The following is a 57671-nucleotide window of genomic DNA, read 5'->3' as shown; positions in this document are numbered from 1 at the left end:
CCTGCCATCGGACGAGGACGCCGCGGAGCCGATCGCGGTGACGGTGGAAGGCCGGTTCGACCTGTCCGACGCCGAGAAGAAGGCCCTGGGTATCCCCTCTTCCATCCAGGTGCGCCGTCGGCACGTGGAAGGCGAAGGCGTCTCACTTGAGTGGCTGGCGCAGGTGCCGCAGAACCCCGCGCTACGGAACATCTCCTCCCTGAAGGCGTCCGAGCTCCGCAGCCTCGCCTCCGATGTAGGCGTCAAGTTGCGTGAGGGCCAGCCGAACGTCAAAGCGAGCTGGACCGAGGTTCTCGAGGAGCATGCGGCCTCAGCCCCGACGGTTGCCGGTTGGGCGCAGGCGCCCGAGCACATCGTCAGCGCCCTGCCTCAGCTCCTCTATTTCCGGGGCGATGCTGCGGAGACTCCCGACACCGTGGTCCGCAGCATCCTGACGGCGAAGTTGCGCGAGTACACCCTGCGCGAGGAGACCCGGCAGAAGATCACCGATCTGGAAACCGATTTTTCCGGCCTGCTCAAGGACGATGCCGCCCGCCTGCAGAAATTGGTCGAGGAACGATGCGGCTTCGACTCCTTCTCGCTGGAGCCGACCGTGCAGTTCCGGCCGACTGTCAGTGGCGTCTCAATGACCGCTGCGGCACCGGGTCAGCGGGCCGTGTCACTGGCCGCGGCCGGGCCGGCCGGTCCCGCCGGATTTCGCTGGCGCTCTGGGAGGCCAGCCAGCAGCTTCTGTCGGAAGCAGCGGAGGACGGCGTCACAGGCGGTGTGATCATCGCTTATGACGAGCCCGACACTCACCTGGACTATGAGCACCAGCGTCGCATCATGGACATGATCAAGGTGTCGGCGTCCGCCGCTCAGTCCACCGTGATCGTTGCCACCCATTCCCTGAACCTGATCGACGGTGTCGACATCCAGGACATCGTGCATCTCAATAGCAGGGACGGACGAGCCTACGTACAGTCGCTCGGCGCAGAGGACACCGACGAGGACACCCGGCGCTTTCTGTCGAACATGGCGGTTTCCCTGGGCTTCCGCAACAGTGTCCTCCTACACGAACGGTGTTTCGTCGGTGTCGAGGGCCCCACCGAGTACGCGGCTCTGCCGGCACTGTTCAAGCTGGCGTTCGGCTACCCGATCCAGTCCGCGGGCATCGCACTGTGGGACTGCGGCGGCAACGACGGCGCCCTCAACTTCGCCAAATTCCTCAAGAAGCACAAGCGCACCGTCGTGTTCCTGGTCGACGGCGACTCTATCCGCGACAAGGAAAAGGAGTTCAGCCTCAATCGTTTGGAGAAGTACGGTTTCGCCGAGAAAGACTGCCTCTTCCTCGGAGACCCGAACGAACTGGAGGACGTCTTCAGCGACGATCAGTGGGCCGACACCATGAACGCCGAATGGCCTCGCAAGGACGAGCAGCAGTGGACACCCAAGGATGTCGCAGACCTGCGCAGCAGCGGCAAGTTCAGCAAGTCGCTTCACAGCCTGCTGTACCAGCACTCCGAGCAGGCTCCGCGTAAGAAGGAGAGCATGGTCGTCGAGTTGACTCGCCGGCTGCGCAAGCCCTCCGACGTCCCGCCCGCGCTAGTGAAGTCGTTCGAGGATGCAATCAAGGTAGCCCGTGAAGCCGGACTGGCCTACTGGCCCGAGGAAAGCTGAGTCAGGCGCAGTGCACGGCGGGCTCGCATCCGGCTCAGACGCTGCTCTCGGGTGGGCTCCTCCCATGAGTGCACACCCACAGACGACGCCCAGCGCCGACCATGCCGGCTCTTCTCCTCACCGCACCACCGGCATCCAGACGGCGCAGGGGGGCCTGAATGGCGAACACGGACAGCCATAGCATGCACCTCAGTACTCTCCGCTCGTTGTGCCGGTGACCTACTCAAAGAGTCCCACGCAGCACTGACAATCGGCAGAGCGGGAGCAGAGCCCCAGCAAGCTGGTACCGCCCGGAAACAACCAGGCCCCCGCGCGACGCCTCCAGACCGTATGCCGCAGACCGAACACCGCTCCCCTGCGAGATCAGTAGTCGATGTCGGTGAACTCGACCTCAAGCTGTTCAGCACGGTTCCCGTGGTCCTTGAAGGACACCTCCTGGATACCCTCAGCAATGACCTCATATGTGATCTGAGCAGCGTTGCCCCCGCTGGGCGTCGAATGGGCGCCGGGCGTACTCGGCCGACAGGCGGACGGTGATGCGGCGCAGACGTCCGTCGTCGGTGGTGCCGACGGACGTGATGCAGCCGAAGCGAGCGCGGGCCTCCCGGTGCTCCCGTTACGGGTCACAGCCTGCTTGCGGCGCCGGTCGCGGACGCGGTGCTGCCAACGGAGCTCGAACCGCCACGTCGACACGGCCAGCGATGGCCCTGGACGGCTGTTTGCGCTCGCCGGTGCGGTAGCGCTCCACAGACCGCTGAGTGATCCCGAGTTTCTGGGCCACGGCCTCGGTCGTCTTCAGCGGCTTCAGCAGGAAGTCCGATCCGCCCTATTGAGGGTCTTGGGCGGCTCGTGGGTGAAGACACGGCCGCCGGCCGATCAACGCAGGGCGGTGAGGTGGCCTCGCCTTGTGTCTGACGGTCAGCTTCCCGGAGGAGCTTCGGTGCCGTTGCCTGCCCTCACCGGGTTCTGCCATTGCCCACAGCGCTGCCGGCGGCCCCGCGCATGTCCTATACGTCGTCGAAGCTGGGCTGACTCCATGGCTGGTCGGGGGGTGGGCCTTGGGCGCCGAGGAGCTGGGTGATCTTCTCGGCTTCGTCGCTTGAGAGATCAGAGAGCAAGCGTGTCGTTGTGCCGAGGAGGGCGTCCAGCGGTACCTGGGTACGTGCGCCGCGAGCGCTGGCGATGCCGGTGCCGAACAGGCACTGGAGAGTCTCGCCGGAAGGGATGCGGGCATCGGCTTCGATGACTCCCTCGGCCTGTCCCAGCGCGTCGCTGATGCCGTCGAGTTGGGCGTCGTGGGAGATGTCGTCTCCGGGGCCGCCGTATCCGACGTGGCGGTCCGTGACGACCATGCGAAGAGAGGTCAACGGGATGCCGAAGCGGTCGGCCCTGTTCCTCACCTCGTCGAGGCGGGGCAGATCGTGCTCCTGTCCCTGCGGGAGCTGGCGCCGGGACTGGGCAACAAGCACATGGAAACGCGGGGTCTGCAGGATCAGCTGGCCGGCCTTCACTGCCCAGCGCCACGGGCTGATGTCCGCGTCAGCCATGCCGGGCACGATCATGCAGACGCGGCTGGTCCAGAGCTGGATCGCCTCACGCATCAGGTGCTGAAGGTTGCCGGTGCCGGCGGCCGGGGTGCGCAGCAGGATAGGGAGGCTGATCATGCGGACGACCCGGTTCCAGAATGCGGAGTCGGTGATGTCCTCGGATTCCAGCAGGTACATCAGGGCCGTCTCGTCGAGATGGCCGACGCCTCGCTGGGGTGCGGGGAAGCTGGCGAGCGTGGATCCGCCGCCCTGCCAGAGCGCGGCGAGGAAGGTTGACATCCGGTCGGCGACGTCGGTGGTCATCCGTGCGGTGAGGGCGTTGACGGCGTCGCGGGTGGGAACGCGTTCTCCCGCACGGGCGGCCTCGGCTCCCTGAACGACCGTGTTCAGGAACTCCTCGGTCGCCGCTTTGTCGAGGGTGCCGCGGCCGCCTTCGAGAACGGAGCGGGACACCAGACGGGGGATGCCGGGAGAGTCGTCGGCCGGTTGGAGTGCGCCGAGTGCGGAAGCGTCGAGGAGCAGCGCGGTGCTGCTGCCGGGCAGCGGGGGAAGATCTCCTTGTTGCCGTTCGGTGGGCAGTTGACCGAGCGCCAGGAGCACCGGCCGGTCGGCACGGGGAAGGCGCTGCAGGTCGTCCTCGAGCTCGCGCTGGTCGGATGTGGTGCGCAGGTAGATGAACCGGCGCGGTGTGCGGGGTCTGCCGGGCCATTCGAGGACCATGTCGGGGACATGGGTGTGGTTGAAGAACTCGGTCTTGGTGATGGTGGCACCGGGGTCCATGCGGCGCAGGTGGCGGGCGACGATGTCTTTGACCCGGGTGAACATCATCCGGTCGTCGGGCTCGTCCATTGCCTGGGAGATCGACTGTTCGACGATGTTCACCACGAGCCCTCTCTGCGGGTGAGTTCGGCGGCGACGATGGCTGCCCAGTCCTTGAGCGGCAGAAGGGTTTCCTGCTTGTCCGAGAGCACGATCAGCCACAGGCGTGCGGCGACCGACCGGACGAGTTCAACGTCCAGGAGTTTTCGGGCTTCCTCGGTGTCGCTGGTGCCGAAAACACGGCTGCTGTGCTGCAGGACCGCGGTCTCCACCTGGTCAGGTGAGTTGAGGGTGGACCAGGAGTTAGCGCGGAAGGGTGCCCAGGTGATCCACATGAAGTGATCGCTGAGGTGGTGCTGGGCCTGGGCAGCTACGTAGCACTTGGCGAGGAACTCGTCGAACTGGGTTCCCTGATCGCTGGGTTGCGCGTAGTTCTTGACCTCCGCGCAGAACATGTCGTTCTGGTAGGGGTCGCCCCGCATGGCGCCACCCAGATCGAAGGAGAACGTCCGGCCTCCGTACGGCCAGGACAGTGTCAGCCGGCGGCCGCAGGACTCCGAGTCCGTGTTCGCGTACGCGCCGAAGATACGCATCGTGCCCTCGAGCCACTGCTTGGCTCTGCGGGCCCCCGAGAAGCCCTTCACCTGAGCATCTTCGCCAACCACCACGTGCGTAGCTTAGTGCGATCAGATCATCACGGTGCGCTTGAACGGGCCAATCCGCCGCCACACCGACGCCTGCAGTCCCTGAAAGGGAGACTCATGGCCCGGGGAAGTAGACCGACAACGGGACCGAGGACCGGCCGACTGCTGCGAAATCCCCCGCCCAGAGCGGCGAACACGAGACCGTGGTGGAGTGACTCATCTTCCCGGCCCATTGCGGACAGCTCCCCTGCAGGGGGAGACGACCTCGTCGCTGATCTGCCGCATCGCCAGCCGATATGGGATGGAAGCGAAGGTGCTGCGGGCCTGCTGGAAGTGGCGCAACTACCCGCCTGGGCACGAGGGCGGAGGCGCACGTGCCGACGCCGAGGTGCTGCTGAACGCAGCCGGACGCCAGCTCCTGGCGGGCATGTGCGGCGTGGAGGAGGACGTGCTGGCAAGGGCGTTGCCGTCCTGGGAGGAAGGGGACACCAAGCTACGCGCCGAGGATGGCGATCCGGTGGGGCTGTGGCGGATCGGTGGCGCGGTGGTCGGTCCGGTGGCGTTCGGCTGCCGACTGTGCACGGCCCGGCGCACGGGGACTGCTCTCCGGGCGGTGCGGTACGCGCCGCGGTGGGAGCGGGTGTGCGTGCGGCACGGACGGTGGCTGCTGGACGCGGACGCCAACCAGCCGCTGGAGCACCTCGACCTGCGCGACCTGCCGGAGGTGGTGGCGGCGCAGCGGCGGTGGCCCTCGGTGGCGCGGCGGGCGGTGCGGGCCGGTGCGGAGCCGGAGAGGGTGTTCGCTCTGGGTTATGCGGTGGTGGCCCGGTGGTGGGAGCAGGCCCTGCACTGGGAGCGCGAGGCGGTCTGGCCGCGGCGGCTGCACCAGGTCGCGGGCGGCAACGCCGGGACGGAGCTGGAGCGGTGGCGGATCGTGGGCCGGGACGCCGTCGTCTTCCCCGAAGTGGTGACCGTCGCCGACGCGCTGCTGGACCCGGTCATGGCCGAGCTGGCGTGGCGGGACAGCGGGGCCGGGCAGCCGCGACCGCTGCCCGCTGACGGGGCGTTCTGCCGTCGGCTGGGTGAGCGGGTCGGGCGGGGGTGGCTGGGGCCGTTGGCCGCCACCGACTACGGCGGCCCGCTGACCTCGTGGATGGGCGCGGTCATCCGCATCCGCCGCGGCGCCGGGGGCCCGCCCGGCTACGGCAACGATCCGTGGTGGCTGAGGCAGGAGCACCAGCCCGCGTCCATGGCCGCCCAGCTGCGTGTCCTGTCCAAGGAACGCAGCGCGCCCGGCTCGGGCACCACGTGGCGCTCTGCGGTGCCGGCCGAGCAGCGGGCACGGATCACCAGTCTGGTCAACGACGCCGAGGAGCAGCTGACCCAGCTGCGCGGTGCCCAGTACGGCAAGACCGCCGACGCCGCTCAGCAGTTGCTGGGCAACCTCGGCCATGCCGCCACGCTGATCGAGCAGGCCGTACGGGAGACCGCTGCGGCAGCCCTCGGGGCCGGGATGGTGCTGGAGGATCTGGTGCACTGGGCCCGCCTGCCGGCCGATGTCCTGGCCGAGGCACTCCCGGACCACCACCGCAACAGGCAGCCGGGAAAGGAGCGGTGAGCGGGTGTCAGGAGGCAGGCAGGGTGTGCACGGACCGTGATCCGCAGGGCATACCTCATCGCCCAGCACTCGTGATCAGAATCTGTGAAGCCGCCCGCCAGCGAGGCGGGACGGGCTTGACTGGGGCGCGTGGGCAGCAAGGACGCAGCGGCCGCATCAGGCGGCCGCTCACAGCACATGCAGAGGGACACCGGATCCGAGTGGGAGGCGGTCTTTGTCGACCCCGTCGGGCAGGTGGTGCAGCAGCGGTGGGCGGACGCGGTTCTCGCGGTGGCCTTCGAGGATCTGGAGCCGGTTTCGGCGTTCCCGGTGGTGCCAGGGCGGCGGTGGGGGCCCGGACAGTGGTGGTCGGCCACGACCGGCCGGCATGTGGCCTGCGGGTCGGCCGCGATGCGGGCGCAGCTGATGGTGCTGGACCGCGACCCTGAGGTGGTCGGCCTGGCAGGACGGCCGGTCCGTCTGCTGTGGCGGGACGCGCGCGGCCAGGTGCGCTCGTGGGTGCCGCAGCTCTTCGCCCGCCACCGCGACGGCACCGCAGTGCTGGCCGACTGCCCCAGCCACCCGGAGGCCGGCGGAGAGCGGGCGCAGCGGGCTGCGAGGGTCCTGGAAGCGGCGTGCGTGCAGGCTGGCTGGAGCTACCGGCGCCTTGAGCCACTGGAGAAGATCCTGGCCGCGAATCTGAAATGGCTGGCCGGCTACCGCCACCCCCGCAACGCCGGGCGTCCCCGTCTCGCGGCCGCCGTTCGTGAGGCGTTCGCACAGCCGCGGCCGCTGATCGAGGGGGCCGAAGCGGTGGGCGACCCGATCGAAGTCCTGCCCGCTGTCTTCCACGCCCTGTGGCACGGACACCTCACCACGCCCCTGGACATACCGCTGCACGAGCGGGTCCTCGTCAGCACCGGCGCCGGTGGTGCGAACGGCCGCGGCGGCCCGGGCAGCTGGGACGGGCGGTGAGCGGGCGGCGTGGGGGGCGGCCGGTGCTGCAGGTCGGAGCGCACGTCCGTTTCCGTGAGAGCACCTGGCAGGTCATCGCTGTGGCGGGGCAGCAGGTCCACCTCGCCGGTGAGACAGGTGAAGACGAGACGGTCGTGGCCGGGCATCTGTTCGCCGACCCGTCCTTCGCCATCGTGGGCGCCGAGATGCCCCAGGCCGTGACGCAGTGGGGGCTGTTCGAAACCGCGCCCGAGGGCGCGCGGCGCAAGGCGCTGGCCTGGCAGCGGCACATCCGCGAGGTGGAGTCCGGCCTGCCCGGCGGGCCGGACAGCGGCGGGGTGCCCCGGCCCGAGTACGACCCCGACCGGTTCACGCTCGCGCAGCGCGAGGAGGCCAAGGCCGCGGAGCTGACCGCGATCGGCTTCGGACCTGTCTCCCGGACCACGGTGCAGCGCATGCGCCTGGCCTACCGCAAACAGGGCTTGTGGGGGCTGGTCGACCACCGCACCACCCGCCGCCCCAGCCCGACCGGGCGCACCGACGAACGCGTCATCACTGCCATCGAGGAAGCGCTGCGCCGCCAGCGAGGCCGCTCCAAAGGCACCGTCAAGGGCCTGATGCCCCTGGTCACCCAGATCCTCTCCGACCGGCATGGGCGCGGCACGGTGACCATGCCCTCCCAGGCCACCTTCTACCGGCTCGTCCACCAACTCGCCGGTCCCGCCGAACACCCCCACCGCCCCGCCCGCACTCTGCCCTCCCCGGCCGGCAGGCGGGCGTTCACTCCGACCGTGGCGCTGCGGCCGGGCGAGCAGGTGCAGGTCGACACCACGCGGCTGGACGTCCTGGCCGTCTTCGACGACGGCACCACCGGCCGGCCCGAACTCACCATCGCCGTCGACGTGGCCACCCGCGCCATCCTCGCCGCCGTCCTGCGCCCCGCCGGCACCAAGGCCGTCGACGCCGCCCTGCTGCTCGCCGAGATGGCCGTCCCCCACCCCGCCCGCCCCACCTGGCCCGACGCACTGCGCCTCGCCCACACCCAACTCCCCCAGCTACAGCGGATGATGGGTCTGGACGAACGCCTTCAGGGCGCAGCCGCCCGGCCGGTCGTGGTGCCCGAGACGATCGTCGTCGACCGGGGCAAGATCTACCTGTCCACGGCTTTCAGCGCCGCCTGCGAGAGTCTCGGCATCAGCGTCCAGCCCACCCCGCCCCACGCCCCCGCCGCCAAAGGCATCGTCGAGCGCACCTTCGGCACCATCAACGCCCTGCTGTGCCAGCACCTGCCCGGCTACACCGGCTCCGACGTCACCCGCCGCGGACCCGACGCCGAAACCGAGGCCTGCTTCAGCGTCGCCCAGCTGCAGGACCTGCTCGACGAATGGCTGATCCACTACCACCACCGCTCCCACGAAGGCCTGCGCCACCCCACCCTGCCCAAGAAGGCCCTCACCCCGAACCAGATGTGGGCCGCCCTCATCGCCGTCGCCGGCCACGCGCCCCTCCCCCTCAGCGGCAGCGACTACCTCGAACTGCTACCGGTGCGTTGGCAAGCCATCACCGAACGCGGCATCCGCATCGACCACCGCACCTACGACGCGGACGTCCTCGCCCCCTACCGCGGCCAGCCCTCCCCCGTCACCGCGCGCGGCGGCAAATGGGAGATCCACACCAACCCCCACGACGCCCGCCAGGTCTGGATCCGCCTGCCCGACGGACACCTGACAGAGATCCCGTGGATCCACCGCGACCACATCCACGCCCCGTTCAACAACGCCACCTGGCAGCACATCAAAACCATCACCACCCGCCACGGCGACCGCGACACCCACGAAACCGACCTCGCCGACGCCCTCGACCAGCTCATGCGCCGCGCCCACACCGGCACCGCCACCACAGGCGAGCAACGCCTGATCACCCGCACCGCACCGCTGAAAACACCCCCGCCCACGGCCGGCACCCGCACGCCCCACGCCCCGGAGCCGCAGGCCGACGGATGGGACGACGACAGTCTCGACGACCTCGACGACCTGCCTGACGACCCAGAGCAGGCTGACGGCGAGGAGGAAACCGTCGACAACGGCGACGCGCCCGTCCCGTACACCGGACTCGGCCTCTACGACCCCGCCCAGGAAGCCCTCAACTGGTGACCAGCCCCGCACGCAACCACCACGCCACCACCGACACCGAGCCCCTGCTGCCCGGCACGCACGCAGCAGAACCGGAGTGGCCGATCACCACCTGGCAGGGCTGGCAGCACTTCGCCACCACCCCACCCCTCACCCCGCCCCAGCCCGGCGATACGCCCCGCGGCACGGAAGAACGCCTCGCCTACCACTCCGCGTTCGTCACCGTCCGCACCCCCGCCATCAACACCCTCGCCACCCAGGTCCGCACCCTCATGCTCCTCGGCCGCCACCAGCAGAACACCGCCCGCCCCTCACTGATCGTCACCGGCCCCGCCGCAGCCGGGAAAACCACCGCGCTCCTCGAAGTCGGGCGCACCTGCCACCTTGCCCACACCCGCAAGAACCCGGCCCCGCCCGGACGTGCCCACGAGCAGGTGCCGGTCGCGTACCTGCTGGTGCCGCCCGGCGCCACCGCCAAGACCCTCGCCATCGAATTCGCCCGCTACCTCGGCATCCCCGTCACCAACCGCATGACCCAGGCCCAGATCACCAGCGCCGTCTGCCACACCTACACCCAAGCCGGCGTCCGCCTGGTCCTCATCGACGAGATCCACCGCCTCAACCCGCGCACCACCACCGGCGCCGAAGCCGCCGACCTGCTGAAAGACCTCACCGAACGCATCAAAGCGACCTTCGTCTACAGCGGCATCGACGTCGCCGCCACCCCTCTGTTCAGCGGCATACGCGGCGCCCAGCTCGCCGGCCGCGCCAGCCTCATCACCTGCGGCCCTCTCCCCGCCCGCCACGGCATCCGCCGGCCCTTCACCGACCTCATCACCGACATGGAAACCGCCCTCGACCTCACCCAGCACACACCCGGCTCACTCCCCCGCCACGCCACCTACCTCCACCAGCGCACCGCTGGCCGCATCGGAAGCCTCGCCCGCCTCATCCGCCAGGCAGCCATCACCGCCATCTGCGACGGCACCGAACGCATCACCAAAAAATCTCTCGAAGCCATCCGGCTCGACCACCTCGCCGAAGAAGCAAGCCGCCCCCGAACCCGCCAACCGGCCAGAACGGCATGATGCGGACGTGAAGAAGAGTGCTGATACGCCCAATGACGAGGACTTCGCAGCCCTCTACGACCGGGCCTGGTACACCCTGATCCCCGCCCGCGCCGACTACCTGGCCGACGTCTCACCCCACTACGACGAGGTCCTCCACGACGTCGCGCAGCGCACCGAGCACACCGGCAGCCTCGGCAAGACGGACATCGCAGCCCTCGTCGTCTGGAAACGGCTCTCCGCACAAACCCGCTGGGTGACAGAACTGATGTCTCTGCCCGACACCCACGTACGAGCCGTCACCGAGCGAGCCGTCACCGCCGTCCGCGACACCAGCCTCACCCGCTGTGAAGCCGCCCGCACCGGGCGCGGCATCATCGCCGAACTGCCCGGCTTCCGCACCGGCGACGCCCTCGCCTCAGCCGTCCTGACCGCGGCAGCACCCCAGCGGATGGCCGTCTACGACCGCCGCGTCCAATACGCCCTCGACACCCTCGGCCTCCCTCTCACCCCCACACCGGGACGCTACGGCCGATACCTCCAGCTCCTCGACGACCTCCTCCACCACGGCAGAGCACACGCCGACGGCTGGACCGCACGCGACATCGACACCGCCCTCTACTGGATGGGCGCCAACCCCCACACGCCAGCAACCCCCGACCCGGACCACACGACAAGCCGCTGACCAGCACAAACCCGCACCAGCCCTTTAGACGCCGGACACCATCACCAACACCACACCACCGTTATCAACGAACCCCCAACAACCGCAGACCAGAAGCCTGGCCAGCACCGCCGAAGCACCCCAGGAAACGCCTGCCCCCTTCTCAGAAAACCTCCAACACCCCAGCTCACACCCCACCCACCACACCAACTACGAACCCCGGAATCACATCCGACTCCGCAGCCTCGGACACATCGTCGCGTTCGTACTGGTAGTCGGTGTAGAGGGCCACAAGGTCGGCGGTGACCGGCACGAAGCGGTGACGGCGGGACTTCGCCAGAGCATGGTTGGGGTTGTCCATGCGGCGGCAGACATGCACGTGCGGGCCCTCGATACCACAGCCCACAGCGCGGGAGGAGGCCAGCAGGTGCATGTCGCCGCGGTGCAGCCCGAGCGCCTCACCGATCCGCAGCCCTGTACACGCCAGCAACGCGATCAGGAAACGGTCCCGGGCACTCGGAGCCGCAGCGATCATCCGGCGGATCTGCTCATCGCTGAGGTCCTCATAGCCCGGCTCGGTGACCTTGAAGCGGAACACGGCTGCCTCGACCTGGCGCCGCCGGCCCGACTCGCCGGTATCGAAGCCGGGCGGGGTGAAACGCAGCAACTTCGGCTGCGACAGCAGCCCAGCCGTGTCGGCCGGCACCCAGCCGTGCGCAGCGCCGAACCGCAGGAACTCCCCCACTACCGTCATGATCGCGTTCGCCGTTCCCCCGGGAGCGGTAGCGGGCCGGACCCGGCCGCGCCTGGCCGGCCCGGTGCTGGACAGGGGTCTCGAGCAGCCACTGCTCCAGCCCGGCCAGATCCAGGAAGCTGGGGATCCGCCAGTCCAGCCGCCGCACCCCGCAGTAACTCAAGTAAAGGGCGACCCGCCCCGCATAGGCGCGCTCGGTGTTCGGCGAGCAGCCCCGCGCCCGCAGCGAGGCGAGGTAGGCCACCGCCTCGGTGTGCAGATCAAACGAGCCGGCGTCCACCACCACCCACCGCACCACACCGGTCACCGGAGAAACAGCACGCTCCGCCACAAAATCGGCATCCACGTGACAAACACAACCACCACGCCCAGCGGCGCGTACCGCACTCCGATCAGTACCATCCCCCAGGCGACAACCAGAACAAACATCCCTCATCGCCCACTTTTCCCCGAGATAATGGATGTGCCTGAGTTGAACAAGCGCCCATAGGTAGGCGGCAAGCGAGGGGTGCTCGATGGGTTCTGAACGGTCCTCTGAGGAAGTCCGGCTGAGCACACTTGTCAGCCGACGCAATGAGATTGCCTTCACGCCGCCGCTTTCAGCCCCCGCCGTGTTGCCCTTCGGACAGCTCTCACCACCCGTGTTCGAGCGTGTGGTCGGCGAGGTCATGTGGCTTGTCGACGGGATGAACGACATCCGCGGTTACGGCCGATCCGGACAGGATCAGGGTGGGCTCGACCTCATCGGCAGGAAAAGAGGGAAGACGCACGTCTACCAGGTACGCAGGATCGTCTCCCTCTCCGCGCCCGCCCTCCGTGCGGCCGTCACCGACTTCGCCGGCCCACCCCGCACGGCCACCCCTGAGGAAGGATGGTCCGAGCGACGGTTCGACGCGGTGCGTTTCGTTCTGGCAGCAGGGTGTGTCGTCGACGATACGAAGGTAGAGGACGAGCTCGTGGCCCTGCAGGAGGAGTACCAGGGCGACATAGAAGTCGATCTGTACGACGCAGGTGCCCTGTCTCGGTTCCTGCGGGAGCGCCCGCATCTTGTCGCGGGCGTGTTCGGTCCGGAGTGGGCCAAGGCATTCTGCGGGGTGGAGACCCCTCCGGTTCCGTCCCTCCCGCACGGGTACGCCCTTCTCAACGATCCGCTTGAGCACATGGGGCTGTCCGATGCTCTGCAGCGCGCCCAGCACCTCGCGGATACGGAACCTGAGCCAGCTGCTGAGCTCTTCGGGGCACTGGCACAGGAGCTGGAAGGAGTGTCGTTTACGGGGCATGCCGGTCAGCTCCGCATCCAGCAGCGTGACCTGCTGGTGTCTGCCGGACAGCATGGTGCGGCATTCGCTGTCGCGGCGGAGTTGCTGCTGGACCGGTACGAGGCCGGGGACCGCGTCTTTCTGGACAACCAGATGGAGCAACTGGCTTCCGACGCGGGGGGGCACGGCACCCGACACCTATGTGGTCTTGAAGGCGCTGGCGGACTGGCTCGAATACGGCTATGACCTCGCACCGGTGACCGCCGCACTTGAGACTGTGGTCCAGGCCGGTGAGCCCTGGGCGTCCCGCTTGGTACTGGCCGTCATCGAGCAAATCGTTGTCGACGAAGATCCCGACGATGACCCGGCGGGGCTGTCCGATCTGACTGCCGGACTCGTCACTGCCCAGACAGGTCTTTTGCGTGTTCGGCTGGAATGCTGCCTGGCAGACCTGGCCATCCGCTCCGGACACAGCCCGGATAAGGCCTATGCCGACCTCGACCGGCGTGCGCTGGGCGGCCGCATACCGGAACGGTTCGCGGTCTTGGTGCACATGCGCCGCGGACGCGCCTTGGCCCTGGCCGACCTCGGAGACGAAGCCATCGAGGCCTACCGGCGCGCCGTACTGGCTGCGACGCGCGAGGGCCTGGGAGGCGATGCCAGGCACGCCCTGCGGGCCATCTCCTACCTGTCCGACCAGTACAACCTCGGTTTCGGGCATTCGTCGCGGGCCATGCAGTCGGCCCGCACGGTCGGCGCCAAGGGCGCACGACTCATCGATCTCTCCTTCGACCCGGCCGTCAGCGCCCTGGAGGCCTTGGCCGACGGCAAGCTGCCGGACGCTTCCCGCGCCTCCCACCAGTGGCTGTGGCAAGACCGGATATCCGGTGCCCTAACCGACGAACTCCTCGCCCATCAGCGCTACGGCGAAGTGTTCAACCGTGCCGGAGAGACAAACCGCGCAGTGCATCACCTCATCCTTGCCGGCCGTAGAAAAGACGCGCGGAGCGCCGCCGAATCCGTACCCGAGTACCTCGATGTGCGCGACTTGCTACAGGTGCAGGCACGGTGGGTATGCGGCGCAGCCGCAGCGGTGACCGGCCAGCAGGCGGACCTGATCCCGGACGACGCCGTCCCGGGCATCGCCGCACGGCTGGCGGACATCGTCACCACAGGCCCGCAGTCGGGGCTGGCGGGCAGCGATCCAGTCAAGGAAGCACTCGGAGCACTTGGAGCACTCGATGGGCGGCTGCCAGCGGAGGCAGCGCAGCAGGTCCTGCCCTTGCTGGTCGAATGGATTCCCAGGCAACCGAACACCTACCGGTTCACCGACGAGCAGATGCTGGCCTTCCTCGGTGCCTGCATCAAGGCCGAACTGCCGGTAGCAGACCTAGGCCGTTTCGTTTGGATCAGTCGGTCGTTGGTCCGGGTGTGCCGTTGACTGACGCGCAGTGGGCGCGGATCGAGCCGTTACTCCCGGACCGGACGCCGAGGCGGGGTGGCCGGTGGCGTGACCACCGTGAGGTGATCGACGCGATCGCCTTCAAGTTCCAGACCGGCACGCAGTGGGTCCACCTGCCGGAGAAGTACGGCAACTGGCGAGGCGTCTACAACCGGCTGCGGATGTGGGCCGTCGATGGCACCTGGGAGCGGGTGTTCACCGCGCTGATGGCGCAGGCTGACTCTGACGAGGACCTCAACTGGGCTGTCTCGGTGGACTCCACCATCGTGCGCGCTCACCAGCACGCGGCCGGGGCTCGCAAAAAGGGGCCCCGGTCGGCGAACCGGACGATCACGCCATCGGCCGGTCCCGCGGCGGACTGACCACGAAGATCCACCTGGTGGCCGACGGCCGCTGCCGACCCCTGGCGTTCGTCCTGACCGCAGGACAGGCCGGTGACGCACCCGCCTTCGAGCAGGTCATGGCCCGCCTGCGAGTGCCCCGGCAGCGTGGTCGGCCTCGCACCACTCCGGACGTCGTCCTGGCCGACAAGGCGTACTCCTCGCGTGCCATCCGCAAGCACCTGCGCAAGCGCGGAATCCGTGCGGTCATCCCCGTCCCGGCCGATCAGCAGGCACACCGCCTTCGACGCGGCAGCCGGGGCGGCAGGCCGCCCGCCTTCGACCGCGAGACCTACAAGCACCGCAACACCGTCGAGCGGTGCATCAACCGCCTCAAGCAGTGGCGCGGCATCGCCACCCGCTACGAGAAGACAGCCACGATCTACCTGGCCGGACTCCACATCGCAGGCATCTTTCTGTGGTCCGCACGGTGATCCAAACGAAAGTCCCTAGCCGTCCAAGCTCTGCTGCAAGCCTGGAAACTCGACATAAACGGCGCTCAAGACCTGCTCGCCGGCCTTGGGGCACAGCTGTCAGCCACCGTGCCGGTGGTACGCGAACGGGCGCAAGCAGGCCACCGCGGCGCTGCGGCCCTCCTGGCCGACTGGCGGGTGGACGACCCCTCTGTCACCGAGGCCGCGCGGGAACTGACCGACACCGTGCTGGCCGAACCGGTGGGCACCGTCCGCTCCTCCTACTCCATGGGCAACACCGCGCAACGGTGCGCAGCCTTCCTTGCGGCGTGCACGGATGCACAAGCCACACCGGAAGATGACAAAAAGTCGATCACGCGATTGCGGGAACGCGTCGCAGCTCACCTGCTGCTGTGGGCCGAAGACCGCAACGACATGGCCGACCGACGCTCGTCCGCCATCCGCGCGCTATCCATCCTCGCTGAAAGTCTGCCGGTGCCCGTGCGCACCGACATGTTCGAACGCCTCATGACCCTGTACCAAGATCCCGGAGAGCACCCGGTCGATACCTTCGAACGACGCAGCCTGCATCCCCTGAGCCGCTTCAAGATCGACACAGGAGGCGATTGGCGCCTGCCCGCAGAGATCCTGCATGCAGCCGCCGTCTTCGCCACCACCACCGAGCAAGCCATCCGCGTCGAACAGCACCTGCTCCCCCAGCTGACCCGCCCCGAGCGAAAGCGAGGCCAAGGCTGGCTCCAGGCGCGAACCGTGCTCGCGCTCGACCATCTGGCCCCCGCACAGACATCCCTGATAGCCACCCACCCCTCACAGTTCCTGCGGCAGACAGCCGTGATCTGCTGGGGCCGCGCAGCGCACCGGGACCCCGATCTGGCACGCGTCTTCGCCGAGGACTCCAATACCGGCGTACGCCACAACCTGGCCCACACCCTCACCGAACTTCCTCCAGATGAACGCCCCAGGTACCAGTCCATCACCGAACGCCTCCGCACCGACAACAGCGCACGCGTCCGCCAAGCCGCCGCACACATCCCCTGAGCAGGACACCTGCCGCCGCAGAGCTGGGCACAGCAAGCAGACCAAACACACCGCCCGGATACTCAACTCCAGATAAAAGGTCTGCGCGCTCACGATGAAGAGGTCGTGGAATTGCTCGCGATTCCGCAGGAAGAATCCCAGTTGCTGCTGCGTTTTGCCGTCCCCAGGGATCCGGTGATGGTCGCGGACTGGGTCAGCTTCAACGTGATCGACACCGAACGCCAGGACTGGGCTCGCGGCTGGGCGAAACTGAAGGCGTACGTCGAGCGGGTCGGGAACGCACGGGTGCCGTACGGGCACCGGGAGGGTGCGACACCCCTTGGGCAGTGGGTCGCGGAGCAGCGACGGGCCTACGCGGCCGGGGAAATGAGCGGGCAGCGCGCGCAGCGGCTGGAGCGGCTCGGCATGGTCTGGTCGCCGGCCGATGAACGCTTCCAGGAGAACCTGGAAGCCGCCAAGGCCTACTACGACCAGCACTGGACCCTCTGTGCTCCGAGGTCCGCAGTGGCCCTGTCCAGACCGGTAGGACAGTGGTTGAGCAATTTGCGCCGCCCCGGTGCGCTGGACGGCCACCCCGAATGGAAGGCCGCGCTGGAGGCCGTGGACGAGGACTGGAACCCGAAGTGGCCGGCCGACTGGCAGCGGCACTACGCAGCCCTGCGCGAGCTGGTGGCCGACGAAGAGGGCCAGGCGGAAGTCCTGCCCGGGTTCACAGTCCACGGCATGGACATCGGCAAGTGGCTGGCCCGGCACCGCAAGCCCGAGGTCTGGGAGGCCATGACGGACGGACAGCGCGAGCGCCTGGAGCAACTCGGCATCACGCCGCTCGCCCCGGAGCCGGAGGAGCCCACAAGGGCTTCCACGACGTTCGAGCGGGGCGTGGCGGCCCTCGCGCAGTACAAGGCCCGCGAGGGCTCTGTGAAGGTCCCCAGGGCCCACGTAGAGCGTCTGGAGGAGGGGACCGAGGTCCGGCTTGGGGTGTGGATCATGAATCAGAAGAGCCGCCGCACCAAACTCACCGCCGACAAACTCACCACACTCGCCGCACTCGGGCTGGAATGGGCCCTGCAAGGTTAAGAGATGGGATAAGTTTGTGGTTAAGTAATCTGGCTGGAGTAAGGGTGCGGGGTCATGGCATCTGAGGAAGAGCTGTTCGCGTCCGTCGACGCTCTGTTGAACGAGGAGCCGCACCTGCCGCCTCCGGCGGAGCGTGCCCGGCTGCGTGAGGCCGCCGGCATCACCCAGGCCCGCCTCGCCACCGCATTGAAGACCACGACCCAGTCGGTGAAGAACTGGGAGAACGGCCGCAGCGAGCCGAAGTCGCCGCGCCTGGACGCCTACCAGCGGCTGCTGAACGGGTGGGCGGCGAAGTACCCCGCCCCCGGCGCAGCTCCGGCAGCATCGATTGCCGCGACGGCGCCCGCGGCGTCTACCGAACCGGGCGCATCCACGGTGGAGACGGCAGGTGCCCCGCAGGCTCCCGCCGTTCCGGCTGCGGCGCCGACGCGCCCCGCCATCCGACCCGCTGCGACATCGCGGCGTCCGGCCACGAAGAAGGCGGCGCAGCCCGCAGCCGACCCTCGCTTCCCGCACGGGCCCCTCGCGGTCCTGGACGGTGACGGCTGCGCGTACGGCGTGGACGGGATCGTGCTGGACTGCCCGGCGACCACGGTGGTGGAACTGGTGGAGTGGACGCTGCGCAAGTCCGGCCTCGGTGCACCGAAGCTCAACCGCTACGGCAAGGACAGCGACCCGCTGATCGTGCTCACCGCGGCGGCCGCCGTGAAGCTCGGGCTGCCCGAGCGCCTGGAAGGCCATGAGCAGCGCCGCTCCCTGCGCCTGCCCGAGGACCATCCAGTGGTCAAGCAGGTGGTGAAAGCGAAGTGGCGGCTCACCCAGCGCGGGTTCGGCCCATGGGCAAGGATCTATCGCAAAGCCCAGGGCCGTGAGCGGCAGTGCGTGCAGCTCGCGATCCTGTCCTGGGACGCCCTGGATGAGCGGTCCTGGCCCGGCGTGGCGGAGATGGAGCCGCCCGACATCGCCCGCGTCCTCGGGGTGTACGCCCGGCGGGTCATCACGCCGCGCGGCTCGACAGCCGTATCGGGCCTTGAACTGATGACGGCGCTGCGGCCACCCACACGCGCCACGCAGGAACCTACCACCGGCAACTGGGTGCCCGGACACAACCCCGGCTCCCTCGGCACGGACCCGATGGACCCGGCGCCGCCGGAGGCCACCCCCGAACACCCCGTCGTCGTCAACTCCGGCTGGACCGGCGGCTTCCTCAACGAGGAGGCGTACCAGTGGGTGCGTCCGGTGGACCTGCTCACCGATGAGGAGTGCACCCTGCCGTACGCGGTCGGCCTGGACCTCAACACCGCCTTCCTCGCCGCCGCCGCCCGCCTGGTCGTCGGCCTTAGCGCCCCCGACCACTTCCACGCCCCGAAGTTCAACCCGAAGATCCCCGGCTCCTGGCTGGTCGACCTCTCCCACGTCGAGATGGACCCGCGCCTGCCCTCGCCCTTCACACCGGACGGCACCCGACCCACGGGCCCGGCCTGGTACCAGACGCACACCGTCGCCTACGCCCAGGAGCTCGGCTACGACGTCCACCCGGTCGAGGCGTACCTGCGGCGGGAAACCGGCGCATACCTGGACCCGTGGCACGACCGACTCAAGACTGCCTACGTCGACACCCTCGCCGACCTCGGCGTCACCCGGGAGCTCTCCGACACCGAGTTCCTCGCGGCGATGGAACGGCACAAGGACGTCGATCCGGCCCTGGCGGCTGTCCTCGCCGCGATCAAGGCCACCGTCAAGGGCGGCATCGGCAAGCTCCGTGAACGCCCCCAGGGCAGGAAGTACAAGGAGGGCGAGCGGTGGCCAGCCCTCCAGCGCCCCACCTGGCGGCCCGACATCCGCGCCGCCGTCATCAGCAAGGCCCGGGTCAACATGCACCGCAAGATGCGCAACATGGCCACCATGACGGACCTGTACCCGCTCGCCGTACTCTCCGACTGCGTCGTCTACCCCTCCCCCGGAGACTCGCCGCTGGACTTCCTCCCCTACGCCGCGTCCGGCAAGCCACAGCCCGGCGCCTTCCGCCTCGGCCCCACCCCGGGCCTGGCCAAGCTTGAGGGCGTCCAGACCATGCTGTGGGCGGTCGATCTGATGGAACAGGGCTACAACCCCGCCCGGCACATCAAGGGCGGCGACGCCGTCCTCGACGAAGGCGAGTAGGCGCTGTGGGAGAGATCGACGACGCCATCGAACGCGCCGACTGGGAGGGCTTCACCCGCCAGCCGCCCAAGACCCTCCAGGCCCGCATCAACTTCCTGATGAAGCAGCTCAAGACGACCAAAGCCGTCGCGGCGGAGATCGGGGTCAGCCGGCGGTCGGTGGAGCGCTACCGTAAGGGCGAACGCAAGCACCCGCCCCAGGCCATCGCCGAACGGATCGACGCGGCCGTACGGGCGCGCTGGCAGCCCCAGGTACGCAGACGCCGCCGCAAGCAGGCCGCCACCACCACGGGCATCACGGTGGAGACGAGGGCCAGGTTCGGCTACACCGCGCCCATCGGCACGACCGACGACGGACGCTTCCGCCGGCTCACCGTCCACCTCCCCGCGCACTACGCGCAACGTCTGTTCGACGCCCGCGACGCCGGAGCCAGCGACCAGCAGATGCGCCAGATCATCGCCGAAGGCTTCAAGGACATCTACTTCCAGGACGGCGGAAACCGCGCCATGGGACTCTCCGACGTCACCCTCAACGACATCGACTACCTCGACCTCGACTACTGACCCGGTCGCCGACCGCAGGCCCGGCACCTGCTCGTGTGACTGAGCGCTTCAGTTGGCCGCTTTGAATGTCACAGTTGACCACGTCGCGTGCCCTCAGCCAGAAGGAGTGGCTTGGTGAACTCGATCGTGGAACCGGACGGAGTCGCAGGCGAGTGGCTGGATCGAGTGGCCGCCGTACGCCGTGAGCTCACCGAGCACGGGCCGCCGCACAGTCCCGATGGTGGTCCGGACTTCGCCACCGTCACGCTGCCGGAGCGCGACTGCGATCAGGTACGTGACCTCCTGGCGGACGAGCGAGTCGGCACGGTCGTCGAGATCGGGCTCGCCTATGCCAGCTCGGCGCTGGCGATCAGCGAGGCGCTGCTGCGCGCCGGTTCACGCAACCCGCGGCATGTGGTGATCGACCCGTTCCAGTTCACGGCGTACGACGGTGTCGGATGGGAGCTGCTGCGCAGCGCCGGTCTGGACGACATCGCCGAGCTGGTGACCGAACCATCGCAGCGGTTCCTTCCCCGGCTGGCCGATGCGGGTTTCGCCGCCGACGCGGCGTTCGTCGATGGCAGCCACCACTTCCACAACGTGTTCGTCGACCTTCACTTCCTGGGCGAGATCGTCCGGCCTGGCGGCATCGTGCTGCTCGACGATGTCTGGTGGCCATCGGTCGGCGCTGCCGTGGCGTACTTCGAGACCCATCTGGGGTGGCGTCCGATACCGGGCGCTCTGGCAGCCGGGACCGCCGCCCCGGGCAGCGGTCGGGCGCGGATCGGCGCCTACCGGCTGCCCGATCCGCGCCCGACGCCGGACTTCAAGGAGTTCCGGCCGTTCTGCTGATTCCGGTGAGGCCGGAGAGGCACACCTGGATCGGGCCGCCGCCCAGCACCACTCGTATCGCTGTCGGAATGCCGCGGGTAGGGACCGCGGCGCCTGCTGATCCGGTTCTGACGGCACCACCCGAGCGCGTCCGACGAATCACTGAACACGCCACGCCTTCCATGGGCCTGGAGCCGCTGTTCGCGGGCGGTCGTGATGACTGGTTTTTGTGGAGGGGCAACGTGCCCAGTACGCCGCACGCGGCCGTGCCGCGGTGCGGGTGTGCGTGTTGGCGCCGGGGCGCCCTCGGCGGCAAGGACGTTCACCTGCGGTCCGGGACTCAGTGCGCTCCCGTACCTCTTGGGCGAGCCGCCCGCGGCGGCTGCGGCATGGGAAGCACTCAGCGATGCCTGGCACCAGACCGACCTCCGGGTTCGGCCGACGTAACAGGTTGCCGTAGGTGTTGACGGCGATGTACATACGACGACCCACATCGCGGCGCCGCAAGGACATTCGGGCCAACCGCGAGGTGCTCATCGGGTAACGATCGGAGTGATGATCGCAGCCAGCGCCGCAACGCCTGCAAGGCCGACGAGGAGTGGATCCTGCGTCGCTGGGTGACGGTACGCCAGGTAGACGAGCGCGCCGACGCTGAGGACGCCGACTAGGACGAGCAGCAGTACGACAAGCAAGGCGATCGTGGGCATGGCGGAGCCTTTCGTGATCGGGCGTGTGCTTCGCTTGCGGACGTGAAGTGCGGCACCCTGGCCCTTGGTTTCGTGGGTGAGGGGCTGCCGGACGGAAACATGAAGGCGCGCGGAGTTAGCTATGCAAGTCGCCTGGGGCGGGCGCCGGATCCGACTGTCTCCAGTCTCCTGGCCCCCGGTTACAGTGTTGAACACATGGTCTGCAGGAAACCCTCAGGCCGGTCTCTTGTTTAAGACTGCATATCGTCGTGTGGACGATGGCGCGCGTGCCCGCAGAGACCGCCGACGATGGGACCGCACTTCACGTCAGGCACTGCTCGCCGCGGTGCGCCATCGCGTCCGCAGACCGCACGATCCAAGACCTCGGCGAGCCCGGTGTACGGCTGCGCTGCCGTCTGGACCGGCTCGCACCCACTCGGCTCGCGATCGCGGCCTCGAAGTCCTCGAGCGAGTCGAACGCCCAGTAGACGGAGGCGAATCACCAATAGGAGCGAGCACGTCTCTACGGCCGTGAAACGACGGAAGCCGTCGAGGCACTGGCGGCATGGCTCTGTCCGCGAGAACGGTTCTGGCTCAGGTTCTGTGACTTGGCCACTCTGAGTGACGTCCGGACATTTTCGAGCCGTGCGCGAGATCGCCGGAAAAGGTCCGCCGGGCGAGGCAGTTGGGCCGACAGTTCGGGGCCGAGGTAGGGGTCGCGCGCTGGCTGAAGGAGTTGTTGTTCCCGTCGATCGCGGACGTCGGGGTTCTGTCGGTGGACGTGCACATCGAGATTGTGCGCGTTGACGCGCAATGCATCGCGAACGGTGCCCTGTGTCAAGTCTGCAGAGTCTGGTCGAACCGGGTTCATGGTTCCTGCCTGCGGTTTCCCGTTGATGTGCCGAGCGGGGGCCGAAGTGTTGTTCTCTAGCTGAGGGCCCGTCGGTTCACCTGCGGGAACTTGGGCTGCGGACGCCCAGCGGACCGACCGAGCGGTTGCGCTCCACCCTGGCCGCGGTCGGCCGGGCCCTCGCGGGCCGGGCATGAGCCCGCATCGTCCGCGTTCTCGGGGGTCCGTCAGCCGCAGCGTGGTGCTTCGGCTGGTCGATGCGCTGCCCGAGTCCGATGTCCCCGCGCCGCGGGTGGTCGGCGTGGACGAGTACGCCACCCGCAAGGGCCGCCGCTACGGCAGCGTCCTCGTCGATATCGAGACCCGCCGCCCCGTCGATCTGCCGCCGGACCGGGAGGCGTCCAGCCTGGCGGCCTGGCTCGCCGAACGGCCGGGCACTGAGGTCGTCTGCCGCGACCGTGCGTCCTTCTTCGCCGAAGGCGCCTTCGCCGACGCCCCGCAGCCCGTCCACGTCGCGGACCGTTGGCGCCTCTGGCACAGCCTGAGCGGGCCCTTGTCCCGGCCACCCCCGAACCCGATCCTGAGCCCCCGAAAGAAGAACCGTTCTGTTTGCCATGGCCGACCGGGCACCGGTTCACCACCGATCTGGACCGCCTCACGCCGGAACAGCGCCACCGTTTCCGCCAGACCGTGGCGGCCTTCGTCGAGGACCTGCGGACCGGCCGCTTCCGCGTCGGCCTCCGCGTCAAGCGCGTCCAGCGCGCACCCGGCATCTACGAGTTCACCTGGTCTATGGGCACCGGCCCCGCAGGACGCGCCACGTGGGAGTACGGACCCGAGCGTCGTCCCGGCACCCCGCATGTCATCTGGCGCCGCATCGGCACCCACGATGTCCTCAACCGTCCCTGACCGAGGCACCCTTGTGAGTTGGACTGGTTTGCCACGGCGCACCAGCAGCCGGCATAAGCGAATAGCCGGAGTCCGCCTTCAGATCTCACAGGGTGGCTCCGCTGCTGCGCCGTTGAGGTGAACAGGGCGTGCGTTGCGGCTAAGCCCCACAAGCTCAGCTGTCCACTGGTATAGCGATACGGGCGTCGATCAGCGAACGTCTGCGGCTGCTCACCAGGGGAGCCGGGGCCCCGCCGATGCCGAGCACGCGGCCGGTGGTGGGCCGGACCGCACTCTGGCCGACGCGCGTAGACCTGGGGCATCATGTCCCTGCACTTCCTGCACCACCTGCACAGTCACCTCACAGGACGCATGACTCTTCGCAGGGAGGTTCCCCGTGAAAGCCCGCATCGGTGTCAGGATCAGATCGGTCCTGACCGCCCTCGCCCTCGTCGTCGCCCCCGGTGCCGTCGTGCTCGGGACCGCCGGCGACGCCTTCGCCGTCACCAAGATCAGTCACGCCACCGCCACCTCGATGTTCCGCGAGGTGGGCATCACCTGGTCGTCCTCCGGCAATTGCTCCGACCGCTACAACTCCACCTGTACGTCCTTCGAGCAGCTCAACCTCGCCACCGCGCAGGGCGCCCAGACCCTGAAGCGGGCCAGCGGGTGCGCCTTGAACATCACCGGCGGCACCGAGACCGGGCACGCGTCCGGCACGTACTCGCACTGGAACGGCTACAAGCTGGACTACAGCAAGTACACCTGCATCGGGAACTACATCAAGACCAACTTCACCTACATCGGCCTGCGCGGCGACGGCGCCCCGCAGTGGAAGTCAGGCTCCGGCAACATCTACGCCGACGAGGGCAACCACTGGGACGTCCTGTACTACAACTGCGGCGGCTGCTGACATGGGTGACCCCCGGCGCACCGCCCGCCGGGGGTCACACCGCCGCGACCGCTCCGGCGAGACCTCCTCCAGCGCCGGCCGTACCGGCATCAGGGGCAGGCCCACCGCACCGGCGGGGCCCGCCCCGCAGTCAGTGCCTCGAGCGCCCCGTCGCCAGCAGCCACCGCCACCGGGGGCGTTCCGTGACCAGTGTCGCCGCGGCCAGGACGGACCCGACGACGCCCGCCCAGGCCAGCCACGCCGCGACCACCGCTGCGGTGAGCTGCAACAGCACCAGCAGGACGGTGACCGCGCCCGGCACGGGGACGATCACCTGCTTCTTGTCGCCCGGGGTGGACAGGACCATGGGTCGATGAGCCAGTCCGCCGACGGGTCAGCGCGGGTCTGTCTGCCAGCGCCTGGTGGTCGCGCACCTGACGCCGCGGGGGCGGGGGGAACCACCCTGCGCCCGTCCTTACGGGACCTGGCTGGTGCCGCCGGCCCGGGGCGTGTTGCACACGCCGGACTGCGAAGAGGCTCCGCAGAGCGCGCCGCTGCTCGATGTGGAGCACGCGTTTGAACGTCGCGGAGAACCCGGGAACGCGGCTGTGCACGCTGCGCGGGTGCGCTCAGGAGCTGACGCCGATGCTGAGCGGGTTCGACCAGATCACCGACTCCGGACCTGCCGTGGCCGGGTCTGTGGTCGGGGCGGCCGGTACGGTGGTCGGGCCTGCAGTCAAGGTGTGTCGCCGGAGTACCGGAGTAGTAGAAGCGGCAGCCCACACCCGGGCCGGGTGTGCGCGGTTCGCCGGGGCGCGGGTCGTACAGGGCGCGGCCGCCGGGCCACCGTCCAAGTTCGGTGGACAGGGCGACGCCGTCGTCGACTTCCTCGGTCCGCCACCCGTGGATGTCCAGCAGCAGGCCGTCCAGCGGACCGCCGACCAGTTCGGCGTAGGTCCGGTGTGGGACCGGGCCGGGGTTGGGGTCGTCGTGCTCCGCGCCGTAGACACGGCCGTTCAGCAGCTGCTCATCTCCGTTCGACCAAGCGTTGCAGCCGCCACCGACAACGCGGGCTTGCCTGAGCAAGGGCAGGCCATCGCGCAAGTCTCCCTGGTGAACGGGCGGTTCAACCGGAGGAGTACGCGATGGCCTTGTCCCAGTCTGAGCTGATGCGGCTGCTGGAGTCACGACGTCGGGCCGATGGAGTTGAAGCAATCAGGGTGGTGTGTGAGCGCATCCTGCAAGAGCTCATCGAGGCCGAAGCCACCGAAGTGGTCGGCGCCGCCCCACACGAGCACTCTGACAGGCGCATGACCTGGCGCAACGGACACCGCGAACGCCTGCTGACCACGCAGGCCGGCGACCTCGATCTGAAGATCCCGAAAGTGCGGACCGGGTCGTTCTTCCCCTCCCTGCTGGAGCGCCGACGGCGCATCGACCGGGCGTTATTCGCCGTGGTGATGGAGGCATACGTGCACGGCGTGTCCACCCGCAGCGTGGATCACACCGGCAAGAATGACTCTGGACCTTGGCCCGATGGGCTCCTGTGGTTTCCATGCCTTGAATGATGAGGCCCCGGCCGCGATGGCCGGGGCTTTCTCTGTTCGTCAGCGGTTGTGCAGCCAGAGCATTACCAGGCCGAAAGCTGTGGATCCGGCTGCGAAGGAGGCCCCACGAAGAACGCTAGTAAGGATCAACTGGCTGAGGTGCCGGAAGATGGCGGGTTTGGCCTTCGTGCACGGGACTTGCCCGGTTTCGATCTGATCAGCAGCGGACGAAGTCGATTGTTGAAGAGACATGTTGTTGCTCCAGGTCGCACGGGTCCAGACGGCTTGAAAACAGCAGGAGCTCCTCCCGGTTGCCGCCGGGAATGGGCTCTCCAGTCCCTAAAATGCCGCGCTGGACCATGAAAGCCATGAGCACCCGCACCTATCTACGAAATGAGTATTCGCGCGGATGGGGTCCGATCTGCGAAGTTGCATGCTTGAGAGGCCGACCCAGACACTAACTGTGGTGATCGGCACCGAAGGACGCATCGTGGTCCAGACGGCGTTGCCCTTCGATGGGGGGCCTGTTGCCGCAGGCCCCCCAATCTCCGCGGGCACCGTCGTCGCTCCGTCCCCTGGACAGACCTGCCTCCGCGGGAGGGAAGACACCCACCTCCGCGCCTTCGGTCAGCCCGAGCGCGGCCAGACCCCGCCCCCACCACCTCCCCGGGGGAAGCCCGGCCCTCTCCTGCGCGTCCTTCAACGACTGGTCGACCGGACGGCGACCGTCCCCGAATGCCACTCCGCGCCCGTAGTACTGCCACGCGTTACTACTCTGCACCTTCGCCAAACTCAGCATCCCCACAGGGGACACCTACTCTGACCTGCAGAAAAGCGTGATTCCGTGGGGCGGGACAGGGCGAGTTCCGGGGTCGGGCGGTTGGTCGGACCGTGACCGGTTGGGGTGCACAGCAGAGCAGGCACGGGCTTCGTGATCATGGGGGTGTCGAAGCTCAACGATCATGAGGTGGCCCGTGCCTGCCGCTGCATCTTCTCTCATCCCGCCGGTGTCCAGGTACTTATGTGAGTGCACCACCGAGTACGAAGTTATGTGCACCACTGGTTAGGCCACGTCGGTCTCCCGCTCGATGGCCTGGAGGCGGTTCTTGAGCCGGTAGCTGTTGCCGTTGATCGAGACGACTTCGCAGTGGTGCAGGAGCCGGTCGAGGATCGCGGTGGCCAGGACCTCGTCGCCGAAGACCTGGCCCCATTCGCCGAAGGTCTTGTTCGAGGTCAGGATGATCGAGCCCTTCTCGTAACGCTTGGAGATGACCTGGAAGACCAGGTTCGCCTCGGCCCGTTCCAGCGGCTGGTAGCCCACCTCGTCCACCACGAGAACGGCGGGCCGGAGGTAGCTGGTGAGCTTGCTGATCAGACGGCCCTGGTCCTCGGCGGCCTTGAGGTGGCGGACCATGTCGTCAAGGCTGGTGAAGTAGATCGAGTAGCCGGCCCGGCAGGCCGCGACCGCCAAGGCGACGGCGATGTGCGTCTTGCCGACCCCGGGCGGTCCGAGCAGAGCGACGTTGGCCTTGTCCTCGACGAAGGAGAGGGTGGCCAGGTCCTTGACCTTGCGCGGGTCGAGGTCGGGCTGGAAGGAGAAGTCGTAGTCCTCCAGCGTCTTGTGGTGCGGCAGCTTCGACAGCCGCAGACCGTTGCGGAAGCGCCGGTCGTCGCGGACGGCGAGTTCCTCGGCCAGCACGAGGTCGAGGAAGTCGAGGTAGCCCATCTTGGCCTCGTCCGCCCGCTGGACGTACTGGTTCAGGGCCTCGGCCAGGTGCGGCAGGCCGAGCTTGGCGGCGGTGGTGCGGATGCGGGTGCTGGTCAGCTCGCTCAACGGGCTTCCTTGGTCGGGGTGGTGAAGGGACGGGTGCCGGTCAGCTCGTCATAGACCGACAGCGGGCGGCGGCCGACCTCGACGTTCGCGGCGGCGGCCCGGTTCAGCAGAGCCTGCAGCGGTCCGGCCTCCGCCTTCGGCGGCTGGCCGCGTCGGGGTGAGGGCAGAGCGTCGTCACCGGTGGTGACGCGGCGGCCTGCGCCGGTGGGAAGGCCGTCCCAGTGCGTCTCATCCACGATGCGGGCGCCCCGGCCAACGGCCCGCGGATGGATGGCCAGCAGGGTCTGGCCGCTTGCATCGGGAACGGTGGAATGGAGGCTGACTTGCGATTTCGTGGCCCGGATCTCGACTAGCTGGCGGGGGCGGACCTTGCGGGCGGGCACCGAGTAGAGGTTCGCGTCGAAGGCGACCAGGCAGTCCTTGCCGACATGCCGCAGGTGCCTTTGGGCGACCACGTAGGGGGCCGCCGGCAGCGGACGCAGGGCCATGTGGTCGCGCACGGCCCGGTGTCCGATGACCTCACCGTGGGTGCCGTGGACCTTCGCCCGCCGCAGCGGGACCCAGGCGGCGAAGGCGGCGTTGAGTTCCTCGATGGAGGAGAAGGCCCGCCCGGCCAGGACGTGGTCGCGGACGATGTTCACCTGCCGCTCGACCCGGCCCTTGCCCTGAGGCCGGTAGGCGGCCAGCACGTCGATGTCGAAGTCGTAGTGGCCGGCGAAGGCGACCGCCTCCGGGTGCAGCGGAACCGCCTCACCCGGGGCGACGTGCCGGCGCACGACCGTCTTGGTGCGGTCATAGACGATACTTATCGGCACCCCGCCGAAGTGCGCGAACGCGGCCCGATGGCAGTCGAAGAACGTGGCCAGGTCCTGGCTGGTGGTGAAACAGCAGAACGGGTCGCGCGAGTACGACAGCGTCATGTGGAAGGAATAGACCTTCGGGATGCCGACATGCGCGAGGATCTTGCCCTCGTCTCCCCAGTCGACCTGGGCCTGAGCACCGGGGACGACCTCGAAGCGCCGGTGCAGGCCCGCCAGCTCACCCGGGCTGATGCCCAGTTCCTCCGCGATCCGGGGCCGGGCTTCCTGCAGATAGAGCTTCACCCGCTGGTAGTTGATCGCGACCCCGTACTCCTGGGCCAGGCGGTCGTGGATCACCCTGCCCTTGAGCAGGATCTCCGACCTGAGCATCGCGTCGATCAGCGGCGCGACCTCATCCACCACCCGCCGAGGCCGCTGATCTGCTGTTTCTCTCTTCGGCGGCGCGACCGCCGCGGAGTCCTTCAGGTACTTGCTGACCGTCCGGCGGTTCAGCCCGGTCTCCTTCGCGATCTCCCGCAAGCTCATCGCACCGGACTCGTACAGCGGCCGGAACCGCCTCAACTCCAGCCAGCGATGTGGATCCAAAACCACCGTCAGCGGCCTCCCTGCCACCCCGAAACGACAGCAGCAGGCTCACGGCTGGCACCCCATCACCGCATCAAGAATGGTGCACTTTCATCCGTACGAGGTGGTGCACGTTCGCTTGTACGCCGACACGTCTACGGTCTGACCGCGGAACCACCCATCTCCGAGTGGGAAGGGCACGACCCGCAGTCGTTGTCGGCCGATGAGTTCGAGATCGTTTGGTCGACCGCCCGCGGCGAGCTTCAGGATCGTCAGCGGCGCCCCTTTTCCTGAGCACGTCCATTACTGCGGCTTCCGATCAGGAAACTGCCATCTTCAATGCGAAACCGGCCATCAAGCGTCTCGCCAACCTGACAAGGTCCTGCTCAGGCGGCATCACCCTCGCCATGATCCATGAGACGCGCCAACCGCACCGCCCACGCGGCTTCACGACGCCTCGTCGCTGTCCCCAGTAAGTCGCGGTTGCACCTGTCACCCCGCAGGTCAACGGCCTCGCCCCTGCAAGATCTAATGAGACGGGACAAAACGCCTTGCACAGGATCCGGAAACCGTCTCAGCCGACGTGCAGCACCGCAGGTCAACGGAGAGTGCAACTACCGCAACACTGGTGAGAGAACACACCGGCGTTCAACGCGGGCTGCGGCGGCTCCGGTAGGCCGCGACGCTCGCCCGGTGTGCACAGGTTCGGGTGCAGTACTGCTTCGAGCCGTTGCGTGAGAGGTCCACGAAAGTGGCACGGCAGGTCGGCCCGGCACATACGCCGAGACGAGCGGGACCGAGCGTGGCGATCACGGAGGCCAGTGCGCTGAGCGTGGTCGCGGCAAGGTGCGCCGAGCAGCGGTCGGTGTCGGAGGTCACCTCGGTCCACCAGCGGTCGTCCTCGTGACGCAGTACCGGGGTGGCTCGGCTGCGACGCAGACCGTCGTTGATCAGAGCCTCAGCGGCGACCGGGTCCGCGTTCGCCCGTTCGAGCACCTCACGCACCGTCTCACGCAACGCGCGGACTTCCGCCAGGTCGGCGCGGGTGAGCTGCCGCGGACCGGTCCGTCGGTCCGCGGCCGACCTCGGAGGCTCGGCCGCGGGGTGGCCGTCAAGGAAGTCCCGGAGCTGCTCCACGGTCTCGAGCCCGTCCTCTCCCTTGATCGGCCTCAAGGTGTTGGCCAGGTCGACGGCCGTCTGGACCACCAAGGGTCTGTAATACGCATTCTGCATTTGACGTATCTCCTCACTGCTCCGTAACGTTACACTCAAAGGAGCTTTAGCATGTCACAACATACTCGGCGGGGGACGACGCCGCAGACATTCCCGTCCGCAGGGGCCCCGGCACCAGAGCGAGCCGACACCCCGGACGGGCGTCGGCTGGGGCCGACTTTGGGGATGTTGGTGTTGCCGATGTACGTGGCACTGGGAGCGCCGTCGGTGGCCCTGCCGGCCATCGGCCGGGCCCTCGCGGTGCCGTTCGGGGCCACCGCATGGATTCTCGCCGCGTGGTCGCTGACCTCCGCGCTCGCGATGCCGGTCGCGGGTCGGCTGCTGGTTCGCTGGAGCCCCTTCCAGGTCCTGGTCGCCGGGGTCGTGACGCTCGCCGCGGGCTCCGCGCTCGCCGGAGCCGGGCCGACACTGTCCGTCGTGATCGTCGGCCGACTGATCGGCGGCGCCGGGGCGGGGGCAACCGTGATCGCCGTCTTCGTCGCGGCCACCGCCCTTCCCGGGCGGCAACGGATCCGCGCCCTGGGCATCATCGCGGCGGCCAGCGCGACGGCGTCAGGGTGCGGGACACTGTTGGGCGGGGCGGTGACCGCATGGCTCGGGTGGCGTGCCGTGCTCGCGATCCCGGCCCTCGCGCTGCCCCTCCTGCTGGCCGCATGGCCGAGCAGGCGCGCGCTGACGCGGAGCGGTAGCAACGAGCGAAACGGCTCGACCGAGCGACTCGATATCGTCGGCGCGGCCGTGCTGTCGGTCCTCGCCAGCTCTTTGATCACGTTGCTGCAGGCACACTCGGTCGGCCTGCCCGCCGCGGTCACGCTCGTCGTGGCTGCCGCCGGGGGGCTCGCCGCCGTGGGACTGTGGTGGCGCGTGCGCAGCACGCCCGACGGGTTCGTGCCCCGACGGGTGATCGCCTCCCGGGGCTTCCTGGCGGTTGGGCTCATCGGCGGGACCGTCTTCGCCGGCTATTACGGGGTGCTGTTCCGCGCCCCGTCCCTGATCGAGCAGGCCACGGGCGGTGGTCCCCTGGAAGCCGGCGTGCTCCTGGTCCCGGCCGCCGCCTGCTCGGTGGTGGCCGGGCGGCTGGTCGGTCCCTTGACCGACCGGTTCAGCGGCTGGCAGGTGTCGGCCGGGCTGGCGGCACTCACCGTCGTCGGCGTGCTCGTGGTCGCGATCCTCACCGGGCCGGTCCCGATTGTCCTCGGCACGGCGCTGACCGTGTGCGGGTTCGCCGGCGCCCAGGCCGTACTGGTGAGCCTCGCGCCGGACCTGGTCGCCCCGGACGACCGCGACACCGCACAGGGCCTGCTCAACTTCATGAACGCCCTGGGCGGCGGGATCGGTCCGGCCGCAGTCGCGGGTCTGTCCGGCATCGTGCCGGGGCCGGTGGCCCTCGCCGTGCTCGCGGCACTCCCCCTGGCCGGACTCGTCCTCAGCCTCACCAGGCGCCCTGCCCCCGACCGCCGCCCCGAACCCGACGCCACGCGCGGGAGCCCACGCTGACAGTCCACCTGCGACTGATCCGATAGCGCCGTGACCCGTAAGGAGCCTTGCCATGTCCGCCGAGCCATTCGAGGTCAGCATCACCGAAGCCGAGATCGAGGATCTGCGTGAACGACTGCGACGGACACGGTGGCCCGAGCGCGAGCCGGTGGACGACTGGTCACAGGGTTTGCCGCTGGCGTACGCACAGGAGCTGTGCCGCAGTTGGGCCGAGGACTACGACTTCGGGTTCGCCAAGCGGCTGAACGTCTTCCCGCAGTACCGCGACACCATCGACGGGCTGGGCATCCACTTCCTGCACGTCCGCTCGCCGGAGCCGGACGCGTTCCCGCTCGTGCTCACGCACGGGTGGCCGGGTTCGGTGCTCGAGTTCCTGGAGGTCCTCGGCCCGCTGACCGACCCGCGCGCGCACGGCGGTGACCCGGCGGACGCGTTCCACGTGGTCGCGCCCTCGTTGCCCGGGTACGGCTGGAGCGACAAGCCGTCGACGACCGGATGGGGCATCACCCGCACCGCGCGCGCCTGGGACACGTTGATGGTCTCGCTGGGCTACGAACGGTACGGCGCGCAGGGCGGTGACTGGGGTTCGGCGGTGTCCGCGGCACTGGGCGAGGTGGCGCCTGAGCGGGTCGTCGGCGTGCACCTGAACCTGGGATCTGTGGCGGCGGGCACGTTCGAGGACCCGACGTCCGCGGAGCTGGCGAATCTCGAGGCCGAGAAGGAGATGCAGCGCACCGGCCGGGGGTACTCGGCGATCCAGGCGACCCGGCCGCAGACGCTCGGCTACGGCCTCACCGACTCCCCGGCCGGGCAGGCCGCCTGGATCGCCGAGAAGTTCTGGGCGTGGACGGACAACGACGGCCATCCCGAGGACGCGTTGTCGCGGCAGACGATCCTCGACGAGATCTCGGTCTACTGGTTCACCGCGTCGGCCACGTCGTCGGCGCGCCTGTACTGGGAGAGCTTCGCCAACTTCCGGGACAAGGTGACCGCGCCGTCCGGGCTGTCGGTCTACCCGCGCGACATAACCCGGCCGTCGAGGCGGGAGGCCGAGCTGCGGTTCACCGACCTGCGCTGGTTCGAGGAGCTGCCGCACGGTGGCCACTTCGCCGCGCTGGAGCAGCCGGAGTCGCTGGTCAAGCAGGTGCGCGGGTTCTTCCGCCTGTTCCGCTGACTGTCCGTACCATCCCCTGGGAGGCCCGCACCCAGGGGATGGTCCTGTCCGTCCCCCGGGTTACCGGCAAAGCGACGGCCGCGGCGTCCCAGGGCAGCAGCTGACTCCAGTCGGCGTATGGGGCCCAGCCGACACAACCAGCCCCGCGGCCAGCCCGGCGCAGGACATCTGGAGCAGGAGCACAGCCCAGACCAGGCCCAAGGTGACCGCCATGATGACGTGGTACTGGGCGACATGGGCCAGGCAGGCACCGCCACCCCGCCTCGGGCTCACGCCGTGGGCGACCTCCGTCGCCGACGGCGCCGTCTTGTTCCCGGCCTGGTGGTCGGTCTGCCCGATCACGTGGTCCGCGAGGTTGTGTCCGACCGCGAGCACGGCCCACACCGAGCCGAACGTCGCCATGGTGGCGACCTGATCGATGGAGGTCATCGGCGGCCTTCCTTCCAGCAGTCCGGGCAGATGTCGCGGTCGGGGCGGGGACGGTGCCACCCATGCTGGTCACGGATCAGGCGGCGCAGTTCGGTGTGGTTCTCGACTCGCACGGGCCAACTGGCCTCGGACCCGCAGCGGCCGTCGGTCTCGGCGGGCTTGTCCGCGTCGCAGCGGATCACCAGATATGCGTCAGCCGTCACCGCTGATCACCCGCAAGAGGGAACTGCGACGCGAAGTGACAGCTCCCGGCGAGCGCGACACCGGCACCCAACGAGCGGGGATCGCCGAATGAACCGCTCCGGATCTGGTCTGATGGAGGCTCTGGACTGTCCCGAGTTGGGTGGAGCCATGGCACGTCCGTCCCCTTACCCCGCTGAACTTCGCGAGCGTGCGGTGCGGACGCCGGCCAGCGGCCCGGCGCAACGTCCGAGGAGGCTGCGGAGATCAAGCGGCTGCGAGCCGAGAACGCCGAGCTGCGACGGGCGAACGAAATCCCCGAAGCGGTCTCGGCCTTCTTCGCGGCCGAGCTCGACCGGCCGTCGAAACGCTCGTAGCGTTCATCGACGCTCACCGCGAGGCGTTCGGAGTCGAGCCGATCTGCCGAGTCCTGACCAGTCACTGACTCGCAGTGAATCGGCGCTCTTGGCCACCACATGAGCGCAGGTCACCACCAGATCCGGCGCCACGACGAGCCCCCTGCCCTTGAGGCGTCCGCGGATTGCGGCGCCCGCTGTGCTGCCGGGCGCGGCCGCGTTCAGCGGAAGTCCCCACCCTGCTCGACGCAGCTCGCGGCTGGCGTTTGCGTCTCGTGCAAGCGGCCTCGACGCGGCCGTGCCGGCGCCCGTAGCGTGGAGGGGCCCTGTCTGTGCGGTGTGGGAGGGACGCGTGCCCGTTGACCCGCTCTGGAACAGCACGACAGCACTGCAGTTGGCCGCGCAGCGGCACCCCGGCGCGCTCATCCGGCTCGGACGCCAGCACCACTGCTGGACGCTGGCCGCCCTCGCGGACCGGGTCGGCTGCTCGCCCGCGACCGTCTCCCGTCTGGAGCGCCGCACCCGGATCGCCGACCTGGCCCTGGTGCACCGTGCCGCTCGGGAAGTCGGCGTGCCCGGACATGTCCTCATGACATCCCTCGCGCCACCGCCCGCTACGGCAACGACGGCCACTAGAGTGACGGCCAGTCAGCGTGACGTTGAGGAGGACCCCATGCGCCGCCGTACGCTGCTCACCGCCACGGCGGCCGCAGGCCCCGCCGCCCTGCTCACCGGACTGGACAACGCTCTAGCCGACACCCCGGCACCGTCCGGTGCCGGGCCACTGGACAGCCGCCTGGCCGGGGCCCGCGCGCTGTACGACCAGGGCGCCCACGCCCGGCTCGTGGCCGCGCTGCCCGGCCTCATCGCCGACGCGCACCACGGCGCCGCCTCCCGCCACAGCCTCGACCAGGCTCGGCTGTCCGCGGTGTACAGTTTCGCCTCCGCCGTGCTCATCAAGCTCGGCTTCTACGACCGCGCCCGGCTCACCGCGGACCGTGCCCGTACCTGGGCCGAGATCTCCGGCTCCCCGCTCGCAGCCGCGGCCGCCGCACGGGAACTGGCCATCGTGCTGCGCCACCAGGACCAGCACGGCGCCGCTCAGCGCCTGATGTCCTCGGCAACCGACGGCCTGGAGGCGAGCGGCCTGCGCACCGACGCCGCGGCCGCCGCCTACGCGCAGATGCTGTGCACCCTGGCCTACACCGCCGCCCGCGGCGGACACCGCAACCAAGCCCTGGCCATGGCCGAGGAAGCCCGCCGCGCCGCCCGCCACCTGCCCCAGGCCATCCCGCCCGGCCGCCTGTTCGCCATCAGCCCGGCCGCCGTCGACCTGTACGCGGTCGGCGTGCACTGGGCCCTCGGCGACGCCGGAGCCGCACTCGATGCCGGGAAGAACCTGCGTCCCGAGCAGTTCCCAACCGCGGAGCGCAAGGCCCGCCTGGGCACCGACATGGCGCGCGCCTGGTGGGCCTGGCAGCGGCCCGAACAGACCGCCCACGCCCTGCTGGACGCCTACCGGGCCAGCCCCGGCGAGGTCCGCGACCGGCCCGCGATCCGCCACATCGTCACCGAGCTCGCCGAGCGGCACCCCCGCACCAGCGGCGTACGCGAACTGCACACCGCCGTGACACGGACCATCTGACGCCCGTACGGCGGCACAGGCGCCCTCGTCGACCTCCACCTGGACAATGTCGCCGCTGGCGACCCCGCGTACGGGCCAGGGCGTGTTGTCCAGACGCACGGTCCCGTCGCCGAGATTGATCGCCCACAGGCTTTCCACGCTCGCCGACGGCCAGCCGTCCTCGTCTGCCCCCATCCGGAAGTGAACCTTCACATGGTCATCAGTCACGCTCGTCACGGCGTCACCATCCACATTGTCAGTGCCTCGAACTAGCCTCCGCTCGTGACCCCTGAACTGCTTGCCTCTCTCACTGTCCCGCTCCCCGAGGGCCGGATGATCACATCCGACGAAGGGAGCGGTGCCGTGCAACCGCTGTGGCTGAGCGACTCCCCGGCCACTACCGAACTATGGGTGCGGCTGCTGGCCGAGCAGAGCACCTCAGGCCTGTGGCCGCTCCTGCTCGATGCCCATGACCCATGCAACGCTGAATTCCGGCCATGGGCATCCGGCGAACTGTTTCCCGAGCGCATGACCTCACCCCACGCGCACGCCCCCGCCGAACTCCTGGCGCAGTGGTGGAGCGCGCACGCGAAGATCGACGAGGACGATGACCCGCTGGCACCGGACGAACGGCTCGCCGTCACCGTGCCGTTCGGGCAGACGTGGCCGGGGCCGGCCGTCAGCCCAGAGCTCGTGACGAGTGCTGACGAAATGGCCTCGGAGTACGCACAGCTCTTCATCGATCAGCACCCCCATGCGCGGCTGGGGCTCGTCGCCGCTTCCTGCGGCGCGGACGCGCTGACGACCGTCGGCTGGAACGGCCCGGCCAACTACGACAACGACACGGCCAAGTTCTCCGCCGTCGTGCGTGACTGGGAACGCCGCTTCGGCGTGCGCGTCGTAGCTGCCGGCCTCGATACCCTCCACCTCAGCGTCGCAGCACCCCCGAAGAACACGCAGAACGCCCTTCGGGTCGCCGCCGAACACTTCGCCTTCTGCCCGGACAACATCTGGCAGGGCTCCCACCCCTACACCCTCGCCGCCTACGCGGAACGCCTCGTCGGCATGAACAACTGGGACTTCTGGTGGGACTGACACCGGCGGCGGAATGACGGGGAATGATCACCTGTAACTCAGAATTGGCACTCCGCCCTGAGCCAGCCAGTGTGCGGCGGTCACGGCCCAGGTCACTTCCGTGGAAGTGAGAACGATCTTGGGTGGGCGAGGGTGCGGCTTTCCATCCCATCGGGTGTTTGTGCAGGTCAGAGTGGTAACACCACGGTGGATTCGCTGATAGCGTCACGCGGCGTTGACCGCGTTGTCCAAGTTGTCCAAGGAAAACCGAGTGGCGGGAGTGGCGAGATCGGCACCGACGAGAACTACGACGTCATCGTGATCGGAGGCGGGCCCGCGGGCGCCGTGACCGCCGGGCTCCTGGCCAAGGAGGGCCGGAGAGTTCTCGTCCTTGAGCGGGAGAAGTTTCCCCGTTACCACATCGGGGAGTCACTCAACCCCGGTCTGGTGCCCGCGCTGGAACGGATGGGCGTACGCGGGCGGCTCGACGAGATGGGATACCTGCGTAAGTACGGGGCCACGTTCGTGTGGGGGGCGGGCATCGAGCCCTGGGACTTCCGTTTCAGCGAGGGGTCCCCGTACGAGAACGTGCATCAGGTCCGCCGGGCCGACTTCGACGCGCTGCTGCTCGCGCGGGCGCGCGAACTGGGTGCGGTCGTCATGGAGGAGGCGACGGTCAAGGACATCCTCCAGGACGGTGATCGCGTCACCGGCGTGACGTACCAGACGAAGGCGGCGGCGACACCGAAGTCCGCGCGCTGCCGGATGCTCGTCGACGCATCGGGGCAACAGCATCTGCTCGCGCGCCGGTTCGACCTCGTCGAGTGGCACGACGACCTGCGGAACATCGCCGTGTGGTCGTACTGGCAGGGCTGCGAGAAGTACGCGGGCGACCGGGCGGGCGACACCCTCATCGAGAACCTTCCTGACGGCTGGTTCTGGTACATCCCGCTGGCCGACGGCACTGTCAGCATCGGCTATGTGACCTCCACCGACCAGTACATGAAGGAGGCCCCGCGGAACGCGGAGGCGTTCCTGCACGAGAAGCTCGCCCAGACCGTCGAGGTCAGCCGGCTGACTCGTGACGCGGTCCAGGTCAGCGGGGTGCGCACCGTCAAGGACTGGTCGTACCAGGCGACGCGGTTCCACGGCCCCGGTTGGGCGCTGGTCGGGGACGCCGCCGCGTTCGTCGACCCGCTGCTGTCCTCGGGCGTGACGCTCGCGCTCCGCGCGGCCGAGCGGCTGGCCGACGGCATCGGACACGCACTGGACGACCCCGCGTTCGAGGAAGAGGTCCTTGCCCGCTACGAGAAGAACTACCAGGAATTCCTCGGCGTGATCCTGGACTTCGTGCGCGTCTTCTACGACCGCACGCGGCTCAAGGAGGAGTACTGGGACGAGGCGCAGCGCGCCATCGACCCCGCCGCGCTGGTCAACAGCAAGGCCGACTTCGTCACCCTCATCTCGGGCCTCTACGGGAACGCCGAGATCTTCGAACCGGTCGGGAACAGCTAGCGCTCCCCGCGCGCCACGTGTGCCGCGGGCGCTCGGCAGCACGTCACGGTGGGGGGCGTTCTCCGCGACGGCAGCGCTCCGTCGGACCGTGGCGCCCCGCATCGGCATCGCTGATCGCGTACGCCTGCGAGGTGCCCGGCCACGCTCCCGAGGGCACTGTGCACCCTGCGGATCGCGCGCACCCTCGACCGGCACCCGCGAGCCCTTCCGCGAGGTCATCACCGACACCGAAAGCGCCCTCGACCTCCACCGGCACAAACCCGGCACCCTCCCCCGCCACGCCCCCTACCTCCACCAACGCACCGCCGGCCGCATCTGATCCCTCACCAGACTCATCCGCCAAGCCGCCATCACCGACGGCACCGAACGCATCACCAAAACAACCCTCGACGCGGCACAGCTCGACCACCTCGCCGAACAACACAGAGGCCCCACCCATAGCCGCTAACCCCAACCACCGAACAGGCAAAACAGCGCTGACCAGCAAAAACACCAACCGAGCCCTTACACGCTAGAGCTACCCCACAACAAACCCAGCCCCGCTCAGCACACAAGACTCAACCCCAGATCACACACCCCGCCCACCCCGACCCAACCACCCACCCCACTGGACTGTCCCGGGTTTCGTGGAGTCCGGTGATCTTGTTTCAGGCGGACTGTTGGGTGGCCTTGTGTTGTCGCCACCAGTCGCGTTCGTACTCGGCGGGCGGTACGTAGTCGAGGGCGGAGTGGAGCCGTTCCTCGTTGTACCAGGTGACCCACTGGAAGATCGCCCGTTCGACCTGGTCGAAGCCGGTCCAGGGGCCTTGCATCTCGTTCAGTTCGGCCTTGAAGGTGCCGTTCAGCGCCTCGGCCATCGCGTTGTCATACGAGTCCGCGACCGAGCCGACGGACGCGGCGACCCCGATCTCGGCGAGCCGGTCGGTGTAGCGAATCGCCACGTACTGCGACCCTCTGTCGCTGTGATGGATCAGCCCGGAGTCCTTCTTGATCCGTCTCCTCCACAGCGCCCTCTCCAGCGCCTCCAACGGGAGGTGGGTTCGCATGTGGTTGGTGACCTGCCAGCCGACGATCATCCGGGAGAACACGTCCAGAACGAACGCCACATACACACAGCCCGTCCAAGTGCGGACATACGTCATGTCCGCCACCCACAGCTGGTCCGGCCGGGATGCGGTGAAGTCGCGGTCGACCAGGTCCGGCGGGCGGGGTGCCGACGGCTCAGGCACGGTGGTCCGCCGCCGCTGACCGCGGATGACGACCTCTAGGCCCAGCTCGTCCATCCACCGCTCGACGGTGCAGCGGGCCACCTGCACACCCTTGCGCTTGAGCGCGCGGGTGATCCGGCGGACGCCGTAGGTGCCGCCGGACTCGGCACGGACCTGTTCGATCAGCGGCATGAGCTGCTCGTCCCGCAGTCGGCGGGCCGACTGCGGCCGCTTCTTGCGCGCGTAATACGCCGACTCAGACAGCCCCAGCACCCGGCAGGCGAACCCGACCCCGAGGCCCTTGTCCCTGAGGTGCTCGATCACCTGGTCGGCCTCGTCCGGGGACGGTCGAGTTCCGCCGCAAGAAACGCGCTCGCGGCCTTCAGGATCTCGTTCGACCGCCTCAACTCCGCGTTTTCGCGGTGGAGTTGCCTCAGTTCTTCCTGCTCTGCGGTGGTCAGCCGGTCATCGCGTTCACCGGCGTCCGCCTCAGCCTGGCGCACCCACCCGCGCAGGGCCTCCTTGTGGATGCCCAGGTCCTTCGCGACGTGCGCGATCGGACGGCCGGTGGTGCGGACTTCGCGGACAGCCCGCTCACGAAGCTCGTCCGGGTACTTACGTGGTGCTGGCACTACTCGTCGTTCTCCTTCGGGCCAGGATCACAAACCTGGCTTCAGGGACTCCACCAAACCTGGGTCAGCTCACAGGGAGGCTTGCGAGCCTTCACCTGCCCCGTCGACCACCGTCACGCGTTCCTGGCAGACCTGCACCGGCCTGCGGCTCATTCCGTGGAGCACGACGGGGAAGTCCCCCGTAGCTGGTTCAGCAGGCCGCGTTCGGTGGCGGTGAGCTGCGGTTCGTCGAGGGGTGGGCGCAGGGGGCCTGCGAGGGCGGTCAGGAGGACGCGGGGGGTGATGAGGGAGGTGGGGGTTGCCTGGAGGGCGAGGACGTCGGTGAGGTAGGTCGCGGCGTGGAAGGAGCCGGTGGCCGTGCGGGACAGGCGGCTGACGTAGCGGTGCAGTAGGCGGTCGGCGGCTGTTGGCCGCTTGCCGGTGGTGGTGGGGAAGTGGATGTCCTGTCCCACCGCGAGCGCCCACGCGGTGTCGACGCGCCGGGCGATGGCGCGCTGGGCGCGTCGGGCGAGGCCGGGTGCCGGGCCGGTGGCCAGTTCCTCGCGCAGGGCGGCGGCGCCTTGTGCTGCCACCGACATGCCGTGGCCGTACAGGGGGTTGAAGGCGGCTGCGGCGTCTCCGAGCACGACCAAGCCCTCGGGCCATGGCCTGAGGCGTTCGTAGTAGTGGCGCCGGTTGGCGGTGCTGTGGGTGACGCGGACGTCGGTGAGGGGTTCGGCGTGGCGGAGCAGGTCCGCTATGAGGGGGTGGCGCAGGGTGCGGGCGAAGGGTTCGAAGGCGTCCGGGTCGCTGGTGGGCTGGCCGCCGGGGGCGCCCATCAGACTGACGTGCCAGCGGTCTCCCTCGACGGGCAGGATGCCGCCCGCGTTGCCGGGCCGGGGCAGGCGCGGGTCGGCCTGCACACCGATCACGGGCCAGCCGCGGGTGGGGACGGGGGCGCGGTAGAAGCGGCTGGCGTAGACGAGCCCGGAGTCGATGTGGTCGGAGGCCAGGCGGGTGAGGCCGAGGCCCGCCAGCCACTGGGGGGTGCGGGAGGCCCGGCCGGAGGCGTCGATGACGAGGTCGGCGTGCAGGTCGGTGTCCGCACCGTCGGCACCACGGACGCGTACGCCGGTGATCCGGTGGCGGGTGCCGAGGAGTTCGACGGCTCTGGTGCGCGTGCGGACGGTGACGCGGGGGTCCTTGAGAACCTGCTGGCGGATGATGTGGTCGGTCAGGTCCCGGCTGGCGGTAATGAGGTAGTGGGTGGCGCGTCTCCAGCGGCGGTACCAGCCCTCGGGTGCGTAGATGACCATGTCGGTGGTCTCGGGTATGCGGTGCGCGCCAGCGGCCAGCAGCAGGTCGGTGCTGCCGGGCAGGAGGGCCTCGATGGCCTCGGCGCCGCCGGTCTGCAGGAAGTGGATGTGCACGGCCTGGGGCACACCGGCCCGCGGCTCGGGTCCTTCGGGCAGTTCGTGCGCCTCGACGATCTCCACGGAGTCGACGTGCTGCTTGAGGGCAGCCGCAGCGAGCATCCCGGCGATGCTGCCTCCGATGACGACGGCGTGTGCGAGGCGGCGGCCGTGTGGGGCCTCACTCATGGTGGACTGCTTTCTGCGAGGAGACGATGTACTCACGGAAGTTCCGGGCGAAGGGCGAGGCGAGGGCCTGGGACAGGGAAGGCAGGTCGTGCGCCCGCCACGGCAGGGGGTGCGGGGCGTGCGGCAGGTGCCCGGGGCTGGAGCGCTGCCGGTCGCGAGCGGCGAGGATCATGGCGGCGTCCGCTGTGATCGCGGCGCGGGAGTCCTCTTCGCCGCCGCGGAGGGCCGCGTGGTAGGCGGCGTCCCGGACGACGGGGTCGTAGGAGGGGGCCAGAGCAAGCAACGCGTCGTAGAGGGTCGTCCTCCGGCCTGTCAGCAACACGGCCGGGGGTGTTCGCCACCACGGCAGCCGGACGCGGACGGCACTGGGAGTGGGTACGTCACGCAGGGTGCGCCATAAGGGCTGCAGCTGCCATAACTGCCGGAGAACACGTGCGGTTTCGGCGACTCGCGGGCCGATGAGCGGAAGGGCGAAGCCCAGTGCCCCCAGCAGGCAGGCGGGCGCGGCGAACAGAGGGGAGACCTCATCGACCAGGTAGTCCAGGTCATGGCCCGTCCATCGGGCGGCTACCGCGGTCAGCCTGAGGGCGTCGTAGCACACGATGATCAGGTAGGTGGGTGCAAGGATGCGCAGGCCTGCCCGCAGCGATCCGCCCACCGTGCCGGACCATCGCCAGCACAGTGCACTGGCGATGGCCATGGTCACGCCATGGCTGACCAGGTAGAGGACGATCATTTCCCGTAGATAGGGCGTGGTGGCGTAGTAGGCGTCGAACAAGGTGGGCTGCTCGACGGGGGCGTTGCCCGCCCAGAACAGGGCGATGACGGCGAGGGCGATAAGGCCGTAGGCCGCGACGCAGAGGCGGGTGAAACGCCGGGTCTGCTCCGGTGGCGCGGGCCGCCAGTTGATGATCAGGACGAGGCTCGCTCCGGAGAACACGACCGTCGTCGTGTAGACGGCGGGGGCAGCGATGTTCGGTATCCCAGTGAGCCGATTGAGTGCCGTGATGGAATCCGGTGCGGCAAGGATCATGAGACAGCCAGCTGAGAAGAGCAGCAGGCACGCGGCGCGTAACAGGGTGTCATGGCGTCTGCGGACCAACGCGGGAACTTTAAGGGCACAGACCAGAAGAAGGATGCCCCCACTGAGGTAAAAACCAAGGTTGCTCGGTCCGGATGTCACCTTGCCGCTGCTCTCGTGGGTGGGGACGGGTGGGATGATCTGCTGGACGGGTCAGTCCTGCTTGAAGCGGTGTGCCATGGATGCCTGGATGCGCCCGGCGAGATGGTGCGGGTCGCCGGGTTCGCGGGCCTTATCCTGTGCGGACCGCACGTCGGTGGCGAAGCGGAAACCGAAGCGCTCAGCTTCGAGTTCCTCTTGGAGCTCGCGGTCATCGGTCCGTGCGGCGAAGTGCAGATCGATGTCCATGCGCTCGGCGGCTGGCTCGCCAGTGTCCGCGACGAGGGCGGAGAGCATCGCTCGCAGTTCGACCCACACCGCGGCTTTCCTGCCGTCGGCACGCGACGCGGCGGGCGGTCCGTGGCCGACGCCGGTACCGCAGTGCCCCTGGAACATGTGCCATGCCTCGTGACCGATGATCACGAGCTGGTGCTCGGGGTCGGTGTTCTTCTCGTAGGCAATCAGGTCGTGGTCGGTGCGGTCTATCCATACGCCGCTGGCCGTGGCGGGTGGGAAAGCGGCTGCCCGTAATCGAACAGTCCGCCCCCGCACCCGGGTGAGGGCCTGCCCTATCGCCGGGATCACGTCCTGGCCGTCAGATGGAAGGCGCAGAGCGCGGATGAGTTGAACGCTCAACCGCCGCATCTGCTTCGGCCCCGAACTCACTGGTCCTCTTCGCTGTCGTCCAGTTCCAGCAACGCCTCCAAGGTGGCGTTGAGTACCTTCCATCGTTCTGGTGGGAGTCTGCCAGCCTTGCGCAGGGCTACGCCGCGCACGTCGCTGTACCCGGCCAGCACGGCGGTGGCCAGCGGGTCAGCTGGGCTGTCCGGCTGGTCAGATGCCGACTGCAGCGACGCAACCATCGGCGCCAGGACACGGTTGAGAGCCTCCGGGGCGGGCGCGGTGAAGAACGCTTCTCCCCCTCGAGGCGGAAGAAGCCGACCAGGCCGTGCAGGAACGCAATGCTGGGAACCTTCTGGCCAGAGCAGACTTGCCGGGCCCAGTAAGGGGAGACGCCCAGTTGACGTGAAATGCTGCCGACGAGGTCGGACATGCGCTGCCCGGTACGCTCCAGATGAGCGTTCGCAACGGCTTGAATCCGCTCCCGAACCCGCTCATTGACCGTATCCACCGGTGGATCACCTCCTCGCAGAAGCGCCCGGATCGTTCGCTGCGGAAGGGCCGTCCTGGCGGCCAGCTCCTTGACGTCGAACAGTTCGGACCGATCGATGCCTCGCTCAACCAGCAGCGCCTCAAGCCGCGCAAGCGTCGCTTGCAGCGTAGGGGCAGAGTCCACCGGTGCGCTCCCAGGGTGAGCAGCGAAGAAGTGTTCGTGTGCGCAGTGCACCCTAGCGGGTACCTCGGCTGGCTTTCAATGATCGTTTACCGCCACTTCGACCGTTGCTGCAGTGCCATATACAGGTGGCATCGCCAGTTGGAGTGTTCCCGTACGAGCATTGCGTAGCACTATCACCGCTTGGCAAGAAGAAACCTCCCGACTACGGATCGCGATCACTGCGGCTTGGGAGCTTCAGTGCAGCCAGTTGATCGGAGAGCCACGCCGTGCAACCTTGATTGCAGTTCGCCGATGTCAGCCGGGCAGGACGAAGATTGCAGGCTGGCAGGGAAGCACATACGCGGCCTTCCGTTCTATTCCACTTCCCGACACTGCCCGATTCCGAACGACCCTGAGACGCACAGCACCTGCGGGCTCCGCAGCCCCCGTTGGTATTCGGGTGCTCGTCGCGGCGCACGGATCGATGAGTGCCGGTTCCCTGGGCAGCCGCCCGCCCTTGGCCCTGGTACGCCACTTTGCAAGAGAGCCTTCACTACCCCCCACCTATCTGAAAATCACTCAAACGCACTGGCCAGCAAGGCTGGCGAGTGTCCAGCCCACGAGGAGACTCATGACTGCGCAGCAGGGACTAAGCTCGGCCGACTTCACCCGTAACGACGCTGAAGCCTTCCGCCAGTTGATGAACGAGCTCGTCGGGAACTGCCGTGCCGTCGCGCAGCAGTACCCGACTGAATGGCGATCAGCAGCACCGGACTTGCAGCACCAGTTCGGTGAATCGATGGTGCTGATCGCGGACCTGTCCCGAGCACTCAACCGCGCTCGCCGCGGTATCCGCACTATCAACGATCGTGCTCGGTATCGCGCTTGCTTTCCGGCCGCACCCCTGCCAGGACAGCAGCCGTAGCCCAGCAGCTCTGGGCTCGTTACGGCATCCCTGGGCGGACAGACCCAAAGTAGGGGGCGGACCGGTGCTGCTTACGCATTCGATGCGGCACCAACCTTCGCATTTTGTACACATGATCCGACAGTCGTGCCGATGGGTGGGAGAGGACAGGAAAGTTGCTGAACGAAGCACAACCTCCGTTATGCACAGTGCCGGTCGAAAGCCTGCTTCCGGCGGACTCCCCTCGCCTAAGACCTGTCCCGTAACTGGTCAGAGTGACCAACTGAGCCGAAGCACGGTGGTTGTCACATAGGCAGTCTTGTTGTCACCTGCGAGATGCGGCGCCGGAAGGTCTCAACTCTTGACAAACTCTGCGATCTGCCCGGCGGCCTGGGCGGGGGTGAGGTGCGTGGTGTCGACGACCTCAGCCTCGGCGTGCAGCCACGTGCGGGCTGCCTCGGCGTAGGGCTCGAGGTATTGAAGGCGGAACGAAGAGTTGGGGCCGAGAACGGTGTCGCCCGCGATGCGCGCGCGGAGGGTGCCCTGGTCGGCATGGAGGACGAAGTGCCGGACCGGAATGTCGTGCTGGGCAAGGCCCGAGCTGATCTCGCGCCAGTATTGCTCGACCAGGACGGTCATGGGCACCACCAGGGTTCCGCCGGTGTAGTCGAGGATGCGTCGGGCGGTTTCGACCACGAGGGGTCGCCATGGCGGCCAGTGCTGGAAGTTGTCCGTCGCGGGCAGTCCTGGCTTGATGTCCATGAGTGTCTCGCCGACTTTCTCGGCGTCGAACACTCGTGAGTCTGGGATCAGCTGCTGGACGAGCGCACTAGGGGCTGTCTTCAAAGATCATCTGGGTGGTAGATCATGGTGTTGTGGTACGTCGTCATGAACTCACCGACCGGGAGTGGGAGTTGCTCGCTCCGCTGATACCCCGGGCCGCGACGGGGCGGCCTCGAGTGGAGGACCGGCAGGTCATCAACGGGATGGTCTACAAGATCCGCACCGGGATCTCCTGGCGTGACCTGCCGGAACGCTACGGGCCGTGGAAGACCGTCTACACCCGCTTCCGCCGCTACGCCCTGGACGGGGTGTTCACCCGGGCTCTGCAGCAGATCCAGGCCCAGGCGGACGCGGCCGGCGACATCGACTGGCTGGTCCAGATCGACTCCACCATCGTCCGCGCTCACCAGCACGCCGCCGCCACGGGCCGAAAAGGGGGCGGCACCAGCAGGACGAACCGGACGATCACGCCCTCGGCCGATCCCGCGGCGGACTGACCACCAAAGTCCACCTCGCCTGCGACGGCAAGGGCCGCCCGCTCGCGATCCTGGTGACGCCCGGCCAACGCCACGACAGTGTCTGTGCACGCCCTCTGCTGGAACGGATCCGTGTTCCCCGCACCGGCCTGGGCCGGCCTCGGTGCAGGCCCGACCAGGTCATCGCAGACAAGGCTTACAGCTCCCGCAGCTTCCGCGCCTACCTGCGAAAACGCGGCATTGCGCACACCATTCCGGAGAAAACCGACCAGCGACGGCACCGGCTGAGGCGCGGTTGCCAAGGCGGCCGACCGCCAGGGTTCGACCGGGAGACCTACCGGCGGCGCAACGTGATCGAGCGCTGCTTCAACCGGCTCAAGGGCTTCCGCGGCATCGCCACCCGATACGACAAGACCGCCACCTCCTACGAAGCGGCGGTCACCCTCGCATCGCTCCTACTCTGGGCAAGATCCGTTTGAAGACGGACCCTAGTTGTTGTCTTGCCTGCGCCGTGGGTGCCGTTGAGCCATACGATCATGGACTTGACGCTAGCGCTGTGTGTGCCACGTGGACAGGCAGAGCAGAAGATCCGGTGCGGTCGATCAGGTGTGTGCGGACCGGGATTTCTCCTGGGTCAGCCTCTGCCGGCTCAATGAAGTGTCAATGTCAGTGGGCTCTGCCAGGGTGTGCGTCGTGGATGAACTGGTGGAGCGTGTCGACGATCAAGATCGTGTGCTGGGGATGTTGGTCAGCCGCCGACAGGCCATCCAGGAGGGTTGGCTGCACCGAGTCGCTGTGACGGTGTGTCGTGATGAGCGTGGACGGATCCTCGTCCACCGACGGTCGGAGCAGGTATCGCGCTTCCCCGGGCTCTATGAGTTCGGGGTCGGTGGCGCCGCAAATGTCGGCGAGTCCTATGAACAGGCCGCCGCGCGGGAGCTGACCGAAGAGCTGGGCATTCGTGCGCTGCCACGCCTGCTGTTCACGTTCATCAACCGCAGCGGCTTGAGCCCTCACTGGCTCGGCGTGCACGAAGCCGTGGTGCCGGACGCCGTGGTCCTCGATCCCGATGAGGTCGCCTGGCATGGCTGGCTGACCGAGCCGGAGCTGCGGTCGGCCCTGCTGGAGTGGCGCTTCACCCCCGACAGCAACGAAGCCTTCAGCCGGTATCTGGCGTTCCGGACGACGCGGTCCTGACCTTGCCATCACGCTCAGGCTCAGCGTCTGTCGATCGCCTTGGCCAGTTGCTCGGCGTGGTCTTCGAGCAGTGGTTTGAGGGCCCCGTAGTAGGGCTGGTGGTCAGTGGTGCGGAGCCAACGGAAGACGTTGTGTCGCTCCCGGGCCCAGGCGGCGCGTAGTGCGGGGTGAGGTGCGATGTGCGGCGGGCAGGGTGCGAAGTTGGGCTCGCCTTCGGTGACGCGGGTCCAGATGTAGGCGCTGACGGCCAGGCGTCTGCGGTCGTCGCTGATGGGTTTTCGGTGGTTTGTGAGGATCGGACGCTGGGCGAGGAGGTGCTGCCAGTCTCGTGTTCCAGGGTCCAGGTGGCGAGGGCCTCGCGCCGGTGCTGGTAGTCGATGACAGGGCCGGCGAGGATTTCGGCGGTGATGGTGTCGAGGGACTGTTCGAAGTAGCGGGCCGTGCCGCTGGTGCGGAGATGGCGGTTCGTTAGCTGTGTGTAGCCGTTCCACGAGATCGTGCACCGAGCAGGACACATCGTCCCCACCGGCCCGCCACGAGACCGTCCACCGTCTCGTCCAGCCTTCGCCCAGATCCAGGCCGGTCCTGCCCGCGTCGACGTCTGTCGGCACGAAAAGATCCTCCCATCTGCACTGATGCGACCAGATGGACCCGGTGCCAGCGGAGTCGATTACCCTTCCCAACCCAGCACGTGTAGCGGCCATGGGCTCATCGAAGCGCCGTGGAAAACCTCATGTCCCCGATCTTCGTTTCTGGTAACAGAAAGGCTGCTGAATGAACGTCTGTGACAAGTCGGATGCCTCGTTGGTGACAACCAGGCTGCTTCGACTGCCCCTGTTCACCAGCTCAGCCGGTCCCGCTGGTGACAACTCCTGAGCTTCGGCTCACCAACAGCCCCATAGCAACGGGGCCGGCTCAGGTTTCGCGGCGTCCCAGTCACATGGCTGATCGCCGAACGGTTTCCCGCCACTCGGCCATTACTTCTTGGGACTCATCCATGGCGGGATCGCGGCTTCCGTCGGGTGCGTAGGCCGGGGACCGGTCTGCGCGGAGCGGCACATGGGCGCAGTACCAGGCCCGCTTGGCGCCTGCTTGCTCCGCCTCCGTGCCGGTCCGTAGATAGTCGAGCAGTGCGGTCATGACTCTGCGGCGCCCGAAGGAGTAGACCGCTGGTTCGACGAACCAGCGGCAGAAGCTGGGGTCCGGGTCGTAGACGGCTGCGGCCAGCAACGGGGCGAAGAACTCTTCGGGCAGGTGGGTGCGTTCGAGCAGTGGTTTGCGCACCGCATGGGCCAGGTGCCGTGCGCGGCGTGCTTCCGGCACGTCGGCCGCGTTTCCCAGATCCATCAGCCGCGCCACCTCGGTGGCGCATGACAGGAAGGAGCGTGCAGCTGGCTTGTTGTGTTCTTCGTCGGCCATGGCGGCATTCTGGACCGGCTCAGGCCGAGAAGGCACGGGGCGTTGGTTGCTTCCCCCCGAGTGAAACGATCACGTTGTGGCTGGTGTGATCACGGCGTCGGTGCCGTCCTGGATAGAGCCCTTCACCGGGCTGAGCTCGCGCTGCTTCGGCAAGTTGGTTGCCTCGGTGCGACGCGAGCAAGCCTCGGATCAGCAGCGCGGCCGGCCCTGGAGCCTGCCACTGGAGGACCGTGTCCTGCTGGTGACGGTGTACTGGCGCACGAACTTGACGATGCGACAGCTTGCCCTGTTGTTCGGGATCTCCAAGTCGGCCGCTGACCGGATCATCGACCACATCGGTCCATTGCTGGCGCTCCGGCAGCGGAAGCAGTTCCGCAAGGCCACCGTGCTCATCGTCGACGGCACCCTGGTGCCCACCCGCGACCACTCGGTGGCCGAGCAGTCGAAGGACTACCGCTATTCCACTGCCCACCAAGTCGTCATCGACGCTGACACCCGGCTGGTCGTCGTGGTCGGTCGACCCTTGCCTGGAAACCGGCACGACTCCCGCGGCTGGGAGGAGTCCGGGGCCAAGGCTGCCGTCGGCACCACAACGACTATCGCCGACGGCGGCTACCAGGGCACCGGCCTGGTCGTCCCGCACCGCCGCCGAAAGGGCCAGGAACTGTCGGCCTGGAAGGAGAAGCACAACCGCTCCCACAAACAGGTCCGCGCCCGCGTCGAGCACACCTTCGCCCGGATGAAGGGCTGGAAGATCCTCCGCGACTGGCGCCTCAAAGGCGATGGCGTGCACCACGCCATGCTCGGCATCGCCCGGCTGCACAACCTCACCTTCGGCGGGTAGCCGAGCAGCCCGCACGCCGACCACCCACGCCCGGGCTGGGCCAAAGATCGTTTACGGGACAGCCCTTAGACGGACTTAACGAAGACCACGTACGAGTCCTGGTCGAGAGCGAAACTGAGTTCGAGCCGATCCTCGTGCACCAGGACACGAGACGCGTGGTTGACGGTATGCACCGTCTCCAAGCCGCGACCCTGCGCAGACAACGCGACATCAAGGTCCGCTACGTCGACGGAACGGAAGCCGACCTGTTCATCCTGTCCGTCCGAGCCAACATTCACCATGGCCTGCCACTGACCCTCCGAGACCGAAAAGCGGCGGTGATACGCATCCTCACCACCCATCCGCACTGGTCGGACAGGGCCATCGCAACCGTGACAGGAGTGTCGCCGAAGACCGTGGGGGCGGCGCGCGGCAGACTTTCGACGGAGGAATCTCCTCACTTGAATCTGTCGGTCGCCCGTGTGGGGAGAGACGGCCGGCTATGCCCGGTCGACATGCGAGAGCGGCGCACAAAAGCCCTGGCTCTCCTGAAGGAACGGCCCCGCGCGACCCTGCGCGAGGTGGCCCAGGAGGCTGGCGTCTCCATCGACACCGCACACCGCCTGCGTCAGGTCACGCCACCGGCCCCAGCACCCGGTCCTCCAGGCACACGCGCACGGTGAGCAGGGCCGCGTTGGCCACGGTGAACACCAGGGCGGTCAGCCAGGCGCTGTAGACCAGGGGCAACGCGACCCCCTCGACGATCACGATGAGGTAGTTGGGGTGACGCATCCAGCGGTACGGCCCGTCGCTCACCAGCGGCAGGCCCGGTATGACGATCACGCGCGTGTTCCACCGCGGACCGAGGGCGTGCACGCACCAGGCCCGTACGACGTTCGCCAGGACGACCGCGGCCAGCGCGGTCCAGCCGAGCGCCGGAACGAACGCCCGTGGTACCAGGGCGACTTCGGCCAGCACACCGACGACGAGGCCCACATGGAGTACGACCATCACCGGGTAGTGCCCCTGCCCGTACTCGACGCCTCCGCGGGCGGCGGCCCAGCGCGCGTTACGGCGGGCCACCACGAGTTCGAGCAGCCGCTCGGCGACGAGAGCCGCGAGGAGGACCAGCAGTCCGGCGGGCAGGTGGGCGAAGCCCGGATCGTTCACGGCGAGGGGTCCTCTGCGAGGTGCTTCGAGGTGCTCATTCCGGCGATGCCAGGCTGCTGCGGGGTGCGGACAAGGAGACAGGCGGCGACGGCGGTGATCGCCGCGACCGAGGCGAGCGCCACCGACATGCCGTTCACGAGCGCCTCCTTGACGTCCTTGGCGAGTGTCGCGCCCTGCGGGCCGAGGCGGTCGGCGACCTTGAGGCCGCCCACCGCGGAGTGGCGCACGACCTTTGCGGCGGGCTCGGGCAGGCCCGAGAGGTCGGGCAGCGAGGACCGGTAGTGGCTGCCGAACAGCGAGCCCATCAGCGCGATCCCGATCGCCGCGCCCGCTTCGCGGGTGACGTCGTTCATCGCGGAGGCGGTGCCCTGCTGTTCGCGAGGGAGCGAACCGGTGATCGCCGAGGTGCCGACGACTCCGGTGAGACCGATCCCGAGCCCGGCGAGCACGAGGCTGCCCAGGAAGGGCGGGTAGCCGGAATCGACGTCGATCAGGGACAGCGTGAACAGTCCCGCGCCGAGCAGCAGCAGTCCGCCGATCATGATCGTGCGCACGCCGAGTCGGGTGGCGAGACGAGGTGTCACCTCCGAGACGACGGCGACGACCACCGCCACGGGCACCAGAGCGAGTGCGGACTTCATCGGGCTGTAGTCGAGCACCAGTTGCAGGTACTGCAGTCCGACGAAGAAGAACCCGAACACGGCCATGAACTGCACGGCGATCGTCACGGCCCCGGCCCTGAAGCCCCGGTTGCCGAAGAGCCGCGGGTCCAGGAGCGGGTGTGCGGTGCGCAGCCCCAGGACGACGTACGCGATGCCGACCACCACGGTGACGGCCAACGCCGCGAGGACCGTGGGCCGACCCCAGCCCGCGTCGTTGCCCTCGATCAGCGCGTACACCAGAGCGGCGGGCGCGAGCGCCGTGCACAGCGCGCCCGCGACATCGAACCGGTGCCGCTCACCGCCCTTGGTCTCGGGGGCCAGGAACACCGCGGCGAGGGCGACGCCCAGCGCGGCCACGGCGCCCGAGACGAAGATCGACCGCCAGGTAAACCAGTGCAGCAGTACGCCGGTGGTGAGCATCCCCAGGATCACGCCGACCGCCGCACACGCGGACCAGACGGCGACGCCCTTCTGCCGCTGTGCGTCCGGGAGTACGGCGGTGATCGTGGACAGTGTGCCGGGCATGATCATGGCGGCGCCGAGACCCATCACGGCACGCCAGGTGATCAGCGCGGTCGTCCCCGACGCCTCGGAGGCGGCGAGCGCCGCGGCCCCGAGCACGACCACGCCCGCGAGGAGCACCGCACGTCGGCCGAGCCGGTCGCCGAGCGCGCCGAGCGGAAGGACCAGCCCGGCGAGGGCCAGCACGTAACCGTCGACGATCCAGGTCAGCGAGGTAGTGGACGCGTCCAGGTCGACGGCCAGGTCGGGCAGCGCGAGATACAGGCTGGACATGGACGCGGTGACCAGGACCAGTGCCAGGCACATCGCGAACAGCACGCCACCGGTCTTCACCCCGCCGTCGTCCTCGGTGCCGGGCCTCGTAGGACCGGCGCCGGAGTCGGAACCCCGACCGGAACCGGGATCTGAGTCGGAATCGATGGTGTCGGTCATAGGGCCCACGTCCCTCGTGAAGGCGTGCGCGTCGACCGTGGGAACGAACAGGAGGGGACTGAGGCGATCACCCGACAAGAACTACCGGTCCGGGCGTGCTCGATCGGTCACCGTCCCGCGAAAGCCGCACGTCGCAGGCGGTTTGTTGACCGACGGTGATCGATCGGGTGAAAGATCGTTTCCACTGAACGTGAAATGCGGTTCACAGGAAGTCATACAGATACGTCCTGCACACATGATGAGGGGAACGGGTCGATGGCTGAGTCCCCAGCCGTGTCGGAGCACGTCCTGCACGAACTGGAACCCTCGGTGGAACGGCTCCTGGCACAGCATCTCGACGCTGCCCGGGACTGGCTTCCCCACCAGTACGTGCCATGGACCGCGTCCCTGGACTTCGACGGCCCCCTGGACGGCACGCCCTGGTCACCTGACCAGTCGTCCCTGCCGCAGGCCGTCCGGGACGCGCTGGTCGTCAACCTCCTCACCGAGGACAACCTGCCCAGCTACCACTTCGAGATCGCCAGCCGGTTCGGCCGGGACGGCGCCTGGGGCGCATGGGTGCACCGGTGGACCGCGGAGGAGGACCGGCACGCCTCGGTCCTGCGCGCCTACGTCCACGCCCGGCGCGCCGTGGACCCCGTCGCGCTGGAAGAGCTGCGGATGCGGCACGTCGGGACCGGATTCCGCACCGGGCTGCCGACGCTGCTGCACTCGCTGGCCTACGTCACCGTCCAGGAACTGGCGACCCGCCAGGCGCACCGCAACACCGGGGCCGTCTGCCAGGACCAGGCCGGCGAACTGCTGATGGCACGGATCGCGGCGGACGAGAACCTGCACATGCTCTTCTACCGGGGGCTGTTCGCCGACGCCCTCGCCCTGTTCCCCGACGAGGCGATGACCGCCCTCGCGGACGTGCTGCGGGACTTCGCGATGCCCGGTGCGGCGATCCCCGGATTCCGCTCACGCGCCGCGCGCATCGCCGCGTCCGGGATCTACAACCTGGACGTCCACCGCGAGTACGTGGTGGCACCGCTGGTGCGTGCGCTGAAGGTGATGTCCCTGCCCGGCCTCGGCCCGGTCGGCGAGCAGGCACGCGAACGTCTGGGCACCTACCTGGAGCAGCTCGCCGAACGCGCGGCCCGTACAAGGGAGTTGTCCGCGCGCATGGCCTCCCTCAAGCAAGCCGCGATCACCGCGTAACCCACCAAGGAGACACCGGCATGACGCAGGAAGCACAGGACACCTTTCCCGAACCGCTCGTCGCCCTGCTCACGGAGTACCTCAAGGTCGAGGCGGAACCCGAGGCCCTCACCGCGTCCACCACGTTCGCGAGTCTCGGCATGGACTCGCTGGCGCTCATGGAGATGGTCGTCGCGGCGGAGGAGCGGTTCGGGATCGTGCCGTCCGAGGAGGCCCTGGATCTGTCCCCGTCGGCCACTCTCGGTGACGCCGCCCGTGTCTTCGCCGATGCCCGCTGACGTCGCCGTCACCGGGCTCGGGCTGGTGACGCCGGCCGGACACACGCCGGAGGAGAACTGGGCGGCCCTGTGCCGGGGGCGTTCGCTCGCCGCGCCGGATCCCGAACTCAGCGGCCTGCCGGTCGACTTCTCCTGTCAGGTCACCGGTTTCGACGCGGCAGGGGAACTCGGCCAGCCGCTGGCACGGCGCGTGGACCCGTTCACCCAGTTCGCGCTCGTCGCGGCGCGCCGGGCCGTCGACCACGCGGGCCTGTCCAGGAAGGGCGGACTCGGCCCGCGGGTCGGTGTCGTCCTCGGCGTCGGTTCCAACTGCCTGAGCACGTACGTCACCGAGTTCGGCCACCTGGGCGCGGACCGGCCGCAGCGCGTGTCCCCGCTGGCACTGCCGCGCAGCGTGCCCAGCATGGCGGCGGGCGAGGTCGCCATCGACCTGGGCGCGCAAGGCCCCAACTTCACCACCGCCAGCGCCTGCGCCTCGGGTGCCACCGCGCTCGGGGTGGCGCGCGATCTGCTGCGGGCCGGTACCTGCGACATCGTCCTGGCGGGCGGCAGTGAGTCCGCTCGGTCCCGGATGACGGCCACCTGCTTCAGCCAGATGCGCGCGCTGTCACGGCGCCGTGACGAACCCGCACTGGCCAGCAGGCCGTTCGACGCGGGCAGGGACGGAATGGTCCTCGGTGAGGGCGCCGCCGTCCTCGTCCTGGAAAGGGCTGCCGACGCGCGGGCCCGGAAGGCACCGGTTCTGGCGCTGCTGCGCGGTTACGGCGCTGGCTCCGACGCCCACCATCCCGTGGCCCCGCACCCACGGGGCGAAGGTGCCGCCCGCGCCATCGTGGCCGCGCTGGAGGACGCGGGATGCGGCCCGCGGGACATCGGGCACGTGAACGCGCACGGCACCTCCACGCCGCTGGGCGACGCGGCCGAGGCCGCCGCCCTGACACGCGTCTTCGGCGACGCGCCGCCCCCGGTCACGGCGTCGAAGGGCGTGATCGGCCACTCCCTGGGAGCGTCGGCGGCGATCCAGGCGGCATACGCGGTCCTCGCGCTGCGCCACGGGGTCGTCCCCCCTGTCGCGAACTTCCAGGGACAGGACGGGGAACACAAGCTCGACATCGTGGCCGGGCAGCCACGCCCGCTCCCCACGCGTACGGCCATTAGCTGCGGCTTCGGTTTCGGCGGGCAGAACGCCGTGCTGCTCCTCAGCGACGCGTGAGCGACCGCATGACCACCATCCAACGGTCCCCATGACCACTATCCATCGGGCCCCATGACCACCATCCGCCGGTCCCGCCGAATCCCGCATCCGCCGGTCCCACCGAATCCCGAAAGGCCGAAGGGCGAGTTGACCACAGAGCAGACGACGGCAGAGCATCCGGAAGCAGGTCGCGTGTGCCGTGCACCGGGTGCGTCGGCACCGAGGGTGGCGTCGATCGCGACCGCCGTGCCGCCGCACCGGTTCGAGCAGGAAGAGATCATGAACTTCCTGGCGGGCACGACACTGGGCCGGTCGGTGACCGGCGCGGCCATGCTCCGGCAGATCCAGTCCCACGCCGGGGTCGACGTGCGCCACTTCGCCCGGCCGCTTGAGGAACTCCGTGAGCTGACCGACTTCTCCGACGCCAACCGTGTGTGGCTGGAGAGCGCCCTGGAGATCGGCGAGAAGGTGGTCACCGAAGCGCTGGCACAGGCGGGCGTACCCGCCGACGACGTCGACGCGGTGATCAGCACCACGGTCACCGGCATGGCCGTCCCCTCTCTTGAGGCCCGGCTCGCCCACCGCATCGGTATGCGTCCCACCGTGCGCCGCATCCCTCTGTTCGGCAATGGATGCGCGGGCGGCGCGGCGGGCCTCGCCCGCCTGCGCGAGTACCTGCTCGGCCACCCCGACCACACCGCGGTCCTGCTCTCGGTCGAACTGTGCTCGCTGGCCTACCAGACGCAGGACACCTCGATGGCCAACATCGTCGCTGGCAGCCTCTTCGGCGACGGCGCCGCCGCCGTGGTCGGCAGGGGAGCGCAGCGCGCCCAGGGCTTGCCCGGCCCCGAACTCGTCGACAGTCTGAGTTACCTGGTGCCGGGCACCGAGGAGGTCCTCGGCTGGGACATCGGCTCCCACGGCCTGCGCATCCTGCTCGCCCCCGAAGTGCCCGACCTCACCGCCGAATACCTGCCCAAGGCCGTCCACGAACTGCTCGGCCGCCATGGCCTCACCCCCGACGAGATCGCCACCTGGACCGTCCACGCCGGCGGCCCCAAGGTCATGGCCGCCTTCGAGGAGTCCATGGGCCTGCCCCCGCAGGCACTGGACGCGGCACGCGGTTCCCTGGCCGCCAAGGGCAACCTCTCCTCCTGTGCCGTGCTGCACCTCCTCCACGAGGCGATGCGAACCCCACCACCCACCGGCGCGCCCGGCCTGGTCTCCGCCATGGGCCCCGGCTTCGCCATCGAGCTGGTACTGACCCGCTGGTGACCGGTTCCCGGTCCCGCCGACCTCGCCGTCGGCCAGGGCCGCGGCGTCCGCCACCGCGGGGTCCGGCATCTGTGACGCCTTCATGACCAGGCCGGAGACCCCGGCGACCGTCCCGCCTGTCGTTGCCATCGAGTGGCCGCGTCGAGCCTGCCCGGGTCCGCCGCGGAAGAACGAGTCCTCACCAAGCGGTCACCGGTGACGGTCCCCCCACAGGTCCCGCGTTGATCGCTGACAGGGCCGGGAGGTCAGCGGGGCGCCCTGGCGCTTCTTCGGCAACCGCTGGATGGTGACGCTGTCCGTCGCCGTGTCTCAAAGGCCCCGACTCCCCGTGCCGCCGCACCCGCGCGACCGGCGCCTCCTGTAGGCGCGCTCACCGGCACACCGGCACACGCGGTGCCGGTGCTTCCCGGCGTGGAACCGGCAGTGGACGGGCTCACCCGGCTGGAGCGGGAACACGGCGCCCGGCTCGGTGTGTTCGCGTGGAACACCGGCAACGGACGCACCATGCCGCACCGGGCGACCGACCGCTTCCCCATGTGCTCGCTCTTCAAGACGCTCGCCGTGGCGGCGGTCCTCAGGGACCTCGACCGCGGCGGCGATCACCCACAGCGACAACGCGGCGACCAACCTGCTGCTGGCTGAACTCGGCGGCCCGCGCGCCGTGACCCTTTTCTGCCGGTCCCTGGGGCCCCGTGACCCGGCTGGACCGCTGGGAGCCCGACCTCAACTCCGCCGAACCCGACCGGGTCACCGCCGTCCTGCGACTCCTCGTGGGTGATCAGCGACCGGTTCGGGCCCGTGGGCGGTAGCGGTACACCACGCGCAGGAGGCGGGTCTCCTGGCGTGACGGCTTTGGCCCAAGCTGCCGTTCCCACACCGCGCCACGGGGCCGGGCCGGTGAGGAAGTCGCCGGTCATTCCCGCTCCCTGGCCGGGTGCGGCACACCCATGGGGGCAGGAGCACACGGAGCGAGACCGCTTGGCGGGTCCGCGGGTGGTGGGGGACCCGCGCGTCGGCCACCGGTTCGCTGTGAGGTCCGCTTGGCGGATCCCGCGTGGACGCTCCGTCAGCCGTCGAGCGTGGCGGAGGGTTCGTCCCCGTTCTGGGCTTGGCGGGCCCGCTCGGCGAGCACCGTGGCCAGCTCCCCCATCCTGTCCTCGTCGATGCCTCCCCGGCCCGCGGAGGTCGCCTGAGTCCACAGCAGCGTTGTGCCGACCCGGGTCTGGGTCACGCCGCCCGGATGGCCCTCGAAGTCGTAGGAACCGAATCGAG

50 protein-coding genes and 9 pseudogenes (2 of these 59 only partly in view) are annotated in these 57671 nt (G+C 68.8%); 35 read left to right on the top strand and 24 right to left on the bottom strand.

Going from position 1 to position 57671, the window contains the following annotated elements:
- Both ACFQZ6_RS35310 and ACFQZ6_RS35305 read left to right on the top strand, forming a co-directional pair.
- Positions 1 to 769, top strand: partial view of an AAA family ATPase gene (locus tag ACFQZ6_RS35310; RefSeq protein WP_381617945.1) — the 3' portion only. 206 nt of this gene lie to the left of the window's left edge; only the last 769 of its 975 coding nucleotides appear in the window; the start codon falls outside the window, past its left edge; the stop codon is at positions 767 to 769.
- Positions 770 to 825: 56 nt separating this feature from the next.
- Positions 826 to 1659 (top strand): ATP-dependent nuclease, encoded by an 834-nt coding sequence (locus ACFQZ6_RS35305; protein WP_381617942.1) that lies wholly within the window; start codon positions 826 to 828, stop codon positions 1657 to 1659.
- Between the two features lie 1007 nt (positions 1660 to 2666).
- Here ACFQZ6_RS35305 and ACFQZ6_RS35300 read toward each other — a convergent pair.
- Together ACFQZ6_RS35300 and ACFQZ6_RS35295 are read right to left on the bottom strand one after the other, a co-directional pair.
- A complete protein-coding gene (locus ACFQZ6_RS35300; protein ID WP_381617939.1) occupies positions 2667 to 4091 on the bottom strand; it encodes a hypothetical protein in 1425 nt (474 codons plus the stop codon).
- On the bottom strand, positions 4085 to 4693 hold the full coding sequence (locus tag ACFQZ6_RS35295; protein ID WP_381617936.1) for a hypothetical protein: 609 nt from the start codon (positions 4691 to 4693) through the stop codon (positions 4085 to 4087). The genes ACFQZ6_RS35300 and ACFQZ6_RS35295 overlap by 7 nt, the downstream gene beginning before the upstream one ends.
- 277 nt (positions 4694 to 4970) lie before the next feature.
- Between ACFQZ6_RS35295 and ACFQZ6_RS35290 the strand changes: the two genes are divergently transcribed.
- From ACFQZ6_RS35290 to ACFQZ6_RS35270, 5 genes are all read left to right on the top strand, one after another.
- A complete protein-coding gene (locus ACFQZ6_RS35290) occupies positions 4971 to 6287 on the top strand; it encodes a DNA-binding protein (protein WP_381617933.1) in 1317 nt (438 codons plus the stop codon).
- A gap of 129 nt (positions 6288 to 6416) precedes the next feature.
- Complete coding sequence (locus ACFQZ6_RS35285) at positions 6417 to 7241, top strand: TnsA-like heteromeric transposase endonuclease subunit (protein WP_381617930.1); 825 nt, start codon at positions 6417 to 6419, stop codon at positions 7239 to 7241.
- Between the two features lie 23 nt (positions 7242 to 7264).
- The gene (locus ACFQZ6_RS35280; protein WP_381617926.1) at positions 7265 to 9373 is read left to right on the top strand and encodes a Mu transposase C-terminal domain-containing protein; all 2109 of its coding nucleotides are present in this window, start codon (positions 7265 to 7267) and stop codon (positions 9371 to 9373) included.
- Positions 9374 to 9456: 83 nt separating this feature from the next.
- Positions 9457 to 10440, top strand: a complete 984-nt coding sequence (locus ACFQZ6_RS35275) for a TniB family NTP-binding protein (protein WP_381618903.1) — start codon at positions 9457 to 9459, stop codon at positions 10438 to 10440.
- Between the two features lie 7 nt (positions 10441 to 10447).
- Positions 10448 to 11104, top strand: a complete 657-nt coding sequence (locus ACFQZ6_RS35270; protein WP_381617923.1) for a hypothetical protein — start codon at positions 10448 to 10450, stop codon at positions 11102 to 11104.
- Between the two features lie 166 nt (positions 11105 to 11270).
- On the opposite strand, the gene ACFQZ6_RS35265 is transcribed toward ACFQZ6_RS35270, so the two are convergent.
- Entirely contained in the window at positions 11271 to 11828 is a 558-nt protein-coding gene (locus ACFQZ6_RS35265; protein WP_381617920.1) for a tyrosine-type recombinase/integrase, read from the bottom strand.
- 524 nt (positions 11829 to 12352) lie between these two features.
- Here ACFQZ6_RS35265 and ACFQZ6_RS35260 point away from each other — a divergent pair.
- The 8 genes from ACFQZ6_RS35260 (at position 12353) to ACFQZ6_RS35225 (ending at position 21044) form a co-directional block, all read left to right on the top strand.
- Positions 12353 to 13342 carry a hypothetical protein gene (locus tag ACFQZ6_RS35260; RefSeq protein ID WP_381617917.1) on the top strand — a complete coding sequence of 330 codons (990 nt, stop codon included), beginning with the start codon at positions 12353 to 12355 and terminating at the stop codon, positions 13340 to 13342.
- Positions 13305 to 14537, top strand: a complete 1233-nt coding sequence (locus ACFQZ6_RS35255) for a hypothetical protein (RefSeq protein WP_381617914.1) — start codon at positions 13305 to 13307, stop codon at positions 14535 to 14537. Before ACFQZ6_RS35260 ends, ACFQZ6_RS35255 begins: the two co-directional genes overlap by 38 nt.
- Positions 14501 to 15372, top strand: a protein-coding gene (locus tag ACFQZ6_RS35250; protein WP_381608912.1) for an IS5 family transposase whose coding sequence is annotated in 2 segments (ribosomal slippage) — positions 14501 to 14884 and positions 14887 to 15372 — 870 coding nt in all. Because the reading frame shifts where the segments join, the coding sequence is not laid out codon by codon here. Before ACFQZ6_RS35255 ends, ACFQZ6_RS35250 begins: the two co-directional genes overlap by 37 nt.
- Positions 15373 to 15486: 114 nt before the next feature.
- Positions 15487 to 16410 carry a hypothetical protein gene (locus ACFQZ6_RS35245; RefSeq protein WP_381617911.1) on the top strand — a complete coding sequence of 308 codons (924 nt, stop codon included), beginning with the start codon at positions 15487 to 15489 and terminating at the stop codon, positions 16408 to 16410.
- 105 nt (positions 16411 to 16515) lie between these two features.
- The gene (locus ACFQZ6_RS35240) at positions 16516 to 17487 is read left to right on the top strand and encodes a helicase associated domain-containing protein (RefSeq protein ID WP_381617908.1); all 972 of its coding nucleotides are present in this window, start codon (positions 16516 to 16518) and stop codon (positions 17485 to 17487) included.
- Positions 17488 to 17541: 54 nt separating this feature from the next.
- On the top strand, positions 17542 to 19650 hold the full coding sequence (tap, locus tag ACFQZ6_RS35235) for a telomere-associated protein Tap (protein ID WP_381617905.1): 2109 nt from the start codon (positions 17542 to 17544) through the stop codon (positions 19648 to 19650).
- Positions 19651 to 19655: 5 nt separating this feature from the next.
- Complete coding sequence (gene tpg, locus ACFQZ6_RS35230; RefSeq protein WP_381617902.1) at positions 19656 to 20213, top strand: telomere-protecting terminal protein Tpg; 558 nt, start codon at positions 19656 to 19658, stop codon at positions 20211 to 20213.
- 114 nt (positions 20214 to 20327) lie between these two features.
- Positions 20328 to 21044 carry a class I SAM-dependent methyltransferase gene (locus tag ACFQZ6_RS35225; protein WP_381617899.1) on the top strand — a complete coding sequence of 239 codons (717 nt, stop codon included), beginning with the start codon at positions 20328 to 20330 and terminating at the stop codon, positions 21042 to 21044.
- A 512-nt stretch (positions 21045 to 21556) separates the two neighbouring features.
- Here ACFQZ6_RS35225 and ACFQZ6_RS35220 read toward each other — a convergent pair.
- The gene (locus ACFQZ6_RS35220) at positions 21557 to 21730 is read right to left on the bottom strand and encodes a hypothetical protein (RefSeq protein ID WP_381617896.1); all 174 of its coding nucleotides are present in this window, start codon (positions 21728 to 21730) and stop codon (positions 21557 to 21559) included.
- 257 nt (positions 21731 to 21987) lie between these two features.
- Here ACFQZ6_RS35220 and ACFQZ6_RS35215 point away from each other — a divergent pair.
- Positions 21988 to 22074: pseudogene (locus ACFQZ6_RS35215) on the top strand (hypothetical protein); the annotation flags it as partial.
- A gap of 53 nt (positions 22075 to 22127) precedes the next feature.
- On the opposite strand, the pseudogene ACFQZ6_RS35210 reads toward ACFQZ6_RS35215, so the two are convergent.
- Positions 22128 to 22208: pseudogene (locus ACFQZ6_RS35210) on the bottom strand (transcriptional regulator NrdR); the annotation flags it as partial.
- Between the two features lie 544 nt (positions 22209 to 22752).
- On the opposite strand from ACFQZ6_RS35210, the pseudogene ACFQZ6_RS35205 reads away from it, so the two are divergent.
- The 3 genes and pseudogenes from ACFQZ6_RS35205 to ACFQZ6_RS35195 form a co-directional block, all read left to right on the top strand.
- Positions 22753 to 23025: pseudogene (locus tag ACFQZ6_RS35205) on the top strand (transposase); the annotation flags it as partial.
- A 143-nt stretch (positions 23026 to 23168) separates the two neighbouring features.
- Entirely contained in the window at positions 23169 to 23468 is a 300-nt protein-coding gene (locus ACFQZ6_RS35200) for a hypothetical protein (RefSeq protein WP_381617893.1), read from the top strand.
- Between the two features lie 376 nt (positions 23469 to 23844).
- Positions 23845 to 24360, top strand: coding sequence for a hypothetical protein (locus ACFQZ6_RS35195; protein WP_381617890.1), 516 nt, complete (start codon positions 23845 to 23847; stop codon positions 24358 to 24360).
- A gap of 130 nt (positions 24361 to 24490) precedes the next feature.
- Here ACFQZ6_RS35195 and ACFQZ6_RS35190 read toward each other — a convergent pair whose 3' ends face one another.
- Positions 24491 to 24706: a hypothetical protein gene (locus ACFQZ6_RS35190; RefSeq protein ID WP_381617887.1), complete on the bottom strand. Its 216-nt coding sequence runs from the start codon at positions 24704 to 24706 to the stop codon at positions 24491 to 24493.
- Positions 24707 to 25095: 389 nt separating this feature from the next.
- Positions 25096 to 25425 (bottom strand): annotated as a pseudogene (locus ACFQZ6_RS35185) (hypothetical protein); the annotation flags it as partial.
- Between the two features lie 59 nt (positions 25426 to 25484).
- Here ACFQZ6_RS35185 and ACFQZ6_RS35180 point away from each other — a divergent pair.
- A pseudogene (locus ACFQZ6_RS35180) lies at positions 25485 to 25841 on the top strand (transposase); the annotation flags it as partial.
- Positions 25842 to 26103: 262 nt separating this feature from the next.
- Here ACFQZ6_RS35180 and ACFQZ6_RS35175 read toward each other — a convergent pair.
- The 4 genes from ACFQZ6_RS35175 to ACFQZ6_RS35160 all read right to left on the bottom strand — a co-directional run bounded on the left by ACFQZ6_RS35175 (position 26104) and on the right by ACFQZ6_RS35160 (position 30311).
- On the bottom strand, positions 26104 to 26256 hold the full coding sequence (locus ACFQZ6_RS35175; protein ID WP_381617884.1) for a hypothetical protein: 153 nt from the start codon (positions 26254 to 26256) through the stop codon (positions 26104 to 26106).
- Positions 26257 to 26949: 693 nt separating this feature from the next.
- Positions 26950 to 27720, bottom strand: a complete 771-nt coding sequence (gene istB / locus ACFQZ6_RS35170; protein WP_381604214.1) for an IS21-like element helper ATPase IstB — start codon at positions 27718 to 27720, stop codon at positions 26950 to 26952.
- Complete coding sequence (gene istA / locus ACFQZ6_RS35165) at positions 27717 to 29066, bottom strand: IS21 family transposase (protein ID WP_449334067.1); 1350 nt, start codon at positions 29064 to 29066, stop codon at positions 27717 to 27719. The genes istB and istA overlap by 4 nt, the downstream gene beginning before the upstream one ends.
- 687 nt (positions 29067 to 29753) lie before the next feature.
- Positions 29754 to 30311, bottom strand: a complete 558-nt coding sequence (locus tag ACFQZ6_RS35160; protein WP_381617881.1) for a CGNR zinc finger domain-containing protein — start codon at positions 30309 to 30311, stop codon at positions 29754 to 29756.
- A 207-nt stretch (positions 30312 to 30518) separates the two neighbouring features.
- Between ACFQZ6_RS35160 and ACFQZ6_RS35155 the strand changes: the two genes are divergently transcribed.
- Positions 30519 to 31835 (top strand): MFS transporter, encoded by a 1317-nt coding sequence (locus ACFQZ6_RS35155; RefSeq protein ID WP_381617878.1) that lies wholly within the window; start codon positions 30519 to 30521, stop codon positions 31833 to 31835.
- A 52-nt stretch (positions 31836 to 31887) separates the two neighbouring features.
- Positions 31888 to 33009, top strand: a complete 1122-nt coding sequence (locus ACFQZ6_RS35150) for an epoxide hydrolase family protein (RefSeq protein WP_381617875.1) — start codon at positions 31888 to 31890, stop codon at positions 33007 to 33009.
- A gap of 60 nt (positions 33010 to 33069) precedes the next feature.
- On the opposite strand, the gene ACFQZ6_RS35145 is transcribed toward ACFQZ6_RS35150, so the two are convergent.
- A complete protein-coding gene (locus ACFQZ6_RS35145) occupies positions 33070 to 33438 on the bottom strand; it encodes a hypothetical protein (RefSeq protein WP_381617872.1) in 369 nt (122 codons plus the stop codon).
- Positions 33435 to 33641 carry a hypothetical protein gene (locus ACFQZ6_RS35140; protein WP_381617869.1) on the bottom strand — a complete coding sequence of 69 codons (207 nt, stop codon included), beginning with the start codon at positions 33639 to 33641 and terminating at the stop codon, positions 33435 to 33437. The genes ACFQZ6_RS35145 and ACFQZ6_RS35140 overlap by 4 nt, the downstream gene beginning before the upstream one ends.
- A 198-nt stretch (positions 33642 to 33839) precedes the next feature.
- On the opposite strand from ACFQZ6_RS35140, the pseudogene ACFQZ6_RS35135 reads away from it, so the two are divergent.
- Positions 33840 to 34051, top strand: a pseudogene (locus tag ACFQZ6_RS35135) (IS3-like element ISMyma3 family transposase); the annotation flags it as partial.
- Positions 34052 to 34326: 275 nt separating this feature from the next.
- Complete coding sequence (locus ACFQZ6_RS35130) at positions 34327 to 35619, top strand: helix-turn-helix transcriptional regulator (RefSeq protein WP_381617867.1); 1293 nt, start codon at positions 34327 to 34329, stop codon at positions 35617 to 35619.
- 33 nt (positions 35620 to 35652) lie between these two features.
- Here ACFQZ6_RS35130 and ACFQZ6_RS35125 read toward each other — a convergent pair.
- Positions 35653 to 35793, bottom strand: a pseudogene (locus ACFQZ6_RS35125) (DUF4265 domain-containing protein); the annotation flags it as partial.
- 87 nt (positions 35794 to 35880) lie between these two features.
- Here ACFQZ6_RS35125 and ACFQZ6_RS35120 point away from each other — a divergent pair.
- Both ACFQZ6_RS35120 and ACFQZ6_RS35115 read left to right on the top strand, forming a co-directional pair.
- Positions 35881 to 36693, top strand: a complete 813-nt coding sequence (locus ACFQZ6_RS35120; protein WP_381617864.1) for a DUF4253 domain-containing protein — start codon at positions 35881 to 35883, stop codon at positions 36691 to 36693.
- A 297-nt stretch (positions 36694 to 36990) separates the two neighbouring features.
- The gene (locus tag ACFQZ6_RS35115; protein WP_381617861.1) at positions 36991 to 38187 is read left to right on the top strand and encodes an FAD-dependent oxidoreductase; all 1197 of its coding nucleotides are present in this window, start codon (positions 36991 to 36993) and stop codon (positions 38185 to 38187) included.
- Positions 38188 to 38834: 647 nt separating this feature from the next.
- Here ACFQZ6_RS35115 and ACFQZ6_RS35110 read toward each other — a convergent pair.
- From ACFQZ6_RS35110 to ACFQZ6_RS35090, 5 genes and pseudogenes are all read right to left on the bottom strand, one after another.
- Positions 38835 to 40027: pseudogene (locus ACFQZ6_RS35110) on the bottom strand (IS3 family transposase).
- A gap of 149 nt (positions 40028 to 40176) precedes the next feature.
- On the bottom strand, positions 40177 to 41607 hold the full coding sequence (locus ACFQZ6_RS35105) for an FAD-dependent oxidoreductase (protein ID WP_381617858.1): 1431 nt from the start codon (positions 41605 to 41607) through the stop codon (positions 40177 to 40179).
- Positions 41600 to 42790: an MAB_1171c family putative transporter gene (locus ACFQZ6_RS35100; protein WP_381617855.1), complete on the bottom strand. Its 1191-nt coding sequence runs from the start codon at positions 42788 to 42790 to the stop codon at positions 41600 to 41602. Before ACFQZ6_RS35100 ends, ACFQZ6_RS35105 begins: the two co-directional genes overlap by 8 nt.
- Positions 42791 to 42841: 51 nt before the next feature.
- Entirely contained in the window at positions 42842 to 43453 is a 612-nt protein-coding gene (locus ACFQZ6_RS35095; RefSeq protein WP_381617853.1) for a toxin-antitoxin system, toxin component, read from the bottom strand.
- Complete coding sequence (locus ACFQZ6_RS35090) at positions 43450 to 43650, bottom strand: hypothetical protein (RefSeq protein ID WP_381617850.1); 201 nt, start codon at positions 43648 to 43650, stop codon at positions 43450 to 43452. Before ACFQZ6_RS35090 ends, ACFQZ6_RS35095 begins: the two co-directional genes overlap by 4 nt.
- Positions 43651 to 44694: 1044 nt before the next feature.
- Between ACFQZ6_RS35090 and ACFQZ6_RS35085 the strand changes: the two genes are divergently transcribed.
- Positions 44695 to 44988, top strand: coding sequence for a hypothetical protein (locus ACFQZ6_RS35085; protein ID WP_381617847.1), 294 nt, complete (start codon positions 44695 to 44697; stop codon positions 44986 to 44988).
- Positions 44989 to 45321: 333 nt separating this feature from the next.
- Here ACFQZ6_RS35085 and ACFQZ6_RS35080 read toward each other — a convergent pair whose 3' ends face one another.
- Positions 45322 to 45762 (bottom strand): ATP-binding protein, encoded by a 441-nt coding sequence (locus ACFQZ6_RS35080; RefSeq protein ID WP_381617845.1) that lies wholly within the window; start codon positions 45760 to 45762, stop codon positions 45322 to 45324.
- An 80-nt stretch (positions 45763 to 45842) separates the two neighbouring features.
- Between ACFQZ6_RS35080 and ACFQZ6_RS35075 the strand changes: the two genes are divergently transcribed.
- Both ACFQZ6_RS35075 and ACFQZ6_RS35070 read left to right on the top strand, forming a co-directional pair.
- A protein-coding gene (locus tag ACFQZ6_RS35075) for an IS5 family transposase (RefSeq protein ID WP_381604552.1) occupies positions 45843 to 46705 on the top strand; the annotation gives its coding sequence in 2 pieces (ribosomal slippage) (positions 45843 to 46212 and positions 46212 to 46705; 864 coding nt in all).
- A gap of 184 nt (positions 46706 to 46889) precedes the next feature.
- The gene (locus tag ACFQZ6_RS35070) at positions 46890 to 47423 is read left to right on the top strand and encodes an NUDIX hydrolase (RefSeq protein ID WP_381618900.1); all 534 of its coding nucleotides are present in this window, start codon (positions 46890 to 46892) and stop codon (positions 47421 to 47423) included.
- A gap of 936 nt (positions 47424 to 48359) precedes the next feature.
- On the opposite strand, the gene ACFQZ6_RS35065 is transcribed toward ACFQZ6_RS35070, so the two are convergent.
- The gene (locus tag ACFQZ6_RS35065) at positions 48360 to 48842 is read right to left on the bottom strand and encodes a hypothetical protein (RefSeq protein WP_381617842.1); all 483 of its coding nucleotides are present in this window, start codon (positions 48840 to 48842) and stop codon (positions 48360 to 48362) included.
- Positions 48843 to 48918: 76 nt separating this feature from the next.
- Here ACFQZ6_RS35065 and ACFQZ6_RS35060 point away from each other — a divergent pair, with 76 nt between their 5' ends.
- The gene (locus tag ACFQZ6_RS35060) at positions 48919 to 49686 is read left to right on the top strand and encodes a transposase (protein WP_381617839.1); all 768 of its coding nucleotides are present in this window, start codon (positions 48919 to 48921) and stop codon (positions 49684 to 49686) included.
- A 612-nt stretch (positions 49687 to 50298) separates the two neighbouring features.
- Here the strand turns inward: ACFQZ6_RS35060 and ACFQZ6_RS35055 are convergent.
- Positions 50299 to 50835, bottom strand: a complete 537-nt coding sequence (locus tag ACFQZ6_RS35055) for an isoprenylcysteine carboxyl methyltransferase family protein (protein WP_381617836.1) — start codon at positions 50833 to 50835, stop codon at positions 50299 to 50301.
- Complete coding sequence (locus tag ACFQZ6_RS35050) at positions 50832 to 52451, bottom strand: MFS transporter (protein WP_381617833.1); 1620 nt, start codon at positions 52449 to 52451, stop codon at positions 50832 to 50834. The genes ACFQZ6_RS35055 and ACFQZ6_RS35050 overlap by 4 nt, the downstream gene beginning before the upstream one ends.
- Before the next feature lie 255 nt (positions 52452 to 52706).
- On the opposite strand from ACFQZ6_RS35050, the gene ACFQZ6_RS35045 reads away from it, so the two are divergent.
- The 5 genes and pseudogenes from ACFQZ6_RS35045 to ACFQZ6_RS35025 form a co-directional block, all read left to right on the top strand.
- Entirely contained in the window at positions 52707 to 53651 is a 945-nt protein-coding gene (locus ACFQZ6_RS35045; RefSeq protein ID WP_381617830.1) for an acyl-ACP desaturase, read from the top strand.
- 20 nt (positions 53652 to 53671) lie between these two features.
- A complete protein-coding gene (locus ACFQZ6_RS35040; protein ID WP_381617827.1) occupies positions 53672 to 53929 on the top strand; it encodes an acyl carrier protein in 258 nt (85 codons plus the stop codon).
- Complete coding sequence (locus ACFQZ6_RS35035; RefSeq protein WP_381617825.1) at positions 53919 to 55142, top strand: beta-ketoacyl-[acyl-carrier-protein] synthase family protein; 1224 nt, start codon at positions 53919 to 53921, stop codon at positions 55140 to 55142. Before ACFQZ6_RS35040 ends, ACFQZ6_RS35035 begins: the two co-directional genes overlap by 11 nt.
- A gap of 207 nt (positions 55143 to 55349) precedes the next feature.
- Positions 55350 to 56399 carry a type III polyketide synthase gene (locus ACFQZ6_RS35030; RefSeq protein ID WP_381617822.1) on the top strand — a complete coding sequence of 350 codons (1050 nt, stop codon included), beginning with the start codon at positions 55350 to 55352 and terminating at the stop codon, positions 56397 to 56399.
- A gap of 393 nt (positions 56400 to 56792) precedes the next feature.
- Positions 56793 to 57142, top strand: a pseudogene (locus ACFQZ6_RS35025) (serine hydrolase); the annotation flags it as partial.
- A gap of 323 nt (positions 57143 to 57465) precedes the next feature.
- Here the strand turns inward: ACFQZ6_RS35025 and ACFQZ6_RS35020 are convergent.
- Positions 57466 to 57671: the final stretch of a hypothetical protein gene (locus ACFQZ6_RS35020; protein WP_381617819.1), read on the bottom strand. Its footprint extends 445 nt past the window's final position; only the last 206 of its 651 coding nucleotides appear in the window; the start codon falls outside the window, past its right edge; the stop codon is at positions 57466 to 57468.

Source organism: Streptomyces flavalbus (assembly GCF_042674625.1).
GTDB lineage: Bacteria > Actinomycetota > Actinomycetes > Streptomycetales > Streptomycetaceae > Streptomyces > Streptomyces flavalbus.
This window is presented reverse-complemented; position numbering and strand designations above follow the sequence as displayed.

Bases quoted from the DNA above. Each gene is read 5' to 3' on its own strand.
- ACFQZ6_RS35305 (WP_381617942.1), top strand. From the start codon at position 826: ATGGACATGATCAAGGTGTCGGCGTCCGCCGCTCAGTCCACCGTGATC.
- ACFQZ6_RS35290 (WP_381617933.1), top strand. From the start codon at position 4,971: ATGGAAGCGAAGGTGCTGCGGGCCTGCTGGAAGTGGCGCAACTACCCG.
- ACFQZ6_RS35260 (WP_381617917.1), top strand. From the start codon at position 12,353: ATGGGTTCTGAACGGTCCTCTGAGGAAGTCCGGCTGAGCACACTTGTC.
- tap (WP_381617905.1), top strand. From the start codon at position 17,542: ATGGCATCTGAGGAAGAGCTGTTCGCGTCCGTCGACGCTCTGTTGAAC.
- ACFQZ6_RS35220 (WP_381617896.1), bottom strand. From the start codon at position 21,730: ATGCCCACGATCGCCTTGCTTGTCGTACTGCTGCTCGTCCTAGTCGGC.
- ACFQZ6_RS35190 (WP_381617887.1), bottom strand. From the start codon at position 24,706: ATGGTCCTGTCCACCCCGGGCGACAAGAAGCAGGTGATCGTCCCCGTG.
- ACFQZ6_RS35175 (WP_381617884.1), bottom strand. From the start codon at position 26,256: ATGGCTTTCATGGTCCAGCGCGGCATTTTAGGGACTGGAGAGCCCATT.
- istA (WP_449334067.1), bottom strand. From the start codon at position 29,066: ATGAGCTTGCGGGAGATCGCGAAGGAGACCGGGCTGAACCGCCGGACG.
- ACFQZ6_RS35155 (WP_381617878.1), top strand. From the start codon at position 30,519: ATGTACGTGGCACTGGGAGCGCCGTCGGTGGCCCTGCCGGCCATCGGC.
- ACFQZ6_RS35150 (WP_381617875.1), top strand. From the start codon at position 31,888: ATGTCCGCCGAGCCATTCGAGGTCAGCATCACCGAAGCCGAGATCGAG.
- ACFQZ6_RS35145 (WP_381617872.1), bottom strand. From the start codon at position 33,438: ATGACCTCCATCGATCAGGTCGCCACCATGGCGACGTTCGGCTCGGTG.
- ACFQZ6_RS35105 (WP_381617858.1), bottom strand. From the start codon at position 41,607: ATGAGTGAGGCCCCACACGGCCGCCGCCTCGCACACGCCGTCGTCATC.
- ACFQZ6_RS35090 (WP_381617850.1), bottom strand. From the start codon at position 43,650: ATGGTTGCGTCGCTGCAGTCGGCATCTGACCAGCCGGACAGCCCAGCT.
- ACFQZ6_RS35085 (WP_381617847.1), top strand. From the start codon at position 44,695: ATGACTGCGCAGCAGGGACTAAGCTCGGCCGACTTCACCCGTAACGAC.
- ACFQZ6_RS35070 (WP_381618900.1), top strand. From the start codon at position 46,890: ATGTCAGTGGGCTCTGCCAGGGTGTGCGTCGTGGATGAACTGGTGGAG.
- ACFQZ6_RS35065 (WP_381617842.1), bottom strand. From the start codon at position 48,842: ATGGCCGACGAAGAACACAACAAGCCAGCTGCACGCTCCTTCCTGTCA.
- ACFQZ6_RS35050 (WP_381617833.1), bottom strand. From the start codon at position 52,451: ATGACCGACACCATCGATTCCGACTCAGATCCCGGTTCCGGTCGGGGT.
- ACFQZ6_RS35045 (WP_381617830.1), top strand. From the start codon at position 52,707: ATGGCTGAGTCCCCAGCCGTGTCGGAGCACGTCCTGCACGAACTGGAA.
- ACFQZ6_RS35040 (WP_381617827.1), top strand. From the start codon at position 53,672: ATGACGCAGGAAGCACAGGACACCTTTCCCGAACCGCTCGTCGCCCTG.
- ACFQZ6_RS35035 (WP_381617825.1), top strand. From the start codon at position 53,919: ATGCCCGCTGACGTCGCCGTCACCGGGCTCGGGCTGGTGACGCCGGCC.